Origin of the sequence: Actinoplanes rectilineatus, from assembly GCF_000962825.1 — a bacterium.
GTDB lineage: Bacteria > Actinomycetota > Actinomycetes > Mycobacteriales > Micromonosporaceae > Actinoplanes > Actinoplanes rectilineatus.
Map to the genome: position 1 here is coordinate 1 of NZ_JZKF01000081.1, position 41294 is coordinate 41294.

A 41294-nucleotide genomic window follows, 5' to 3' on the forward strand; every position below is an offset into this window, starting at 1 on the left:
GACAAACCTTGATACCGGAACTCCGCTTCTTACTCCCCGATCAACACACCCCTTGACCAGCCACACCAACGCCTAACTGAACGGCGTTGCGCCTAGTCGCCGGGGTCCTGAGCTCGTAACTGCAGTTTCTGCCCGTCGTGGGTCGCCGACGGGCAGACCGGCCCGTGAAGGGCCGCCGAAGTCACGCACGACAGTTCTGAGCGGGTGTTCAGAGCCGCGGCGGCAGGCCGAACAGGGGGAACAACCGGCCGGTGTCCAGGAAGTTGGCGACCCCGGCGATCCGGTCCCCTGACACGTCCAGCACGATCAGCGCCCACGGCACGTACCCGGTACCGTCCGGGCCGGGCCGGAACTGTCCGAAGGCCGGCTGTCCGTTGGCCCACACCGGCAGCAGACGCGAACCGCGGCAGCCGCTGCCCGTGCCGGACATCCAGGTGGCGATGTCGGCGGGACCGCGCAACCACAACGGCAGCGGCGGCATCGACAGCGTCGCGTCCTCGTGCAGCAGAGCCGTCAGTGCCGGCAGGTCGTAGGCCTCGAACGCCGTCACATAACGCTCGAGCAGGCGTTTCTGCTCGTCGTCGAGCGGATCACCGGCCGCCGCGGCTTCCAGCCGGTCACGGCGGCTGGGCCCGCCCCGGGATCCGCCGGAAACGCCGCTGACACCGCCATCGCCACCAACGCCATCGCCGCCAACGCCAGCGGCCCTGGTGGCCCCAGTGGCCCCGCCGCCGGTGGCCCCGCCAGCCCCGCCGCCGGTGACCCCGACGGACCCGCCGACACCAATCCTGCCGGTAGCCCCGCCGACGCCGGTCACGCCGGTGGCCCTGGTGACACCGCTGACACCGCCGGCCCCGGTGTCAGCCGCCGCTGCCAGAGTCGCCCGGGCCCGCTGCAGCGCACTGTTGACCCCGGCGACGGTGGCACCGAGCAGCACGGCCGTCTCCTGCGCGGAGAACGCCAGCACCTCCCGCAGGATCAGCACCGCCCGCTGCCGCGGTGGCAGATGTTGCAGGGCGGCGACGAACGCCAGCCGGATCGTCTCGCGGCCGGCCACCACCTCGGCCGGATCACCCCCGGCACGGGCCACCCGGGTGTCCGGCACCGGACCCACCCAGATCGCCTCCGGCCCCGGCTCACCCGGATGGGTGGCCGCACCGGAACCGGCCGGCCCCAGATCCATCGGGCGGACCCGCCGCTGCGCGCCGGCCAGCATGTCCAGGCACACGTTCGTGGCGATCCGGTAGAGCCAGGAACGCACCGCGGAGCGCCCCTCGAACCGGTCCAGGCCCCGCCAGGCACGCACCATGGTGTCCTGCACCGCGTCCTCCGCCTCGAACCCGGAACCGAGCATGCGATAGCAGTATCCGGTCAGCTCCGGCCGGAAGGCCTCCAACTCGCCAGCAGCCACATCCACGCCGACGAAGCTAGCGCAACCGTATGACAGAAAATCCGCTCCCGGCACGACAGACTTTCCGGGGCGGCGATGAGTTTCCCGCGCCCGGCCGGTCATACCCGGTACCGAACGACAAGCCGTGAGAACCGAGGAGCTCCCATGCCCTACGCCGACGTCAACGGGATCAACCTGTACTACGAGACCCACGGCACCGGCCGGCCCCTGGTGCTGCTGCACGGCGGGCTCGGATCGGGCGAGATGTTCGCCCCGGTCCTGCCCGCCTTCACCGCCGGGCACCAGGTCATCCTGCCCGACCTGCAGGCGCAGGGGCGTACCGCCGACATCGACCGGCCGCTGCACATCCGCTCGATGGGCGACGACATCGCCGCCCTCATCGACCACCTCGGTCTGGACCGTCCCGACCTGGTCGGCTACTCCCTCGGCGGGGGCGTCGCCCTTCAGGTGGCGTTCCACCACCCGGAGAAGGTGGGCCGGCTGGTCGCCCTGTCGGCCGGGATCCGCCGCAGCGCCGCGTACCCGGAGATCCTCGAACAGCAGGGCCAGGTCGGACCGGAAGCGGCGGAGTTCATGAAGCAGACGCCGATGTACGAGCTGTACCAGCGGGTCGCGCCGCGGCCGGAGGACTTCCCCCGCCTGCTCGAGAAGATCGGTGTGGCGATGGCCGAGGACTACGACTACACCGACGAGATCCGCGCCCTGCAGACGCCGACCCTGATCGTCGCCGCCGACGCCGACCTGTGCCCGCCGTCGCACTTCGTCGAGGTCTTCAGCCTCCTCGACGGCGGTCTGCGCGACGGCGGCTGGGACGGCTCGGGCCGTCCGAAGGGCGGTCACGCCCTGGCGATCCTGCCCGGGACGACGCACTACAACGCGTTCCTGTCCCCGCTGTTCCCCGCCGCCGCCCTGCAGTTCCTGGACAAGGATCGCGACTGACCCACGACCGCCCGGCGGGCCGGCAGTTCCCCTGTCGGCCCGGCGGCGCCGTCCCCGGCCACCCGGACCTCACCCGATGCTCCGACACGTGCTTACGGAATGCGGCGCGTCCTCAGCCGGCGCGGCGGCGGGCCCGGCGGGCCGCCAACTCGTCGCCGGCGGCCGGCTCGGCGGGGGTGTCCACCCCGACCGGCTGCGGCGACGCGGCCGGCTCAGCCGGCAGGTGCGACAACGAACCCTGGATCTCCTTGAAGGCGCCGCCGATCGCGATGCCGAACACGCCCTGACCGCCCTGCAACAGATCCACGACCTCCTCCGGGGACCGGCACTCGTACACCGTCGTCCCGTCCGAGATCAGAGTGATCTCCGCCAGATCGTCGACCCCGCGCGACCGCAACGTCTCGATCGCCCGGCGGATGTTCTGCAACGACACCCCCGCGTCCAGCAGACGCTTCACGACCTTGAGAACCACCAGGTCGCGGAAGGAATACAGACGCTGAGTGCCGGACCCCGACGCATCCCGGACACTCGGCACCACCAACGTGGTCCGGGCCCAGTAGTCGAGCTGGCGGTAACTGATGCCTACGGCCTGACACGCCGTCACCCCGCGGTACCCGACCGAGCCGTCCTCGCCGACGAGTGGGCCTTCAAGAGGCTGCTCGTGCACGCGAATACCTCCCCCTGCCCATGATCGAAATCTAGGCGGTGTGCCGGTTCACCTGGACGTCACGAGCGTATATCTCAGTCACGACCGAAACATGGAGGTAACGGCACGACACGCCGCGAGCGGGCTAGCGCCCGCCCGACGACAGAAGTCGATGTCAACCCGCGAAATCCTCCGGACGCACCTGGTCGAGGAATTCACGGAACTTCTCCACCTCGTCCTCCTGCTCGTCCGGGATCACGATGCCCGCCTCGGTGAGCACCTGATCGGCACACCGGATCGGCGCACCCACCCGCAACGCCAGCGCGATCGAGTCACTCGGCCGCGCCGAGACCCGCAGATCGTCACCGATCAGCAGATCCGCGTAGAAGACGTTGTCCTTCAGCTCGGTGATCTCCACCGCCTTCAGCGGCGCCTGCAGCGCCGCGAGGATGTCCCGGAGAAGATCATGGGTCAGCGGCCGGGCCGGCTTGACCCCCTGCTGCTCGTACGCGATGGCGGTCGCCTCCACCGCGCCGATCCAGATCGGAAGGTACCGGTCGCCGTCGACCTCCCGCAGCAACACGATGGGCTGGTTGCTGGGCAGCTCCACCCGGACCCCGACCACGCTCAGCTCGCGCACCGCCGCCTCCGTGTCGTTGATTTGTCGCCCGTCGTCACACGGCCGCCCCTAACCTGCACGGTACACGCACAGCACCGGAATCCGACCCGCGCGAGATACCCCGCACAGGGTAGGCCGAACCGGTGTCAGCGCCCCAATTCGCCGCGCAGGCCCGAGCGCACCAGCGCCGCATGCAGACGCTGCGACAACGCCTGCAGGTCACGAGCCGTGTCGGCGGCACGGGCCCGCGCCGCCGGATCCTGCTGACGCGCCAACGGCGCCAGCAGCTGTGTGAACAGCCCCACCTCGCGATCCGCGGCGTTGCGGAACGCGCGCAGATGACGGACCTCCAACCCGTACTGGGTCAGGCCCACCACCGCCTCCACGATGATCACCGCATCGGCGTCGTACCACCCCGGCGGGCGCGCCACCACCAGACCGATCTGTTCCAGCTCGGCCAACAGCGCCTCGTCCACACCGGTGCGTTCCAGCATGTCGGCCTTGGGGATCCGGGTGTCCGCCGACTCGGCGGCACGCGGCGTCCCCACCGCCACCAGCGTCGGGCGCTGCGGAACCACCGGCTCCTGCTCCATCCGGTCCAGCTGCTCCCGGATCACCCGCAAGGGCAGGTACTGGTCACGCTGCGCGGTCAGCACGAAACGCAACCGCGCCACGTCGTTCCACGAATACTTGCGGTACCCGGAGGCGGTGCGTTGCGGGTCGACCAGACCCTCCGCCTCCAGGAACCGCAACTTCGAAATCGTGGTGTCGGGGAATTCGGCGCGTAGATGGGCAAGCACCTCCCCGATGCTCATCAGCGCACCCTCACGCCCGCCCTGCCCGCTCTGCGGGCGCGAAGGCCCCGGGTCACGCGCGGCCGCCCCCGACGCGTTCACCCCCGGCCGCCCTCACCCTCAGGGCGCGGGCCGGCGATGAACACCAGACGGAACTTACCGATCTGGACCTCGTCGCCGTTGCTGAGCGTCGCGGCTTCGACCCTTTCCCGGTTCACATACGTACCGTTGAGGGAGCCGACGTCCCGGACGGTGAAGATGCCGCCGTCCCGGTGGAACTCGGCGTGGCGGCGCGACACCGTCACGTCGTCAAGGAAGATGTCACTGTCCGGGTGCCGGCCACTGGTCGTCACATCGTGATCGAGCAGGAAGCGGGCACCCGCGTTCGGACCACGACGCACGACCAGCAATGCCATACCGGGCGGCAGCGAACCGGACATCCGGCTCGGCACCACGTCGGTCTCGGGTCCCTCGAGCACCTCGTCAAGGGCGCCAAGGTTCAGCGTGGACGTGACGTCGAGTGGGGGGAACTCGTCGTCTGGGCGCGTCATCGGACCACCTCACGGATCAGTTGGTCGCCGCCTCCCGACGAGGCCAGCTGTGCTCTGACCCCGCCGAGGCCAGATTCGGCCCGACGCACGACTATCGGTTTCAAAGGGATAACAGTTCTCGGTGTGCTCCGCGAGCCTAGTCAGCGCCAATATCGCTGAGCAACCGGACTCGCGGAGACCGATTGTCTTCCATTCACTTCCGGCACGGTTTCCCGCACACCGGATCAGCTCTCGGTGATCGCCCGGTAGGCCGCCGCGTCCAGCAGGGAATCGAGAGACGCCGGATCCGCCGGCGTGATCTCCACCAGCCAACCCGCCGCATACGGCTCGCCGTTGATGATTTCCGGCGTGTCCGTCAACGTGGCGTTCTTGGCCACCACCGTGCCGGCGATCGGCGCGTAGATCTCCGAGACGCTCTTCGTCGACTCGATCTCACCCAGCGAGTCGCCCGCCTGCACGACCGTGCCCTCCTCGGGCAGGTCGACGAAGACGATGTCGCCCAGAGCGTCCTGCGCGAAATGGGTGATGCCCACCCGCACAGGGCCACTGCCGTCACCGGCGACCCACTCGTGCTCCGCGGTGTACCGCAGGTCCTCAGGAATCAACGCTTCCTCCGTAGATCACGAAACTGGACGCGCGTATTGCAAGGCTGCTGCCTTGCGCACCTCGGTCACTTCGACCAGGGAACGCGAGTCCATGGTCACGCTACCGCCGTCGTTCTTCACCGACGCCACCACCCCGCCCGGGATCTGCAGCGCCGTGCTCATCGTCTCCGGCGAACCGATCACCAGGAGACGGAACGGTCCGGACAGCCGCTTGCCGTCGGCAATGATGCCCCCATCAGCGGCATCGACGAAATAACTGGACGCCACGATCCGTACCGCCGCATTGTTCGCGCCGTTGAGCTGCATCACCTCGCCGCCCGCACCGCGCAGCTCCTGCACGGCGTTCAGCACGTCCGAGGCCTTCACCCCGACGAGCGCGATCTCCAGCCCCGGACCACGCCCGGGAACCGTGCCGGCCAGCAGCCCCAGCTCAGCGTTGCGCTTGCTCGCCTCGGCCAGCGCCGCCTCCCGGCCCTCGACACCCGAGCTCAACTGCCCGCGCGTGCGCTCCATCGCCTGGATCTCGGCCAGCAGCCGGCTGTCCTGAGCCTCCAGATCGCTGAGGATGCGCACCAGGTCCTCCTGCCGGGCGGTGCTCAGCCCCTGATCGGCGTCGTTGCTGCGCACCTGGACGACAAGCGTGAACCCCAGCAGCGCCAGCAGCACCCAGATCAGCGTTCCGGCCGGCGCGGGCCGCCGTCGCGCCGGGCGATCAAGATCACCTTTGTCGGCGACGGCCTCGGGCGTGTCAGAAATCGACGGATCGGGTGACGTGGCGGATGTCTCGCCGTCGCCGTCACTCAGGTCACCCGTCCGTGGCGCCCCGGCGGCGTCCGCAGCCTCGACCGAAGACCTCTCCCGGGCGGCCGGAGAGTCGGCCGCGGAGAGCGGGGAGTCGACCGCGGAGAGCGGGGACCCGGCCGCGGAGAGCGGGGAGTCCGCTTCGGACCCCAGAGGGTCCACTCCGGAGTCCGCAGAGTTCAGCCCGGGGCCCCGGGGGTCCATCGCGGAGTCCGGAGAACTCACCCCGGAGTCCGGAAAGTTCGCCCCGGCGTCCGCAGAGTCCACCGCGGACACCGAGGACTCGCCGGTGGAGACCGGCGACGACTCAAGCGGACGCGCGGCGGAAAGAGCCGCCGCAGGCGAAGGCACAGCAGGCGAAGAAGCATCCGAGAGCAGACCCGAGGTCGTCAACGGCACCGTGGGCTCGTCCTCCACCGGCCTCGGCGGGGAGGCCGCGGGCGGAATGAGCGGCCTCGGGTCTCGCGCCAGCCCCGGCCTGGCCAACGGCACCGTCGGCTCATCCGGCTCATCCGGCTCATCCGCCGAGAGTTCCGCCCCGCCCGAGGGGAATCCTGCCGACGACGCGGAAGGCGACCCGGCGAGTGACTCGGAGGGCGACCCGGCGAGTGACTCGAAGGGTTGCTCGACGAACGACTCGGAGGGCTGCTCGGCGAGCGGCTCGGAGGGCTGCTCGGCGTCGGCGGGAGCAGACGGCTGCGGCGACCGGCCGGCCGCGGGCTTACGCCCCGCCACAGGCATGCCGGCAGCCGGAACGCCCGGGCGTTCACCGAATTCGTCACGGTCAGTCATCGAATTCCTATGCCCGGAAGAGGTGCCGTCGGATCGCCGCGACATTACCGAAGATGCGCACGCCGAGCACCACCACGACACCGGTGGACAGCTGACCACCCACGCCCAGTTGATCACCCACGTACACGATCAGGGCCGACACCAGCACGTTCGAGATGAACGACACGACGAACTGCTTGTCGTCGAAGATGCCGTCCAGCTTGGCCCGGACCCCGCCGAACACGGCGTCGAGCGCCGCCACCACGGCGATCGGAAGGTACGGCACCAACTCCGGCGGCACCGCCGGATGGAACACGATGCCCAGCAGCACACCGGCGAGCAGGGCGAGAACGGCGATCATCGGGGCCCTTCCGACGCAGAGCCGGACGAACGGGCCGTTCCCGAGCCGTCCGGTGACGAGGAGCCCGACGCGGCGGGCGGTGGGGTGTCGGCCGCGGCGACCCGCAGTTTCATCTCGGTCGCCGCGTCCAGGGTCACGTCCTTGGCGTTCGCCACGTCGTACGACAGGCCGTACCGTGCGGCGAGCGTGTCGAAGAACTGGCCGGCGTACCCCTTGTGGAAGTCGGATCCCATGTCGCCCGGCCCGATCGCCACCACCTCGTACGGCGCGGCGACCGGCTGCACGTTGACCAGGATCGCCCCGCCCGCTTGACGAATGGTGGACGTCGCGGTGAGGCGCTGGCCGTTGATCGCGATGGCCTCGGCGCCGGCCGCCCACAACGCGTTCGTCGCCAGCTGCAGATCGGTGTCCTTGACCTGCGCCTCGGTACGCCGTTCCCCGGTCACCGCGTCGACCGTGGTCGGCCCGTCGGACAGCGTGATCCGCACTCCCGACCCGCGGACGGTGGCCAGCCCGGTGGCCGCCTCCAGGTCACGCAGCTGGGCCAGGGCGGCGCCGCTCAGTTCCCGTTCGCGCAGGCCGGCCACCTCGGCGGCGAGCCGCTCGGCCCGGCCCTGCAGGTCCTCGGTCTCGGCGCGGCGGCTCTGCACCTGCTCGATCAGCGTGTCCCGCGCCTTGGTGCGGGCGGGTTCCTCGGCCACCGTCTGCTGGTAGGCGACCACCAGCAGGAATCCGATGACCAGCGCCACCACGGCGGACGAGCCGGCCGCGGTGCGCCGGCCGCCGGGGCTGCGCCGGTATCCGGAGTCGCGCCGGGCGGCCGCGTCCGCGTATCCGGGGTCGAGCGGGTTGCGGAACAGCTCCATCAGGAAGTCGGGTGCGTAACGCCGGCCGGAGCCGTCCGGGTCCGGCGTCTCCCCCGGTTCGAGCCCCGCCACCGGCCGCGCCGGTGAGGAGTCCACCGCCGGCCGAGCGGACAAAACGGAGAAGCCAGTAGACGCAGACGCGGCAGACGAAGAGGCAGCCGCGGCCGGGGACGGCGTGCCGGGCGAGGACGGCACGGCAGGCGGGGACGGGGACGACTCGGACGACGGACCGGGCGCGGACCGCGCCGCCGGGCTCACGCCCCCTCCGTCCCGGCGCCGGGACGGTCCGCGCGCAGCAGGCGCACCGTCTGCACGAGGTAGAGCGCGGCAGCCGCCCAGTACAGCCCGAGTGCCCACCAGGCCAGGCCCCAGCCGGTCGGCGTGGCCCACCAGGCGATCGACGGCACCGCCTTGGCCAGCAGGATGATCGGGAACGAGGCGAGCAGCACGAACGTGCCGGACTTGCCGACGTAGTGCACCGGCGGCGGCCCGTGCCCCTGGCGGCGCAGGATCAGCAGGGCCACGAAGAGGACCGCCTCGCGCAGCAGCAGCATGCCGGTGAGCCAGAGCGGGACCACGTCGCGGATGGTGAAGCCGACCAGGGTGGCCAGGATGTAGAGCCGGTCGGCGAACGGATCGAGCAGCTCGCCGAGGCGGCTGACCGAGTTCATCCGGCGGGCGATGTAGCCGTCCACCCAGTCGGTGGAGCCGCCGATCGCCAGCACCACCACGGCGGCGACGTCGTGCTGGAGCACCAGGAGCAGGTAGAGGAAGAGCGGGACGCCGAGCAGCCGCAGGAAGCTGATGGCGTTGGGCAGGGTCCAGATGCGGTCGGAGGTCTCGATGGACGACGCAGGTTGCTGCGACATCGCGACTTCCTTCCCCCTCGGCCCGGGCCCCCGCCCGGATCCTGTACGAGCTGCTCACTCGCCGAGCAACTATAACCAGCCGCGTTCCTCCGGCCGACGCGCAGTCACAGGCGCCACAAAGCGTACGCCGTCCTAGGAGGCTAGCCCATCATTCCCTCGACGGGTGACTGGCCGCCGGCCACGTCAGGCGAGAAGCTGGAGAGCGTGCACACAGTGACCCGGCAGATACGCGACGTGGACGAGGCGCAGGACCTGCTGACCCGCAACTTCTACGCCCTGGACGTCCGTGTCCTCGCCCCGGCCTCGCACTGGACGGCCGACTTCGCGGTCGGCGGCGACGACGCGGTGACCCTCGGCGACCTGCGGTTCGGTGTCGACGTGCGCATCGATGCGGGCGAGCTCGACGCGTACCACGTGAATCTGCCCTTGACCGGCGGTGGCATGGCCTGGCACCAGGGGCGTGACGAACCGCACCGGGTCCTCGCCGGTCGCGGCGCCGCGGTCTACCAGCCGGTCGGGCACACCATCGTCGACCGGTGGGACGGCGACTGCCGGATCCTGGCCGTCAAGGTGGGCCGCCGGGAGCTGGAGAACCAGCTGTCCCAGCTGCTGGACCGTCCGGTACGCGGTCCGGTCGACCTGGGCCCGGAGATCGACGTCACGCGCGGGGCGGGCGCGGCCTGGAGCCGGCTGGCCCGGATCGTCACCGCCGACACCGGCACGCCGGACGGCCTGACCGGGCATCCGGTGGTCGGTGCGCGGCTGCGCGAGAGCCTGATGACCGGTCTGCTCTTCGCCACCGGCCACCGGTTCCGCGACTCGCTGCACGGTCAGCGTCCCGCCCTGGCCGCGCCGGGCGCGATCCGGCGGGTGGTCGAGGCGATGCACGCGCAACCGGGCCGTCCGTTCACCGTGGCCGACCTGGCTGCCGTCGCCGGGGTGGGCAGCCGGGCACTGCAGCAGAGCTTTCTGCGGTACGTGGGAATGCCGCCGATGACCTACCTGCGGGAGTTGCGGCTGGGACTGGTGCACGACGAGTTGCGCCGGGCCGCGCCGGGAACGACGGTGGCGCAGGCGGCGTACCGGTTCGGGTTCACCCACCCGAGCCGGTTCGCCACCGCGTACCGCTCCCGTTACGGCGTGCCGCCGTCCCAGACCCTGCGCGGCTGACCCCGCGTGTTGAGTTAGGGCGCCCACAACGCCCAAAGTCACCACACCCCGAGAAGCGTGATGACTTCAGGCGCCCACAACGCCCGAACTCAACACACCCCGAAAAGCGTGATGACTTCGGGTGGGGGTCAACGGCGGCCCCGGCGCGCCCGCACGTAGTCGTCGATCACGTAGCGGCCGAGTTCGGCGGCGTCCGGGCTGAACACCCGCCCGCCGTTGCGCTCGGCCACCGCGCCGACGAACCGCCGCAACCCCGGCTCCTCACCCAGCATGAACACGTTGAGCGTCGCGCCGTACCGGGTGAGCAGGTCGACCTCGCGGACCGTGGCGCTGACCGTCTCGCTCAGCGGCGGCCACCAGAAGACCGCCTCGCCGTCCTCCTCCAGATGCGCGGTCGGCTCGCCGTCGGTGACCACCAGCACCACCGGTTCGGCGCCCGGATGCCGCCGCAGGTGCCGGCCGGCCAGTTTCAGGGCATGCTGCAGGTTGGTGCCCTTCTCGGTGGTCGGCTCGATCGCCGCGAGTTCACCCTGGGACAGCGTCTGGGCGTACTTGCCGAACCCGACGATCTGCAGCGCGTCCTGCGGGTACTTCGTGGCGACCAGGTGCGACAGGGCCAGGGCGGTCTGCTTCATCGGCCCCCAGCGCCCGTCGGCGTACATCGAGTACGACAGGTCGACGCAGAGCGCCACCGCGGCCGACGAGCGCCGCTCCGTTTCCGCGATCTCGAAGTCGTCCGGCGTCAGGCGTACCGGAACGGTGTGAAGATCCCGGGAGGCGGCCCGGCGCCGGACCGCGTTGCCCACCGTGCGGACCACGTCGAGGGGTTGATCGTCGCCGAACTCCCAGCGCCGTGACGAGCCGATCAGGTCCCCGGCCGCCCCCGCGTCGCGCATGTCGTGCTCGCCGCGGGTGCCCGCCACGTCCCGGAAGATGCTGGTCAGCGCGGTCTGGCCGAGCCGGCGCAGCGCCTTGGGCGAGAGGGTCAGGCCGTCCTCGTCGCGTTCCACCCAGCCCTGGCGCCGCAGTTCGCGTTCCAGTTCGCGCAGGCGGCGCAGGTCGTCGGCGGCGGACCGGCCGAGTTGACGCTCGACCGCTTCCACGTCGACGTCGTCCAGGGTCGCGCCGGGGTGTTCCTGTCCGAGCTGGTCGATCAGCTCGTCCAGGTCGGCGATCTCACCCAGCGCGGACGCGGCGTCGCCGTAGCCGAGGTCCTCGGGTCCGCGTACGCGTTCGCCGCGGTCCCAGTTCAGGTGGGGGCGCAGCGCCCGCAGGTTGTCGGTGAGCTGCCCGAGTTGCCCTTGGAGCGGGCTGTCGGCGAGGGCCTGGGCCATCAGGCTCTGGAGTTCCTCGCGTTGCTGCGGGCTGAGCGAGCGCATCAGCCGTTCGGCTGCCGCGGCCTGCCGGGCCAGCGAGTCGATCAGCTCGTCGATGTTCTGCGGGTCGTCCGGGAAGAACTTGCCGTGCTTGGCCATGAACTCACGGAACGCGTCGTCGGTGTTCTCCCCCCGGGCATGCTTGTCGAGCAGGCCGTTGAGATCACCCACCATGTCAGATATTTCCGACATGTCACCCTGCTGGAGCGCCTGCTTCATGCCGGCGAAGCGCTGCTCGACGACCTCCTGGCGCAGCCCCTCCAGAATCTGACGGTAAATATCCCCCGCTTCGGGCGATGTCCAATTATATCCGGACAACTCGGAGACGGCCTGCGACGTCGACCGCGGCAGGCTGTCCAGCATCGCCTCACTGAACCGCGCATCGTCGTCGTCCCGGGCGCTCAGCGCATCCCGCTCGGTGGCGAGCGCCTGGTCCAGCATCTGCCGGGCCCGGGTCACCGCCCCGTCCAGGTTGCCCCGCCGCATCGCCTCCCGGCGCAGCCGCTGCGCCCGGGCCCGCAACTCGTCCAGCCCGCGGCCGTCCCGCGGCCCCCGCCGGATCAGGTCGCGCAGCGCATCACGCAGGCTGTCGCCGCGCAGCACCCGCTCCCCCATCGCGTCGACGGCCGCCCGCACGTCGTAGGGCGGCGCGAGCGGATCCGGCCCGTCGCGCCACGCCCCGTATCGGAAAACGTTTCCGGCCATGTCGGCTCAACTCCCGTAGAGGGTGCGCCCGTCGTCGGTCAGCTCCTTGGCCAGCCGGCGTGTCAGATGCAGCCCCTCCAGCACGAACTCGATCCCGGACGCGGCCTGGCCGGGGCTCGGCGCGTCGCCCAGCCCGAGCCGGTCGAGCACCTTGGCCAGACCCGGCACCGTGCCGATCTGGCCGAGCAGTTCCTCGGCACCGACCAGATCACCGGTCTCGATGATCGCGCCTTCGGCGACCAGGGCGGTGAAGCCGGACAGGTCCAGTCCGGCCAGCCGGGCCCGGAACGTCTCGGCGGTCGCGACCCGCAGCAGGTGCGACAGGATCTCGACCTCGCGGCCCTCCTCGCCGCTCTCGAACTCGACCTTGCCGCGCAGCGTGGAGGTCACCGAGACGGCGTCGCAGATCCGGGCCACCGCCTCGCGTTCGCCGCGCAGCCCGGAGCGGCGCAGCGCCGACGCCGCGACGGTCTCGGCCGCGGCGATGGCGAACCGCGCCGACACGCCGGAGCGGGAATCCACCGACGGCGACTCGCGCACCGCCCGGGTGAAGCGGCCCAGCACCTCGACCAGGTGTTCCGGCACGTCCGCGACCAGCTCCGCCTCCTGGCGGATCAGGGCGGTCTCCAGCTCCAGGTCGACCGGGTAGTGGGTGCGGATCTCGGCGCCGAACCGGTCCTTGAGCGGCGTGATGATCCGGCCCCGGTTGGTGTAGTCCTCCGGGTTCGCCGAGGCCACCAGCAGCAGGTCCAGCGGGAGCCGCAGCTGGTAACCGCGGACCTGGATGTCGCGCTCCTCGAGCACGTTGAGCAGCGCCACCTGGATGCGTTCGGCCAGGTCGGGCAGCTCGTTGACGGCGAAGACACCCCGGTTGGTCCGCGGCACCAGGCCGAAGTGGATCGTCTCCGGGTCACCCAGGGCACGCCCCTCGGCCACCTTGATCGGGTCCACGTCGCCGATCAGGTCACCGACGCTGGTGTCCGGGGTCGCCAGCTTCTCGCCGTACCGCTCGGAGCGGTGCAGCCAGGAGATCGCCAGCGCGTCGCCCTGCTGGTCGGCCTGCCGGCGGGCCGCCGGGGTGATCGGATGGTACGGGTGTTCGTGCAGCTCCGAGCCGGTGATGTAGGGGGTCCACTCGTCCAGCAGGCCGCCCAGTGCCCGGATCAGACGGGTCTTGCCCTGGCCCCGCTCACCGAGCAGGACCATGTCGTGCCCGGCCAGCAGGGCGCGCTCCACCTCGGGAAGCACGGTGTCCTCGTAGCCGACGATGCCGGGGAAACGCGGCTCGCCGGAGCGCAGCCGGGTGAGAAGGTTGGCGCGCAGCTCCTCCTTGACCGTCCGGAACTCGTGCCCTGTGGCACGCAGCTCACCGACGGTGCCGGGAAGGCCGGCGGGTGGAACGGGCGTGATCGCGATGGTCGCCTCTGTCACCGCAGGAACGCTACTCCGCAAGGATGACGACCAGCGACTGTGGCGGGCACCACAACCAGGACCGCGACATTGGCTCTGGTCGCCCCGCGTGCCGCCCGGCACGCTTTCCGGTCATGACGCAGATTCAGCGGTACGCCGCATTCACCGTCGCACCGAGCGGCGGCAACCCGGCCGGGGTGGTCCTGGACGCGTCCGGTCTCGACGACCCGGCCATGCAGGCGATCGCCGCCGAGGTGGGTTACTCGGAGACGGCGTTCGTGACCGGCCCGTCCGGCGGCGGGATCCGGGTCCGCTACTTCAGCCCGCTGGCCGAGGTCCCGTTCTGCGGGCACGCCACGGTCGCCACGGCGGTGGCACTGGGCCCCGGCGGGCACCTGTTCGTGACGAACGCCGGCGAGGTCCCGGTCACCGTCTCCGACGCGGGCGTGGCCACCCTGATCAGCGTCGCGCCGACGGTGTCCGGGCTGTCCGAGGCCGACCTGGACGCCCTGCTGACCGTCCTCCGGTGGTCGCGGGACGATCTCGACCCCGCACTGCCGCCCCGGGTCGCGTACGCCGGCGCCCGCCACCCCGTGCTCGGCGTCGCCACCCGGGAACGCCTGGCCGGCCTGCACTACGACCAGCCGGCCCTGAAGGCACTGATGCTCGACCGCGACTGGACCACCGTCCAGCTGGCCTTCCGGTCCGGCCCGGCGGAGTTCGACGTCCGGAACCCGTTCCCGGTCGGCGGCGTCTACGAGGACCCGGCGACCGGCGCGGCCGCCGCGGCGTTCGGCGGCTACCTGCGGGAGCTGGGCCTGGTCCCGGACGACGCCACGCTGCTGCTGCGCCAGGGCGACGACATGGGCCGCCCCAGCCGCATCACCGTCCGTCTGGTCCCGGGCACCCCCGGCGTCCACGTGTCCGGAACAGCCGTGCCGATCGCGGAGGGAACCGCCGGGCCGATCGTGGAGAGAACCGCCGGGCCGATCGCGGAGGGAACCGCCGGGCCGATCGCGGAGGGAACCGCCGGGCCGATCGCGGAATAGGCCTCCCCGGGACGGACTTGGCAGGGATATGACGGTTGCCCTGTTCGACCCGCGCACGCTGCTCGCGGAGACCCGGCTCGGTGTCCTCGCCACGATCAAGGCCGACGGCAGACCACAGCTGTCGCCGGTCACCCAGTTCTACGACCGGGACGCCGAGGTCATCCTGATCTCGGTGACCGCCGGCCGCGCCAAGACCGCCAACCTGCGCCGCGACCCCCGGGCCACACTCGAGGTGACCAGCCCGGACGGCTACGCCTGGGCGACCGCCGAGGGCGTCGCCACCCTGACCGGGCCGGGCGACGACCCGCAGAGCCCCGCGGTGGAGGCGCTCGTCGACTACTACCGGCGGGCGGCCGGTGAGCACCCGGACTGGGACGAGTACCGCTCGGTGATGGTCGCCGACCGCCGCGTCCTGCTGTCCATCGCCGTCGGCCACGTCTACGGCGCGAAGATCCGCTGACCATTGCCGGGTTCCCGGGCCTCGAGACACGTTCCGCGGTCAGGGGTGCGAAACCCGTCCGCGTGGTGATTACGGGCGCCCTGCACACCCCAAATCACCACACCCCGTGGACCGTGGTGATTACGGGCGCCCTACGCACCCAAAATCACCACACCCTGTGGACCGTGGTGATTACGGGCGCCCCACGCACCCCAAATCACCACACCGCCGTGGGGCGTGGTGACTACGGGCGCGCTGAGAGGCCGAAGTCACCACGCGGACTTCGACGACTGAACGTGTCTAGGATTGGCGTTCGATGAGCGCCACGATGATCGCCCGGGAACTCGCCGCTGGGCACGGCGACCGCACCCTCTTCGCCGGACTCGACCTGGTGGTCGCGCCCGGGGACGTGGTGGGACTGGTCGGAGTCAACGGTGCGGGCAAGACGACACTGTTGCGTACCCTCGCGGGGTTGAACGCGACGGAGAGCGGGAGTGTCTCGCTCAGCCCGCCCACCGCCAACGTCGGCTACCTGCCGCAGGAACGGGAGCGGCGCGCCGGGGAGACCGTGCGTGACTTCCTCGGCCGGCGCACCGGGGTGACCGCCGCGCAGGCCGCGATGGACGCCGCCGCCGAGGACCTGGCCCGGGAGTTGCCCGGCGCCGACGACCGGTATGCGGCGACTCTGGAGCGCTGGCTCGACCTGGGCGGCGCCGACCTGGACGAACGCGCCGAGCAGGTGGCCGGCGAGGTGGGGCTGTCGGTGGCGCTCGACCATCCGATGACCGCGCTCTCCGGCGGGCAGGCGGCCCGGGCCGGGATGGCGTCGTTGCTGCTCAGCCGGTACGACGTCTACCTGCTCGACGAACCGACCAACGACCTCGACCTGGACGGCCTGGCCCGTCTGGAGACGTTCGTGGCCGGCCTGCGCCCGGGTGTCGTGGTGGTCAGCCACGACCGGGAGTTCCTCACGCGTACCGTGACGAAGGTCCTCGAATTGGATCTGGCGCAGAACCAGGTGAAGCTGTTCGGCGGCGGTTACGCGTCCTATCTCGAGGAACGCGACCGGGCCCGCATGCACGCCCGCGAGCAGTTCGAGGAGTACTCCGGCAAGAAGGAGGATCTCCTCGAACGTGCCCGGATGCAGCGCGGCTGGATGGACAAGGGTGTGCGCAACGCCCGGCGCAAGGCCCCGGACAACGACAAGATCGCCAAGAACCAGCGGGGTGAGACGAGCGAGAAGCAGGCGGCGAAGGCCCGGCAGACCGAGAAGATGATCGAACGGCTGGACGTGGTCGAGGAGCCGCGCAAGGAGTGGGAGCTGCGGATGGAGATCGCCGCCGCGCCCCGGTCCGGTGCGGTGGTGGCGACCCTGCGCGACGCGGTGGTCCGGCGCGGCGACTTCACGCTGGGGCCGGTCACGCTGCAGATCGACTGGGCGGACCGGGTGGCGATCACCGGGGCGAACGGGGCCGGCAAGTCGACGCTGCTCGCGGCGTTGCTCGGGCGGGTGGACCTGGAGTCCGGTGACCGGCATCTGGGGTCGGGGGTGGTGGTCGGCGAGGTCGACCAGGCCCGCGGGCTGTTCCTCGGTGACGAGCCGCTGGTCCGGGCGTTCGGGGCGGCGGTGCCGGAGCTCAGCGACGCCGACGTGCGGACGCTGCTGGCGAAGTTCGGCCTGAGGGCGGCGCACGTGCTGCGCCCGGCGGCGACGCTGTCCCCCGGCGAGCGGACCCGGTCGGCGCTGGCGCTGCTGCAGGCGCGCGGGGTGAACCTGCTGGTGCTCGACGAGCCGACGAACCATCTGGATCTGGCGGCGATCGAGCAGCTGGAGTCGGCGCTGAGCAGCTACACCGGCACGTTGCTGCTGGTCACGCACGACCGGCGGATGCTCGAGGCGGTGGCGACCGACCGTCGTCTCGTGGTGTCGCAGGGCCGGGTCGAGGGCTGATCAGCACGCCCCGGCCGTAGCCTTCCATGGCCGGGGCGGGTGCGGCGCCGGACGGCGCCGCACCCCGGGGCACATCTCAGAGGGACGCCAGCTTGCGGGCCGCGGCACCGGCGGCCGCCGTCAGCTCACGCTGGTTGGGCTGTCCCGGGGACAGCATCAGGACGATCGCGGAGACGTCACCGTCGGCGATCGCCACCATCCGGCCCTGGACCGGCGCCTGGGTGGGGATGCGGATGGTGAATCCGACCCCTGCGGAGGCGTCGCCCAGTTTGGCCGGCGTGCCGGGGGTCAGCGTGACGGCGGCGTTCACGCCCATCTGCGGGACCTGCTTGGTGAACGTCGGGCAGCGCTTGACGGCGCTGGCGACGCCCGCGACGAACTGGCGGGCGGAGGCCGCGCCCGGGGCGGCCAGGGTCTCGATCAGGGCCTCGCTGCCGCCCGCGCCGCGGGTGTAGACGGCACGCGCGGTGATCGGGCCACCGCCGGCGGCGGCGCCGCGGCCGCAGGACGCGACGTCCAGGCCCATGTCACTGATGAACGTGTTCATCGGGGTCTTCAGGGTGGAGAAACCGGCCGGAACCTCGGCCTGGGTGAGCAGTGCGGCCTTGAGCCGCTCCGGGGAGGGAGCGGCTGCCGCGGCGGCGGAGCCCGCCACCAGGGTCGCGACAGAGGCTACGACCGTGGCGGAGACACCGAGGGCAGTCTTCAGCGGCTTACGCCTTGTTGTGATCATGCCCTACGGTATCGCCGCAATCATCCGCATTATGTCCGAATTGCCGGAGTTGCCCCGATTCACCCTTACGAGGGACCGGTGGTGAAGGCCTCGCTCAGCGGGCCCTCGTTGCCCGAACGGTCCAGCCCGCTCAGGCAGTACGACACCGGGCCGGACGGCGGCGCCGGATCGACCACCGCGGCACCGGCCCGACCGGTCGCGACCAGCGTCGCCCGGCTCTCCCCGGTGCGGTAGAGCGCCCAGCTCACGCCCTCGGTCGCCGCCGTCGCCAGGATCGTCTCGCCCTTCTCCCCGCGGCTCACCCCGGTGATCCGCGGAGCGGGCGGCGCCGCGACCGGCAGACGCTCCATCCGCGGCTGCAACGCCGGCGTCGCGTAGTGCGCCTTCTGGTAGCGCGACACCGAACCGAGCCGATCCGACCGGACCTGCTTGGCACTGAAATGCACCTGGCCCTGGACGCCGAACTTGTCGTTCATGGCCATCTGGCGGTCGAGCTCGGCCGGATCGCTCCAGTCGCCCTTCTCCCCCACCCGGTAGTCGGCCATCCCGATGTACAGCTGCACCGACGTGCCCTTGACCGTCTTCGCCCACCAGGGCAGCACCTTGGCGTAGTCCGCCTTGTCGAACCCGATCGTCCAGTAGAGCTGCGGCACGATGTAGTCCAGCCAGCCCTCCCGTACCCACTTACGGGTGTCGGCGTAGATCGTGTCGTAGCTCTCCAGCCCCTTGGTGTCCGAGCCCTCACCACCGTTGCGCCAGATGCCGAACGGGCTGATGCCGTACTTCACCCAGGGCTTGATCTCGGCGATCCGCTGCTGCATCTCCCGGACCAGCAGGTTCACGTTCTCCCGTCGCCAGTCGGCACGCGACTTGCCGGCGCCGTACTTCGCGAACGACGCGTCGTCCGGGAAGTCCTCGCCCTTCTCCGGGTACGGGTAGAAGAAGTCGTCGAAGTGCACGCCGTCGATGTCGTACTTCCGGACCGCCTCGAGCATCGCGTCCTCGACGAACCTGCGCGCCTCGGGAACGCCCGGATCGAAGTAGAGCCGGCTGTTCTTGCCGGTCGGATAGGCGATGCGCCACTCCGGGTGCGTCCGCAGGGCGTGATCGGCCGGCAGCTTGGTGAGATCGGCGCCGGCACCGCTGGGCGCGGGCTGCGTCCCACGGTACGGGTTGAACCACGCGTGGAACTCGAGATTCCGCTGGTGCGCCTCGTCCACCATGAACGCCATCGGATCCCAGCCCGGGTCGCTGCCGTCGAGCCTGCCGGTCAGCCAGTTCGACCAGGGCGCGTACTCGGACGGCCAGAACGCGTCACCACTCGGCCGGACGTGCACGAAGATCGCGTTGTGCCGCCGGGCCACCGCCAGGTCGACCCACTTGAGGTACTCCGCCTTGACCTTCTCCTGCGAGAGACCCTGCTTGCTCGGGAAGTCGATGTTGTAGACCGTCGTCAGCCACATCCCGCGCAGTTCCCGGGGAGCGGTGGCCTCCTGGGTGCCGCACCGGCCCGCCACCGACGGGACCGGCGCCTGCACCGCGGCGACACCGTTGTCCGCGACGCTGGTGGCCGACGGCGGCTCGTAGAACGCCGCGCGGACCAGGCCGAGACCGAGCACCGCGACGGCGAACAGCACCGCGACCAGAAGGAGAGCGAGCTGGAGCGGGGGGCGCCTCAGCAAGGTCACAGCACCGTCCGGTAGACGTCCAGGGTGTCCTCGGCGATCCGGGACCAGCTGAACTTCTCCACCGCCCGCTCGCGGCCGGCCTTGCCCATCTGCTCGGCCAGCTGCGGATCACCGAGCACCCGGGTCAGCGTGGCGGCCAGGTCGGCGACGAACTTCGCCGGGTCGACCGGGGTGCCGGTGCCGTCCTGCACCTGCTCGATCGGCACCAGCAGGCCGGTCACGCCGTCCGCGACGACCTCGGGGATGCCGCCGGTCGCGGTGGCGACCACCGCCGTCTCGCAGGCCATCGCCTCCAGGTTGACGATGCCCATCGGCTCGTAGACCGACGGGCAGACGAACACCGTGGCGTGCGTGAGGACCTGGACGACCTCGTGCTTGGGCAGCATCTCCTGCACCCAGATCACGCCCTCGGGATCCCGGGCCGCCCGCAGGTCACGGGCCAGCGCCTCCACCTCGGCGGCGATCTCGGGGGTGTCCGGCGCACCGGCCAGCAGCACGATCTGGGTGTCGGCGGGCAGGTCGTGGCAGGCCCGCATCAGGTAGGGCAGGCCCTTCTGCCGGGTGATCCGGCCGACGAACACCACACTGGGCCGGGACCGGTCGATGCCCAGCCGGTCCACCACGTCGGTGCCGTGATCGGGCTGGTAGAGCTCGGTGTCGATGCCGTTGTAGACCACGTGCACCCGGTCCGGGTCCACCGACGGGTACGCCTTGAGCACGTCCCGCCGCATCCCGCCGGACACCGCGATGATCGCGTCGGCGTGCTCGATCGCGGTCCGCTCGCAGAACGACGACAACGCGTACCCGCCGCCGAGCTGTTCCGCCTTCCACGGGCGCAGCGGCTCCAGGCTGTGCGTGGTCACCACGTGCGGCACCCCGTGCAGCAGCTTGGCGGTGTGGCCGGCGAAATTCGCGTACCAGGTGTGGCTGTGCACCACGTCCGCGCCCTCGCAGCCGGCCGCCATCGCCAGGTTGACCCCCATGGTGCGCAGGGCCGCGTTGGCCCCCGCCAGCTCCACACCCTCCGGGTACGCCGTGACGCCGGTCTCGTCCCGCGGCGCGCCGAAGCAGTGCACCCGGACGTCGGCGAGGTTCCGCAGATCGCGGCTCAGGTATTCGAGGTGCACCCCGGCACCGCCGTAGACCTCCGGCGGGTACTCCCGGGTGAGCAGATCGGCACGCAGACGACGAGCGGGGGAATCGGTCACGAGTCGCAGGATAGCCGCACTCATGTATCCGCCGCCCGGAGGCGCTGATGATCAACCGGGTAGTCTGTGTGGCGCGCGGGCAAGTGTCCAGCAGCGCGAGCAAGATATTTCGAACAGCCCTTTCGGGTGGCGCACAGCCGATCGGAACATTAGCGTCCTCCCCATGGCTGTCAAGGTGCTTGCAATTGTTCTGGCTGGTGGCGAAGGCAAGCGCCTGATGCCCTTGACCGCGGACCGGGCCAAGCCCGGCGTCCCGTTCGGCGGCATCTACCGGATGATCGACTTCGTGCTCTCGAACCTCGCCAACGCGGGGTACCTGAAGATCGTCGTGCTGACCCAGTACAAGTCGCACTCCCTGGACCGGCACATCTCCAAGACCTGGCGGATGTCGACGCTGCTCGGCAACTACGTCACGCCGGTCCCGGCCCAGCAGCGCCTCGGCCCGCGCTGGTTCGCCGGCTCCGCCGACGCGATCTACCAGAGCCTCAACCTGATCAACGACGAGTCGCCCGATTACGTGATCGTCTTCGGCGCCGACCACATCTACCGCATGGACCCGAAGCAGATGGTCAACGACCACATCGCCTCGGGCGCCGCGGTCACCGTCGCCGGCATCCGCCAGCCCCTGGCACTGGCCGACCAGTTCGGTGTGATCGACGTCGGCCCGGACGGCAAGAAGATCAAGGCCTTCCGCGAGAAGCCCCGCGACGCCGTCGGCCTGGCAGACTCGCCCGGCGAGGTCTACGCGTCGATGGGCAACTACGTCTTCACCACCCGCGCCCTCTGCGAGGCGGTCACCGCCGACGCCCAGGACCCGGACAGCAAGCACGACATGGGCGGCAACATCATCCCCATGCTCGTCGAACGCGGCGAGGCCAACGTCTACGACTTCCGCGACAACGAGGTGCCCGGCAGCACCGACCGCGACCGCGGCTACTGGCGCGACGTGGGCACGCTCGACTCGTTCTACGAGGCCCACATGGACCTGATCGCCACCCTGCCGATCTTCAACCTCTACAACCACGACTGGCCGATCTTCACCGACTACGGCTCGTGGCCGCCGGCGAAGTTCGTGCACGGGTACGACGACCGTCAGGGTCGCGCCATCGACTCGATGATCTCGCCCGGCGTGGTCGTCTCCGGTTCCCTCGTCGAACGCTCGGTGATCTCCCCCAACGTCCGGGTCAACTCGTGGGCCCACGTCGACGGGGCGGTCCTCATGGAGGGTGTGTCGGTGGGGCGCCGGGCGGTCATCCGCAACGCCATCATCGACAAGAACGTGATCATCCCGGAGGACGCGCAGATCGGCGTCGACCTGGACCGGGACCGCAAGCTCTACACGGTCAGCGACAACGGCGTGGTCGTGGTCGGCAAGGGCCAGCGCATCGAGCTCTGACCCGTGCCGCCGCGGAACCCGGGTGCCGGCGTGCTGCCGCTGGACTTCGGCGCCGGCCGACGGGCCCGGCTCGCCCGGGCCGACGACACCGGTGCACTGCCCGCGGCGCTGGCGTCCCTCGGCCTGACCGGGCCCCGCCCGGTCCTGGTGCTCGTCGGCGGCGCCGGCGGCATGACCGAAACTGATCTGCAACGGGTCCGCGCGGTGATCGACCGCGCGGTGCTGCCCGCCGTCGCTGCCACGGGTGCCACGGTGGTCGACGGCGGCACCGACGCCGGTGTGATGCGGCTGATCGGCCGCGCCCGCGCCGCCGCCTCCGCTGCACACGTCCTCCCGGCCGGTTCCCGTGACGTCGCAGCCGGTTCGACGGCCGGTTCGATGGTCGGCTCGATGGCCGGTTCGATGGCCGGTTCGGTGGCCGGGACCGCCCCGGATCTGCCCCTGGTCGGGGTCGCCGCGCGGGGAACCGTCCGTCTTCCGGGCGGCGCGCCACCCTCCGCCGACGCGGCCGACCTGGAACCGCACCACTCGCACTTCCTGATGGTCCCCGGCGACCGCTGGGGCGACGAGGCGGCCTGGCTGTCCCGGACCGCCGGCGCCCTGACCGGAGGCACCGCCGCCTCGGCCACCCTGCTGATCAACGGCGGCGCGATAGCCCTCACGGACGCCGAACTCAGCCTGCGGGCGGACCGGCCACTCCTGGTCCTGCGCGGCTCCGGCCGCACCGCCGACCGGATCGCCGACGCCCGCCAGGTGGCGGGAGACCCCACAGTCCCACGGATTTCCACGGTGCCACGGATCTCCACGGTGCCACGGAACTCCACGGTGCCACGGAACTCCACGGTGCCGCCGATCCCCGCGGTGCCACCGATCCTCGCAGTGCCACGGATTCCCGCACCCCGCCGTCGCGACCGGACCGACGCCCGGGTCGACGCGGTGGCCGCCGATCCCCGGGTCCAGCTCACCAGCGACGACCCGGACACCGTACGCCGAGGGCTGACCGCCCTGCTCCGCGGCGCGTCCCGGAGCATGATCTCCGCGGATTGACCGACCGGCGACAATGGAGCGTCCGACGCCGATCTCCGGAGGGTCGATGCCCGTCGCGTTGTTCGCCCGCTTCCCCCGGTTGTTCCACCGCCCGCAACACCGCCCGGTCATCCCGCCCGGCACCGCCGAACGTCACCCCGTCCTGGCCGGTGACCTGGCCGACCTGGAGTCGCTGGTCACGCCGGTCTTCACCGACTACGACCAGCGCGCCCAGCACGAACAGAACACCTACCGCCGCCAGCAGCTGCTGATCCTCTGCGGCGCGGCGGCGATCACCGTGCTCGGCGGTGTCCAGGCCCTCTTCCCCGGCCAGCGCTGGCCGGGCCTGCTGCTGACCGTCGCCGGGGTCCTGCTGGCCACCAGCAGCCAGTGGGCCCGGGAACGCGCCTCGCTCCAGGACTACCTGGACTTCCGGGTACGCGCCGAACGCCTCCGCGCCCTGTACTTCCGCTACCTGACGCGGGTGGGCCCCTACTCCGGTCCGGACCGCCGACGGGCCCTGCGCCGCGCGGTGCTCGCCGTCCGAACCGGAAAGGAACCCGAGTGACCCGCCCCGGCCCCCGAGAGCCCGGCCCCGACGGCCCCGGCCGAGCATCCGCGGGCCGGACGGGCGCCGGGAAGGCCGACGGCGCGGGCGTTGTCACCGATCCAGACGGTGTCGCCGAGCCGGACGTTGTCGCCGAACCAGACGGCGTCACCGAGCCGGACGTTGTCACCGAGCCGGACGGGGATGCCGTGGGCAACGAGTGGACGGCGGCGGTCCGGGTCCTCTACCGCGAGTTGCGGGTCACCGACCAGCTCGAGTTCTACCGGCAGCGGGCCACGGAGTACACCCGGGCGGCACGGCAGGCCATCGCCGTCCGGAACACGCTGCTCGGACTGGCCGCCACCGTCGGGGCGGCGGGCCAGTTCATCGAGGGCACCGGCCGGGTCGCCACGGGGGTGGCCGCCGCCGTACTCGCCGCGATGGCCGCGGCGATCACCGCCTACGAGACGCTGATCGGCTTCACCCCGATCGCCAAGCTCTACGAGGACGCGGCAGACAGCCTGGAGGAGGCCGACCTGCACTGGGACACCGGCGACGACATGGCCGCCGAGGTGGACCGGATCGAGACCGTGTTCCACACCGAGGCCGGCCGCTGGGGCCAGCTCACCATCCAGACCACGCCACCCACCACCCCGGTTCCCGGAGCCCCACCACCGCCGGCTCCTTGACCCACCACCATCCACTCCGTGACCCACCACCATCCGCTCCTTGACCCGCCACCGCCCACTCATGACCCGCCACCATCCGCTCCTTGACCCGCCACCATCCGCTCTTGGACTCGCCACCCAACGCTCCCGGCCCGCCGTTCGGCCACCGGCAGAACACGAACCAGCCGCAGACGACGGCCGAGCCACCCCAGCCGTCACCGACGGCTGCATCACGCCCCCCGAACAGCCACCATGGACGGCTCGACCACCCCGGCCGTCACCCACGGCCCATCCACGAGCAGAGAACAACCGCCAACGACGGCCGAACCACCCCGAGCCGTCACCCACGGCCCACCCACGAACAGAAAACAACCGCCGACGACGGCCGGACCACCCCGAGCCGTCGTCGGCGGTTTGTCGACGTTGCGGGAGGACCGTGCACGACGGCCGGGGTGGATCGCGCGCGCACGCAGACTGGCAGGGCCACGGGACACGGGGTCGCCACGGAACAGGGCACGAAGTCACCACGAGACGGGGCACGGAGACACCACGAGACGGAACACGACGACACCACGAGACGGGGCTTTGGGCGTACCACAGAAAAGACGGAAGCGGACCGCTAAGAACGCCCCCGCAGGGTCTGAGACGGGGAGGATCCGAACCGCTCACGATAGGCGCCCGCGAACCGGCCCAGGTGGGTGAAGCCCCAGCGGTACGCCACCTCGCTCACACTCGCCTGCCCCGGATCCGAGCGGGACAGTTCGGCGTGTACCCCGTCGAGGCGCAGGCGGCGCAGGTAGGTCAGGGGTGGGATGCCGACGTGCTGGCGGAAGGATTCCTGCAGGACGCGGACGCCGACGCCCGCCACCGTCGCCAGTTCGCTGACCGTGTAGGGGCGCCACGGCTCGGCGTGCATCACGTCGAGGGCGCGTTTGACCGTGCGGGGGCGCATGGGGCCCTGTAGTCCGGCCGGTTCCTCGCCGTAGGGGTGTTCGACGGTGAGGGCGAGGCCGCTGACGACCATGTCGCGCCATCGGGCGGCCATCCGGGGCTGGCGGGCCAGGCCGTCGGGGCCGCGCAGTTCGGTGAGCAGCAGGCGGACCAGGGCGGCCCAGGTGCGGCCGGGACCGTCGACCAGGTCGAAGCTGGCGCCGACCGGCAGCGGGGAGACCACCTGCTGGTCGAGGGCGGCGTCGAGTTCGCGTTCCAGGGCGGCGCGTTCCACTTTGACGCTGAGGAGGCGGCAGTCGCCGGGCCATTCGAGTTCGATGTCGCCGGCCGGCCGGTAGACGACCGCACGGGTCGGGTCGGCGATCACCAGGGCGCCGCGGTGCCAGGAGCGCAGCATGCCGCTGAGGGGCACCAGGACGTGGTACGACGTCTCGAGCGCCGCGATCGACAGGTGGATGTCGGTGCCGTAGCCCACCTCGCCGACCGTGATGGCGCCGAGCCGGACGACGTCGGCGGCGAAATGGAACCGGCCGGGATCCCCGACCGGTTCCATTTGGAGTGGTCCGTAGTAGAGCCGCCGGCAGAACGCCCGAGCCTCGTCCACGTCGGTGGTGCGTAACGCGACGTGCTGCGGGATGTCCGCGCCCGCCGCCGGGGCACGGAGTTGGCCGCCTGCCATGGCGTCCAGCCTAGACCGCCACCAGCTCCCGCTCGGGGACCGCGGAGACGGACGGCCAGTCGAACTCGGCCACCGCGCCGCCGTGCACGTCCACCTCGGCGAGCGGGGTGACCGGGTCACGCCAGATCACGTAGCGGCCTTCGGGCAGCGAGTCGATCACCAGGCAGTAGGTGACGCCGGTGCGCACGTAGCGCGCGCGGACCGCCGCGTGCGTGCGGTGTGCCGGGTCGTCGACCGGGCTGACCTCGATCTCGTGGCCCTGCAGGCGGGCCGGGGTGTTGATGATCAGCGCGCCGATGGCGCCGCCGATGTTCAGCATCACGGTGCCCTGGCCGGACGGGGCGTACGTGTGGTGATGGTGGTGGTGTTCGTGGCTCATTTCGGGTTTCCGAATCCGTCGAACGGGGTACCGAGGAAGGGGAACTTCTTCAGGAGTTTGGCGCTGGAGTCCTTGATGCTCAGTCCCTGTTCGACCAGGGCGGCCGCCGCGTCGGGCTCGAATTCCTTGTCGACCAGCGGCAGGGTGACGCCGGCGATGGCCCGGATCGAGATGGACACCACGTCGTCGGCGATGCGCCGGCCGTTGGGGAAACCGGCCAGGTCGCCGCCGAGGAGTCCGAACTTGTTCTCCTTGGCGACCGGCTCGATCGCGGTGTTCAGGCGCAGCATGTCGGCCTGGGTCTCACCGGTCAGGTTCTGGAAGCCGTCGATCAGGCCGTCCGGGATGCCGGTGAGCAGGATGGCGAGCAGGTCGGCCCGCGCCTCCTTCTTCTTGTTCTGCGCTTCGAGCTTGTCGAACAGGCCGGGGTACAGCACCGGCAGCAGACCGCCCAGTTCGGGGGTGGCGACGAACTCGGCGAAGTTCTTGTCCTCGGCCGGCGACGACGCGTTCCACTTGTCCTTCTCGGCCATCGGCACGATGACCTCGTTGAACAGCGGGTTGCCGAGGCGCGAGACCTGGACCTGCGGTCCGACGTACACGTCGGCCTCGGCGCCCTTCTTGTCGCCGTTGCGCACCTCGACCTGGCGGCGGCTCGCCGACGTCCAGACACCGATGACGGCGCCGGCGTCCTTGGCGCGGACCCGCTTCTTGCCGTCGCGGCGTACCTTGTCCAGGGGGATCTGGATGGCGATGCTGTGCACGTTCGTCTGGTCGGTGGCGTTGACCGCCTTGCCGGCGTAGTTGAACAGGCCCTGGCCGACCAGGTGCTTGTCCTGGAACGGGCGCAGCGTGCCGAGGTCGAAGATCGAGCCGAGGTCGACGAAGAAGGCGTCGGCGCGCTGGCCGGCGAAGACCTTCTCGCCGCTGTCCAGCTTGTAGACGGCGTCCTCGGCGAGCTTCTCGTAGTCCGGGATCGAGATCTTGCCGACGTTGCACGGCGGGCAGGGCAGCTTCTTGGCCAGCACCGTGCTCTTGCCGGACTTGTCGACCTTGGTGACCGAGTAGAACTGGCGACGGTTCCAGTTCTCACTGTCCAGCGATTCGATCTGGCCGGTGTTGTACAGGAACGTCTTGTCGTTGCGCAGCTCGGTCACGAACCGGAACTGGTACGTGATGTCCGGGCGGGCGTCGCCGTTCGCGTCGATGTGGATCTCGTAGAGAACGTCGTCGCCGAATTCGAAGAAGTTCGGGCCGCTGGCCGGGATCTGCAGCGGCACGTAGTTCGCGATGATCGTGACCGTGTCCTTGTCGTCAGGGCTGACGAACGCGTACAGGTCGGAGCTGTCGGCGACCGGGTCTTTGCTGATCTCCGGCGCTTCGCGGTGAGAAGACATGGGGGGCTTATTCCTCCGAGAGTCAGCGGCCTGCGGCCTTGAGAAGCTGCTTGACGAGATCCTTGTCGGTGACGACCTTGCTCTTCTCACCGGAGAAGATCTCGATCTGGCCCTTGGCCGCGTCCTTGAGGGAGATGACCAGGGGGCCACTGTCCTTCGAGTCGCCACCCGACTCACCGGCGAGGCTCAGGCCGGCGACCGAGACGGCGGAGACTCCTACGCCGGTCGCGGCAAGGGCCAGAACCTTGCGGCGCGACAACCAGTTGGAGCTGCCCGGGGCGCGGTAGCGAACACGGCTCATTACGTGGGCCTTTCGTCGGGTGGGGGGACCTGCCAGGCGTTGTGTTGTCGACGCCGATCAGTACGAGATCCGGTTCTCAGCGGTTCAACAGTTTTCTCGAGATACCTCAATGATTTCGGCGGCGGCGCAGCCGCGCGACGCCCGCACCGGCCACTGCCAGGGCAGATACTGCAAACGCTCCCACGATGAGCCAGTGTCCGAATTTGACCAGTCCGGTCTCGCTCTGCCCGGAGGCGAGGACCGGGTCCTGCACCACGGCGGAGGCCGAGGGGGACGACGGCGTCACCGCGGCTCGGGTCTTCACCGGCGTGGCGGTGGCCGACGGCTTCTCCGAGGGTGTGGGCGACGGCTTCTCCGAGGGTGACGGGGATGCCACCGCCGCCGCGGGGAAGATCAGGTCCGAACAGGAGTAGTAGGTGTCCGGCGTACTGGACGTCTCCCACACCACGTAGAGCAGGTGGTGCCCGGTCCGCTGCGGCAGGGTCACCTTCATCCGGTACGCCCCGCCGGTCAGCGGCGGGTCGGTGATCGCGGCGAGCGGCTTCGACCCCAGGTCGTCCCAGGTCAGCTTCTTCGCCGGGTCGTACCCGGCCTTGGTCAGGTAGAGACGGAACTCGCCCTGGTGCGGGATGGTCCCCCGGTAGGAGACCGACAGTCTCTGCCCGGACTTCACCTTCGTCGACGGGAAGTCGTCGCGGGCCAGGTCCAGCCCGCGGTACAGGTCCAGCCCGCCGCTGCACAGCTTCCCGTCGGGCACCCGGTCCCGGTCGTCCGTCACGTTCGCGAGCCGCAGGTTGTCGTACGCCCCGATGAACCCGCCGGTGGCCTTCTTCGCCGCCTTGCACGCGGCGGCTCCGGTGTCGGTGCCGTTGCCGGCGCACGCGGCGGACCGGCTGATCGGGGTGGTCGGCGCCCCGTGGGCGAGGGCGGGTGAGGGCAGGGCGGGCACGGCGACGGCGGCCAGGAGACCGGCGGCGGCGAGTCGGCGGAGGAGGTACACGGGGACTCCCGGCGAGGCGGCGGCGGGCCGGGTGATTCCCGGCCACCAGGGGGTACGGAGTTGCGGCACCGCTCGTTCACCGGTCCCGGCGCTGTGATTGCATGGCCGGGTCCGGTGAGAAAACCCTGGAGGATCTATGAGCAAGCCCGACGTCGGCCCCATTCCGGCACAGGCGCCCGCCGATCTGGTCATCGAGGACCTGGTCGAGGGCAACGGCACCGAGGCGGCCCCCGGGTCGTTCGTCAGCGTCCACTACGTCGGTGTGGCGCAGTCCGACGGCAAGGAGTTCGACGCTTCCTGGAACCGGGGCGAGCCGTTCGGTTTCCGGGTCGGTGGCCAGCAGGTCATCGCCGGCTGGGACCAGGGCGTGGCCGGCATGAAGGTGGGCGGCCGTCGCCGTCTGGTGATCCCGTCGCACCTGGGCTACGGCAGCCGTGGTGCCCCGGGCGCGATCAAGCCCAACGAGACCCTGATCTTCGTGGTGGACCTGCTCCAGGTGCACTGACAGCGGGCCGCTCCGGCGCCCTCACACGGGTGCCGGAGCACCCTCTGCAACAAGACATACGTCACACAGGGTGAGCCCGGGTGGGCGCTGAACCATTTCGTGCAGGTAACGTCGGCGCCCATGCGAGGACCCATCAGCACGGCCGTCACCACGGCCTGCGCTCTTCTGGCCCTGACCGGCTGCGCCGCCAACAGCAACGACGCCGGTTCCATCGAAGCCGCTGACACCGCCACCACCGCGGTGGCCGGACTGGACGCGGGCACCAACACCGCGTGCGCCCTGGCGTCGAACGCCACGCTCGGTAAGGGTGGGCACGATCTCGACGTGACGTCGGCCGAGGCGATCGTGGCGGCCGCCAAGGCGTCCGAGAGCACCCTGATCACGAGCTCGGCGAACGTCCTGGACGCGGCTGCCCGCAAGGCCAAGGCCGCCGCGGACGACCCGGAGGGCCCGGCGCTGGAAGCGGAGGTCAGCGCCGCGATCCTCAAGTTCAACACCGTCTGCGACGACACCGACGCGCTGCTCGCCAGCATGCAGGGCGAGAGCGCCGGCACCGGAGTGGGCGCCGCGACGGACGCCGCCAACAAGGGTGGCAAGGGCGTCAACTGACGGACCCGGATGGTAGGCGTGATGCGCCTACCATCCGTGGATGACCACGGTCCGGATCGTTCCCACCGCAGACCTCACGGCCGCCGGAAGGTCGAGCATCCGCGCCATGCTCGACCTCGCGTTCGACGGCGGCTTCGACGACCACGACTGGGATCACAGCCTCGGCGGCCTGCACCTGCTGGTCACCCACGGGGGTGAACCGGTGGCGCACGGCGCGGTCGTCCAGCGCCGCCTCCTGCACGACGGGCGGTCCTGGCGCTGCGGCTACGTCGAGGGTGTCGCCGTGCATCCGGAGCATCGCGGGCGGGGCCTGGCCGCCGCGGTGATGGACTCCGCCGAGAAGATCATCGATGCCGCGTACGACCTGGGCGCCCTCGCCGCCTCCCCCGAGGGCCGCGGCCTCTACCTGGCCCGCGGCTGGGTGCCGTGGCGGGGACCGACGGCCGTGCTCGCCCCGCAGGGCCTGGTCCCCACCCCGGACGACGACGACAGCACCCTGGTCCGCCCGGTCACCGGCGGGGCGGCGCTGCGTGTCACCGCCCCGCTGACCTGCGACTGGCGCGAGGGCGACGTCTGGTGACTCACCTGTTCGCGTCGCCCCCGCGGCGGCGTGACCGGGCCCGCGGCGCCACCGGCGCCCGGCACACCGGCCGAACCGTCGGCGGCTGCGGCGGTGCCGCTGCGTTCTCCGTGGCCCCGGCGTCGTGTGCGCCGGGGTCGAACGGCTCCTCGATCGGGATCACTCGGCGTTCCGCAGCGACGCGCAGCCGGACTCGCCGGGCAGCAGCGGCCGGAAGACGACCGACCACTGCTTGCCGGCCGACATCCACGAGGTCCGCTGGCTGGCCTTGTCGGCGGCCGCCCACACCGTGTCCTTCTGCTCGCCGGTCATCGCGACGCAGTGGGTGCCGACCGTCTCGTTCAGCGCCTCGCCGGGCAGGTCCGGGCCGGGCCACTGGACCGGCTCGCCGCCGAGACCGTCGCCCGGGTCCACCCACGGCTGGGCGATGGCGACCAGTCCGGTCGGCAGATACCGCTCCTGGCTCGCCGTGGCGAGGCCGTCGACGGTGTCCAGGAAGTCGGTCAGCTTCTTGCGGGCGGCGTGCTGCGCGGCGGTCAGCGACGTGTCGTCCGGGCGCGCCTCGCGCAGCGCCACCACCTCCACGCTCTCGTCGCCGGAGGCGGTCCGCACGGTCACCTTGGTGCTGGGGATGTCGGCGACGTTCGGGGTGCCGAAGTCGGCGCCGTCGGTCACGCCCGCCTTCACCGCGTCCGCGGTCAGCTGCTGCACCTGCTCCGGGGTGAGCTGCTGGACCTGCAGGTTGGGCAGGGCCGGACCGGGATACGACAGGGCGACCGGGCCCTCGGTGATCAGGCGGCCGTCGGCGTAGACGCTGATCTGCGGCAGCCGGCCGACCAGGAAGTGCGGCGGGACGAAGCCGCCGCGGGACTCCACGCGGAGGACGACCACGTCGGACGACGGGTACGGCGTGGCGGAGCCGCGTTCCAGGACGGGCCCGGCCGAGGTGCCGGCCGAGGTGCCGGCCGCACCGGACCGGGCGCAGGCGCTCAGGAGCAGGAGAAGGGGCAGGGCCGCGAGGACGGCGCCACGATTTCTGGTCATACCCGGTACGACGATCGAATCGCCGTCCCGGTTCCGCCCTCTATGCGACGACTCTCGCCCGGCGCCCGAGTACCTCGACGACGTCACCCGGGTGCAGCTGGCGGCCGCGGCGCTCGTCGACCTCGCCGTTGACCGTCACGTCTCCGGAGGCGATCAGGACCTTGCCCTCACCACCGGTCTCGATGAGGTCCGCCAGTTTGAGGAACTGGCCCAGCCGGATCATGTCGCCGTCGATGGAAACGTCTCGCATCCGCCCATCATCGGCCACCGCCGTACGGCGACCGGCAGCGGGATCACCGGAAACCTTTCGGAAAACTTCTCCGCTCCGGTTGAACCATCGGGACCGGCGATCCGAACTACATGTCGTGAGGCATCTGAGGATGGCCCGCCGCGCGGGCACGCTGACCATTGTTTCCGCTGCCTGTGTGCTTTTCGCCGCGGGTCCGGCCGCAGCGGACGTGACAGTGAGCCCGGCGAGCGCGCAGCAGACGACCGGGGCGAACATCACGTTCCAGTACAAGAACACCGGCGCCAAGCCGGTGAAGCAGGTACGCCTGGTGATCCCGACGGATTCGCCGATCGCCGAGGTGTACCCGCTGTCGGTGAACGAGTGGGCGCCCAACATCGAATGGCAACAGCTGAGCACGCCGCTGACCGCGATCCACAACTCGACGCCCCTGACCCAGGTGCCGAGCGCGATCACGTGGCTGGCGGTCGGCACCGGTGGCGCGCTCGCCCCGGGCGCCGTCGCGGACCTGCCGGTCGCCGCCGGCCCGCTGCCGACGCTGAGTTCGGTGGACTTCACCCTCGAGGTGACCTACACCGACGGCAGCAAGGGCACCGGCGAGAAGGCCACCCTGACGCTGACCCCGTGGGACGGTGTCACCACGTCGGCCCACCAGCACGCCGGCGGGGTGGCCACGACCACCGACACGGCGTTCTCGGAGGCGGAGAACCAGTATTTCGACAGTGTGGTGAACGGCGAGGACGACGGCCCGTCGGTGCTCGCCCTGTCCGGCTGGGGTGTGGCGGCGCTGGCGCTGCTCGGCGCCGGCTGGACGGTGTGGCGCAACCGGCACCGGGCCGAGGAGGAGCCGGAGAGCTCCGACGAGCCGGCCGGTGAGGACGACACCGCCAAGGACGACACGGCCAAGGACGGTGGCAAGGAGCCGGTGGCCGCCGGCAAGTGGAGCCTGAAGGGCTGAGTGAGACTCCCCCGCAGGCCGGGCCTGCAGCGGGAAACCTCACGCGGGTGGGCGTGAGGAAACGTCGTGGCAAGCGCGTGGGGCGCGGCACCACGACCGGCGGGTGGGGCCCCGGGCAAGGCCCGTGATCCGCGCGTCGTAGGGGTGGGGAGCCGTCGGCTCCCCACCCCTACACACTGTCGTCAGACCGGGACGACCCGTTCGGTGCGCAGCGCGTCGATGATCTCGCGTTCCACCCGTTCCGAGTCGGCGTGCGGGACCTGGCAGGTGCCGGCCGCGATGTGCCCGCCCCCGTCGTAGCGCAGCATCACTTCACCGATGTCCACCGGTGAGGTGCGGTCCAGGATCGACTTGCCGCACGCGAAGACGGTGTTGAGTTTCTGCCGGCCCCAGATGATGTGTACCGAGACCCGGGACTCGGGGAAGAGCGCGTACACCATGAAGCGGTTGCCGGCCTCGATGGTCTCCTCCTCGCGCAGGTCCACCACGACGACGTCGCCGTCCATGTGGCTGATCCGGTGCAGCTGCTCGACGAAGCGGGCCGAGCACTCGTGGAACAGTTCGGCGCGTTCGGCCACGTCCGGCAGCGACAGGATGTCCGAGACGTTCTGGTGTTCGATGCAGGCGTCGATCAGCTGCATCATCAGCTGGTAGTTGGAGATCCGGAAGTTGCGGAACCGGCCCAGCCCGGTGCGGCTGTCCATCAGGAAGTTGAGCAGTGTCCAACCGTTGGGACTGAGGATGTCGGTCAGCGTGTAGTCGGCCGAGTCCGCCTGGTCGACGGCCCGCATCAGGTCGTCGGACACTTTCGGGAACCGTTCCCGGCCGCCGAAGTGGTCGTAGATGACCCGGGCGGCGGACGGCGCGTCGGCGTCGATGATGTGGTTGCCGACGTTGTCCTTGTTACGCAGCGTCTCCGAATGATGATGGTCGAAAACGATGTGAGCACGGGCGTCGAACGGCAGGTTCGTCAAGACGTCACGATCAGTGATGTCCACGACGCCGTCCTGCACATCCTTCGGGTGGACGAACATGATGTCGTCGATCATGTCCAGGTGACGCAGCAGAACGGCGCAGACCAGACCGTCGAAGTCGCTGCGGGTCACGAGCCGGTACTTCACGACGTCCCCCTACGATCGCCAGACCTTTGAGACCATTTTGCCACTTTTTTCGTTATGGCCCTGGTCGCATCGGTGGATGGATGTGAACCGCTCGGCCCCTGCGCTGCGTAAGGTTCAGACGACGGTAACAACCCGCGTCGGAGGACACCCAGAAGATGGACCACGCACCTCAGCTCATCCAGGAGCGCAGCGCCCCACCAGCCACGTTGGTTATCTTCGGCGCCTCTGGTGACCTGACCCGCCGCAAGCTTCTCCCGGCCGTCGAGAGCCTGGCCCGGCACAACCGGCTCCCCGACCAGTTCGCGCTGGTCGGTGTCGCCCGGACGCCGATGAGCGACGAGCAGTTCGCCGAGAGCGCCCTCGGCGGCAAGAACCTGGCGAACAAGCGGCAGCTGCAGGGCGGCGTCCGCTACGTCTCCGGCAGCTACGACGACCCCGAGACCTACAAGCGCCTCGCCGAGACGCTGGACGAGCTGGACGCGCAGCGCGGCACCTCCGGCAACCGCCTGTTCTACCTGTCCACCCCGGCCGGCGCGTTCGAGCCGGTGATCAACGGGCTGGCCGGAGCGGGCCTCAACCAGGCGCACGAGGGCTCGTTCTCCCGCCTGGTGATCGAGAAGCCGTACGGCCGGGACCTGCATACCGCCCGGGAACTCGACGGCGTCGTGCACAGCGCGTTCGACGAGAACCAGGTCTTCCGCATCGACCACTACCTGGGCAAGGACACCGTCCAGAACGTGCTGGCGCTGCGCTTCGCCAACTCGATCTTCCAGCCCATCTGGGACCGCTCGTGGGTCGACCACGTGCAGATCACCGTCGCCGAGACGCTCGGCGTCGGCACCCGCGGTGGGTTCTACGAGCACGCCGGCGCGATGCGTGACATCGTGCAGAACCACGTGCTCCAGGTCCTGGCGCTGGCCCTGATGGAGCCGCCGGCATCGTTCGGCGGCGAAGGCCTGCGCAGCGAGAAGGTGAAACTGCTCCAGGCGATCCGGCTCCCCACCGACCGCGACATCGCCGACGCCGCGGTCCGCGGCCAGTACACCCGCGGCGGCACCCGCCAGGAGCTGATGGCCGGCTACCGCGAGGAGGTCGGTGTCGACCCGCTGTCGCGCACCGAGACGTACGCGGCGATGCGCCTCAACGTGGACAACTGGCGCTGGGCGGGTGTGCCGTTCTACGTGCGCACCGGCAAGCGCCTGCCGGCCCGCCTCACCGAGGTGGCCCTGCAGTTCCAGCGCCCGCCGCACCTGCCGATCCCGACCGACCAGATGACCGGCCTGGACGCGGACGCGCTGATCCTGCGCATCCAGCCCAACGAGGGCATCTCGCTGCGCTTCGGTGCGAAGGTCCCGGGTCACTCGTTCCGGGTGCGGACCGCGAGCATGGAGTTCTCGTACGACCAGACGTTCGTCGAGGAGTCCCCGGAGGCGTACGAACGTCTGCTGCTGGACGCACTGATCGGCGACGCGTCGCTGTTCATCCGCAGCGACGAGGTGCAGCAGTGCTGGCGGATCGTCGACCCGATCATCGAGAACTGGGCACGGGACCACTCGCCGATCCCGACCTACGAGGCCGCGTCCTGGGGCCCGACCGACGCCGACCGGCTGATCGGCCGCAACGGCCGCAAGTGGCGTAACGAGGTGTAGCGCGTCGCCTGCGTGTGCGGGCGGGCTCGCATAGGGTTGTCATCAACCTCGATTCCCCGCGAGCCCGCCCCCCAAGCGAAAGAACGTGGCAACATGCAGGTCTCGGTCGCGCACCATCCACCCAACACGGCCGTGCTCGTCCTGCGCGGATCCCTCGACATCGACACCGCGCCCGCGCTCAAGGCCAACCTCGGCCGCCTCGTCGACCGTCCCGCGCCGCGCGTGATCGTGGACGTCTCCGGTCTCGACTTCTGCGACTCGATGGGCGTCGGCGTGCTGGTCACGGCACACGGCCGGGCCACCGAACGGGACGGCTGGGTGCGTCTGGCGGCGCCGTCCGGATTCCTGCGCCGCCTCTTCGACACCCTGGGACTCAGCGATTATCTGCCGATGTTCCCCGACGTCGCCACGGCGCTGAAAGACGAATGACCTTTCGGGGTACGCGTCGGAGCACGCCCGTTGTTCGCCTGCTGTGACGCGTACCCCCGGAGAAGGGTGACCCGGCGGTCAGCCGGCGGCGGCCACGGTGTCCAGAGCGGCGACCGCGGCACCCCTGGCCCCGGCCATGTCCAGGTCCGGCACCAGGGCGAACGTGGCCGCCTCCTTCTGCTCGTCGCGCAGCTGGGTGTGTTCCCGGACCAGGTTGAGGAACCACTGCCGGAAGTGCGGCGCCGCCTCGACCACGCCGCCGCCCAGGAAGTAGGCGGCCGGGTCGGTGAAGTTCGCGGCGATGGTGAACAGCTTGCCGATCGCCTTCGCCTGCTGGCCGAACACGGCCAAGGCCAGGGAGTCCTCCTTCTCGCCGTAACCACGGAGCATCTTCGCCGCCTTGGCCACCGGCTCGCTCGCCAGCGGGTGGTCCGGGAACCGGGACAGCCAGTACGGCAGCAGATTGTTGCGGATGCCGGTGAGGGAGGCGATCGCCTCGACGTCACCGGAGAACCCGCAGTTGCAGAGCGGGACCGGCTGGCCGTCCTCGAGGACGCCGTGCAACGGGATCTGCACGTGACCGAGCTCGCCGGCCATCCCCGCGACACCCCGGATCACCTTGCCGGCCTCCACCACACCACCGCCCAGGCCGGTGCCGACGATCGCGGCGACCGACGAATTCTCCGACGCCTCCGCGCCGAAGTGCCGGTAGTGCGCGTAGACAGCGGCCGCATTGGCATCGTTGTTGTAGACCACCGGCAGACCCAGCCGGGCCTCCAGCGCGCCCCGGATGTCGAACCCGTGCCAGGACACCTGGTTGAAGTTGGTCGCGCCCTTCGACGAGATCACGCCGTTCGCACTGGCCGGGCCGGGCGTGTCCAGGCCGACCGCGCGGACCAGGGACAGTGGCGTGCTGGTCAGCTCGAGGATGCCGGCGAACGCGTCGGTGAGGGAGTCGACCGCGGACTCCGGGCCGTCCTGCACCCGGCTCGGGTTCTCCACCAGATGGTCGACCAGGAACTGGCCGGTGGCGTCGAGCACGGTGGCGTTGTTGCAGGTGCCGCCGTTGTCGAGTCCGACGACGACCCAGGAGGACGGAGTGCGTACCGTTTCAGCCTGATCCACGGCCATGAGCCTACGTCCGCGGAACCGCCCGCAACAGGCGAACGATCCGCGCGAACCGGCCGAAACAACAGGTGTGACGTCTCTCCTTGATGAACAGGCGGCGCACCTGTTGCGCCGGGCCGCCTTCGGCCCCACCCCGGAGTCGCTGGCCGAGGTCCGCCGTCTCGGCACGACCGGCTGGATCGACCGGCAGCTGCAGCCGTCCCGGATCCCCGACGGACGATGCGACCAGGTGCTCGCCCGCCTTCCCCTCGCCGGGGCCACCCCCGGCACCGTCCGTTCCCGGCTACCCCGGCATTCCTATGAGGCGTTCGGTCAGCTCGGCCGGGCCGCCGTCGCCCGTGCCATATGGAGCACCCGCCAGCTGTACGAGTCCGCGGTCGCCTTCTGGTCCAACCATCTGCACGTGACGGCGCCGTCCAGCGGGGTCTGGGACACCCGGTGCGACTACGACGCGCAGGTCGTCCGGCGGCACGCGCTGGGCCGGTTCGCCGACATGCTCAAGGCGTCGGCCCGGCACCCGGCGATGCTGACCTACCTGGACCAGCGGGACTCGGTCCGGTCCAGCCCGAACGAGAACTACGCCCGGGAACTCCTCGAACTGCACACGGTCGGGTTGGCCTACAAGGAGAGTGACGTGGTCGCGGCCGCCCGGTTGCTGACCGGCCTGTCGGTGTCCTCCCGGGGAACCTATGCGTATCTCTCGAGTCAGCATGCGACCGGACCGGTGCAGATCCTCGGGTTCCGGCACCCCAACGGCTCGGCGAACGGCGAGTCCGCAGCCCTGGCCTTTCTCGACCACCTGGCCCGGCACCCGGCCACCGCCGACCGTCTCGCCCGGAAACTGTGCGTCCGGTACGTCGCCGACGACCCGCCCGCGGCGCTCGTCGCCCGGCTGGCCAAGGTGTACCGCGACCACGACACCGCGATCGCCCCCGTGCTGCGGGCCCTGTTCACCTCCCCCGAGTTCGCCGCGTCCACCGGCCGGAAACTCCGCACCCCCTTCGAGGACCTGACCGCCGCCGTCCGCGCCCTCGGCCTGGGACCGGAACGCAGCGGGGTACGCGCGCTCGACGCCCTCTACAACGCACTGGTGTCCGCCGGGAACGCGCCGTTCCGCTGGAACGCACCGAACGGATTCCCGGACACCGCCTCGCTCTGGGCCTCACCGGCGGCGTTCCTGCTGCGCTGCAACCTGCACCTGAACCTGGCCACCGGGTGGTACCCGAACCAGCTCACCCGGCCCGCCGACCTGCTGCGCTCCCTGGTACCGGCGATGCCCCGCACCCACGGGGCGCTGGTGGACGCGCTGGCCCTGCGTCTGATCGGGACACGGCTGCCGGCCGCGCACACGACGGCGGTACTCAGTGTGGCGGGCCGCAGAGTGTCCAGTCCGGTCGGCGGGGCGGTGGGGGCGGATGCGCCGTACCTGATCGCCCTGGTTCTCGACGCGCCGGCCTTCCAGCTTCGTTAGGGTGCTTTCGTGGGTATTCGTCGCCGGGCGCTGCTCCCGTTACTGGCCTGCGCCGCGGCACCCCGGGTGGCCTTCGCGGCACCGTCCTACCAGGGGGACACCCTCGTCGTGATCTCCCTGCGCGGCGGCTTCGACGGGCTCAGCGCCGTCGCCCCGATCGGCGACCCCGACTACTACAGGGCCCGGCCGACGATCGCCGTACCCCGCAGCCGGGTGATCGCCGCGGACGGCCGGTTCGGGCTGCACCCCGGCCTGGCCCCGCTGCTCCCGCTCTGGAAGGCCGGAAAGCTCGCCGCGGTGCACGCCGTCGGCCAGTCCAACCCGACCCGTTCCCACTTCGCCGCGATGGAGGCGATGGAGAACGCCGCCCCCGGCACGTCCCTGCGCAGCGGCTGGCTGGACCGGATGCTCGGTGTGACCGGGGCGGCCGGCCCTCTCGCCGGCGTCTCGGTGGGCAATGCGATGCCGGCCCGCATCCTCGGTGGACCGTCCACCGACGTGTCGATGGCGTCGATCGACGAGTTCGCACTGGCCGGCGACGGCAAGCGGCCCATCGCGGCGGCCCTGCGGGCGATGTACTCCGGGGCACCCGGCGGACTGTCGGCACCGGCGATGACCGCCGACCGGGCCCTGCACTCGCTGCGGACCTTCCGGTCGGCGGGCGCCCGATATCCGGCCACCGACCTCGGGGCGGCGCTGCGCGACGTGGCCCGGCTGATCAAAGCGCGAACCGGTCTGGTCACGGCCGCGGTGGACAGCGGCGGCTGGGACATGCACCAAGGACAGAACGAACGGATGCCGGCGGCCCTCACCGACCTGGCCGGGGCGCTGGCCGCGTTCACCACCGACCTGGGCGCCGAAGGGCTGGCCCGCACCACGATCCTGACGATCAGCGAATTCGGCAGGCGGGTCCGGGAGAACGGCTCGCACGGCACCGATCACGGGCACGGCAACGCGATGCTTCTGCTGGGCGGTGGGGTGCGCGGCGGGCGGGTGTACGGGACGTGGCCGGGTCTCGCACCTGCGGCCCTGATGGCGGGCGACCTGAAGGCGACCGTCGACTATCGTGCGGTGATCGGCGAGGTTCTGCAGAAACGGTGCCGCCTGGGAACACTCGACAAGGTGTTCCCAGGCGTGCGGCCGTCGACGTTCGGGTTGGCCGTCAGTCGTTGACCGCTCTTGAAACTTCGTCCGTTTTCGTCTTCGCTAAGCCCTCTTCAGCTTTTGCAGCCTTCTTCGGCTTTATCGGCTTTTTTCGCCCTTAAAGCCTTCAGCCGCACTCGACCTTGTAGGGCGAGGAGGCAACCGCACGGATGTTCCAGCAGCTCCAGTTGCCCTGGATCTTCTTGTAGACGTCACCGTCGTAGCCGACGTTCAGAGCGATGAAGTCCCGGTAGACCTTGATGAAGTCGGCGTCGCAGATGCCCGCGGCCGCGGCGGTGCCGCCCTCCTTGAGGATGGGCCGCTCCACCGTCTTGAACTTGCCGTTCACCAGCGCGTCACCCTTGACCATGATCGTCTGGCTGGTCTTGTTGGTGAACTTGCCGGACGTGGCCTTCGGCTTCCCGTCACTGGTACAGCGGGCGACAGCCGAGGCAGGCCCCGGGTTCGCCAGGACAAGCCCCAGCGAGGCGGCGAAGACGGTGGCGGCACCCGCAGCGGTAGCCCGGACAGCCCGCGATGACACAGACATGAAGAATTTTCCCCGTTCCAGTAGATCAACTGGCGGCCAACATAAGTCACCACTGATCACCCCGTCAATATCCCGGAACCATTCTCAAAGCTCTCCACAATAGAATCCCCAGAGCAATTATCCGGTGACCCTGTGCGGCGCTGAACTGCCCGAACGCGCTCCGATATCGACGTCTGGCCACTATTCTCCACCGGGACGCCAAAAAATCCGGCATACGCGGTACACCCTTTCGCGGCCGCTTTCCACCCGCGCATTTCCGCTACCCCACAGTCACCCACAGCAGCCCACCGAACGGCACTGACCACCCGTTCGACGGCATCGGCGTTCGGCAAGCCGCCGTCTGCGCCGCCACCGTCACGGACGGATCGCCTACTGATCAACCACCCGGACAGACCCCAACGGCGAACGCACCCAAACCCAGACCCGGGTGCAGACATCCCTCGCGCGGAGGGCCAACGCACCCGAACCCAGGACCGGGTGCAGACATCACCCCCACGCGGAGGGCCCACGCACCCGAACCCAGGACCGGGTGCAGACATCACCCCCACGCGGAG

The 41294-nt window shown here is 70.6% G+C and carries 42 protein-coding genes; 17 read left to right on the forward strand and 25 right to left on the reverse strand.

Annotation, left to right across the window (positions count from 1 at the left end; genetic code table 11):
- Positions 1 to 208: 208 nt before the first annotated feature.
- Positions 209 to 1417 carry a sigma-70 family RNA polymerase sigma factor gene (locus WH85_RS53405; RefSeq protein ID WP_245674255.1) on the reverse strand — a complete coding sequence of 403 codons (1209 nt, stop codon included), beginning with the start codon at positions 1415 to 1417 and terminating at the stop codon, positions 209 to 211.
- 138 nt (positions 1418 to 1555) lie between these two features.
- On the opposite strand from WH85_RS53405, the gene WH85_RS37185 reads away from it, so the two are divergent.
- Positions 1556 to 2350, forward strand: a complete 795-nt coding sequence (locus tag WH85_RS37185; RefSeq protein WP_045746825.1) for an alpha/beta fold hydrolase — start codon at positions 1556 to 1558, stop codon at positions 2348 to 2350.
- A gap of 112 nt (positions 2351 to 2462) precedes the next feature.
- Here the strand turns inward: WH85_RS37185 and WH85_RS37190 are convergent, their stop codons facing one another.
- From WH85_RS37190 to clsA, 9 genes are all read right to left on the reverse strand, one after another.
- Entirely contained in the window at positions 2463 to 3017 is a 555-nt protein-coding gene (locus tag WH85_RS37190) for a MerR family transcriptional regulator (protein ID WP_045746826.1), read from the reverse strand.
- Between the two features lie 154 nt (positions 3018 to 3171).
- Positions 3172 to 3636 (reverse strand): bifunctional nuclease family protein, encoded by a 465-nt coding sequence (locus WH85_RS37195; RefSeq protein ID WP_045746827.1) that lies wholly within the window; start codon positions 3634 to 3636, stop codon positions 3172 to 3174.
- Between the two features lie 125 nt (positions 3637 to 3761).
- Complete coding sequence (gene ftsR / locus WH85_RS37200) at positions 3762 to 4430, reverse strand: transcriptional regulator FtsR (protein ID WP_045746828.1); 669 nt, start codon at positions 4428 to 4430, stop codon at positions 3762 to 3764.
- Positions 4431 to 4507: 77 nt separating this feature from the next.
- Positions 4508 to 4960: an oxoglutarate dehydrogenase inhibitor Odhl gene (gene odhI / locus WH85_RS37205; RefSeq protein ID WP_045746829.1), complete on the reverse strand. Its 453-nt coding sequence runs from the start codon at positions 4958 to 4960 to the stop codon at positions 4508 to 4510.
- 224 nt (positions 4961 to 5184) lie between these two features.
- A complete protein-coding gene (gcvH, locus tag WH85_RS37210; protein ID WP_045746830.1) occupies positions 5185 to 5565 on the reverse strand; it encodes a glycine cleavage system protein GcvH in 381 nt (126 codons plus the stop codon).
- A 15-nt stretch (positions 5566 to 5580) separates the two neighbouring features.
- Positions 5581 to 6231, reverse strand: coding sequence for a DUF881 domain-containing protein (locus WH85_RS37215; RefSeq protein ID WP_045746862.1), 651 nt, complete (start codon positions 6229 to 6231; stop codon positions 5581 to 5583).
- A 934-nt stretch (positions 6232 to 7165) separates the two neighbouring features.
- Entirely contained in the window at positions 7166 to 7498 is a 333-nt protein-coding gene (locus tag WH85_RS37220; protein WP_014445295.1) for a small basic family protein, read from the reverse strand.
- On the reverse strand, positions 7495 to 8364 hold the full coding sequence (locus WH85_RS37225) for a DUF881 domain-containing protein (RefSeq protein WP_083449550.1): 870 nt from the start codon (positions 8362 to 8364) through the stop codon (positions 7495 to 7497). The genes WH85_RS37220 and WH85_RS37225 overlap by 4 nt, the downstream gene beginning before the upstream one ends.
- Positions 8365 to 8618: 254 nt before the next feature.
- Positions 8619 to 9233 (reverse strand): cardiolipin synthase ClsA, encoded by a 615-nt coding sequence (clsA, locus tag WH85_RS37230; protein ID WP_045746831.1) that lies wholly within the window; start codon positions 9231 to 9233, stop codon positions 8619 to 8621.
- 213 nt (positions 9234 to 9446) lie between these two features.
- Between clsA and WH85_RS37235 the strand changes: the two genes are divergently transcribed.
- The gene (locus tag WH85_RS37235) at positions 9447 to 10403 is read left to right on the forward strand and encodes an AraC family transcriptional regulator (protein ID WP_245674256.1); all 957 of its coding nucleotides are present in this window, start codon (positions 9447 to 9449) and stop codon (positions 10401 to 10403) included.
- A 128-nt stretch (positions 10404 to 10531) separates the two neighbouring features.
- Here the strand turns inward: WH85_RS37235 and WH85_RS37240 are convergent, their stop codons facing one another.
- Positions 10532 to 12484: a vWA domain-containing protein gene (locus tag WH85_RS37240; RefSeq protein ID WP_045746833.1), complete on the reverse strand. Its 1953-nt coding sequence runs from the start codon at positions 12482 to 12484 to the stop codon at positions 10532 to 10534.
- 6 nt (positions 12485 to 12490) lie between these two features.
- Positions 12491 to 13915, reverse strand: coding sequence for a sigma 54-interacting transcriptional regulator (locus WH85_RS37245; RefSeq protein WP_045746834.1), 1425 nt, complete (start codon positions 13913 to 13915; stop codon positions 12491 to 12493).
- A 113-nt stretch (positions 13916 to 14028) separates the two neighbouring features.
- Between WH85_RS37245 and WH85_RS37250 the strand changes: the two genes are divergently transcribed.
- The 3 genes from WH85_RS37250 to WH85_RS37260 all read left to right on the forward strand — a co-directional run bounded on the left by WH85_RS37250 (position 14029) and on the right by WH85_RS37260 (position 17333).
- On the forward strand, positions 14029 to 14943 hold the full coding sequence (locus tag WH85_RS37250) for a PhzF family phenazine biosynthesis protein (protein WP_083449546.1): 915 nt from the start codon (positions 14029 to 14031) through the stop codon (positions 14941 to 14943).
- Positions 14944 to 14971: 28 nt separating this feature from the next.
- On the forward strand, positions 14972 to 15403 hold the full coding sequence (locus WH85_RS37255; protein ID WP_045746835.1) for a PPOX class F420-dependent oxidoreductase: 432 nt from the start codon (positions 14972 to 14974) through the stop codon (positions 15401 to 15403).
- Between the two features lie 295 nt (positions 15404 to 15698).
- A complete protein-coding gene (locus tag WH85_RS37260) occupies positions 15699 to 17333 on the forward strand; it encodes an ABC-F family ATP-binding cassette domain-containing protein (protein WP_045746836.1) in 1635 nt (544 codons plus the stop codon).
- A gap of 76 nt (positions 17334 to 17409) precedes the next feature.
- Here WH85_RS37260 and WH85_RS37265 read toward each other — a convergent pair whose 3' ends face one another.
- From WH85_RS37265 to glgA, 3 genes are all read right to left on the reverse strand, one after another.
- Positions 17410 to 18066: a hypothetical protein gene (locus WH85_RS37265; protein ID WP_157411456.1), complete on the reverse strand. Its 657-nt coding sequence runs from the start codon at positions 18064 to 18066 to the stop codon at positions 17410 to 17412.
- Between the two features lie 65 nt (positions 18067 to 18131).
- The gene (locus WH85_RS37275; RefSeq protein WP_245674257.1) at positions 18132 to 19754 is read right to left on the reverse strand and encodes a glycoside hydrolase family 10-like protein; all 1623 of its coding nucleotides are present in this window, start codon (positions 19752 to 19754) and stop codon (positions 18132 to 18134) included.
- Positions 19751 to 20962 carry a glycogen synthase gene (gene glgA / locus WH85_RS37280; protein ID WP_245674258.1) on the reverse strand — a complete coding sequence of 404 codons (1212 nt, stop codon included), beginning with the start codon at positions 20960 to 20962 and terminating at the stop codon, positions 19751 to 19753. Before glgA ends, WH85_RS37275 begins: the two co-directional genes overlap by 4 nt.
- Before the next feature lie 163 nt (positions 20963 to 21125).
- On the opposite strand from glgA, the gene glgC reads away from it, so the two are divergent.
- Genes glgC through WH85_RS37300 form a run of 4 tightly spaced genes read left to right on the forward strand, consistent with a single transcriptional unit; the run spans position 21126 to position 24620 of the window.
- On the forward strand, positions 21126 to 22358 hold the full coding sequence (gene glgC / locus WH85_RS37285; RefSeq protein ID WP_045746840.1) for a glucose-1-phosphate adenylyltransferase: 1233 nt from the start codon (positions 21126 to 21128) through the stop codon (positions 22356 to 22358).
- Positions 22359 to 22388: 30 nt separating this feature from the next.
- Complete coding sequence (locus WH85_RS37290) at positions 22389 to 23405, forward strand: hypothetical protein (RefSeq protein WP_169792537.1); 1017 nt, start codon at positions 22389 to 22391, stop codon at positions 23403 to 23405.
- A gap of 46 nt (positions 23406 to 23451) precedes the next feature.
- Complete coding sequence (locus tag WH85_RS37295) at positions 23452 to 23952, forward strand: DUF4231 domain-containing protein (protein WP_169792538.1); 501 nt, start codon at positions 23452 to 23454, stop codon at positions 23950 to 23952.
- A complete protein-coding gene (locus WH85_RS37300; protein ID WP_045746842.1) occupies positions 23949 to 24620 on the forward strand; it encodes an SLATT domain-containing protein in 672 nt (223 codons plus the stop codon). Before WH85_RS37295 ends, WH85_RS37300 begins: the two co-directional genes overlap by 4 nt.
- Positions 24621 to 25218: 598 nt before the next feature.
- Here the strand turns inward: WH85_RS37300 and WH85_RS37305 are convergent.
- From WH85_RS37305 to WH85_RS37325, 5 genes are all read right to left on the reverse strand, one after another.
- Positions 25219 to 26229 carry an AraC family transcriptional regulator gene (locus WH85_RS37305; RefSeq protein ID WP_045746843.1) on the reverse strand — a complete coding sequence of 337 codons (1011 nt, stop codon included), beginning with the start codon at positions 26227 to 26229 and terminating at the stop codon, positions 25219 to 25221.
- Between the two features lie 10 nt (positions 26230 to 26239).
- Entirely contained in the window at positions 26240 to 26608 is a 369-nt protein-coding gene (locus WH85_RS37310; protein WP_045746844.1) for a hypothetical protein, read from the reverse strand.
- Positions 26605 to 28005, reverse strand: a complete 1401-nt coding sequence (locus tag WH85_RS37315) for a DUF4331 domain-containing protein (protein ID WP_045746845.1) — start codon at positions 28003 to 28005, stop codon at positions 26605 to 26607. Before WH85_RS37315 ends, WH85_RS37310 begins: the two co-directional genes overlap by 4 nt.
- A 22-nt stretch (positions 28006 to 28027) precedes the next feature.
- A complete protein-coding gene (locus WH85_RS37320) occupies positions 28028 to 28306 on the reverse strand; it encodes a hypothetical protein (protein ID WP_045746846.1) in 279 nt (92 codons plus the stop codon).
- A 106-nt stretch (positions 28307 to 28412) separates the two neighbouring features.
- A complete protein-coding gene (locus WH85_RS37325; protein ID WP_052721075.1) occupies positions 28413 to 29306 on the reverse strand; it encodes a lytic polysaccharide monooxygenase in 894 nt (297 codons plus the stop codon).
- A gap of 136 nt (positions 29307 to 29442) precedes the next feature.
- On the opposite strand from WH85_RS37325, the gene WH85_RS37330 reads away from it, so the two are divergent.
- The 3 genes from WH85_RS37330 to WH85_RS37340 all read left to right on the forward strand — a co-directional run bounded on the left by WH85_RS37330 (position 29443) and on the right by WH85_RS37340 (position 31000).
- Positions 29443 to 29811: an FKBP-type peptidyl-prolyl cis-trans isomerase gene (locus WH85_RS37330; RefSeq protein WP_045746847.1), complete on the forward strand. Its 369-nt coding sequence runs from the start codon at positions 29443 to 29445 to the stop codon at positions 29809 to 29811.
- Positions 29812 to 29931: 120 nt separating this feature from the next.
- Entirely contained in the window at positions 29932 to 30420 is a 489-nt protein-coding gene (locus tag WH85_RS37335) for a hypothetical protein (protein WP_045746848.1), read from the forward strand.
- A 40-nt stretch (positions 30421 to 30460) separates the two neighbouring features.
- Entirely contained in the window at positions 30461 to 31000 is a 540-nt protein-coding gene (locus tag WH85_RS37340) for a GNAT family N-acetyltransferase (protein ID WP_045746849.1), read from the forward strand.
- Between the two features lie 159 nt (positions 31001 to 31159).
- Here WH85_RS37340 and WH85_RS37345 read toward each other — a convergent pair whose 3' ends face one another.
- Both WH85_RS37345 and WH85_RS37350 read right to left on the reverse strand, forming a co-directional pair.
- Entirely contained in the window at positions 31160 to 32044 is an 885-nt protein-coding gene (locus WH85_RS37345) for a hypothetical protein (RefSeq protein ID WP_045746850.1), read from the reverse strand.
- A gap of 40 nt (positions 32045 to 32084) precedes the next feature.
- Positions 32085 to 32294 (reverse strand): RNA-binding S4 domain-containing protein, encoded by a 210-nt coding sequence (locus tag WH85_RS37350; RefSeq protein ID WP_045746851.1) that lies wholly within the window; start codon positions 32292 to 32294, stop codon positions 32085 to 32087.
- Positions 32295 to 32502: 208 nt separating this feature from the next.
- On the opposite strand from WH85_RS37350, the gene WH85_RS37355 reads away from it, so the two are divergent.
- The gene (locus WH85_RS37355) at positions 32503 to 33249 is read left to right on the forward strand and encodes a DUF1775 domain-containing protein (protein ID WP_169792539.1); all 747 of its coding nucleotides are present in this window, start codon (positions 32503 to 32505) and stop codon (positions 33247 to 33249) included.
- 182 nt (positions 33250 to 33431) lie between these two features.
- Here the strand turns inward: WH85_RS37355 and WH85_RS37360 are convergent, their stop codons facing one another.
- Positions 33432 to 34370, reverse strand: coding sequence for an exopolyphosphatase (locus tag WH85_RS37360; RefSeq protein ID WP_045746853.1), 939 nt, complete (start codon positions 34368 to 34370; stop codon positions 33432 to 33434).
- 155 nt (positions 34371 to 34525) lie between these two features.
- Here WH85_RS37360 and zwf point away from each other — a divergent pair, with 155 nt between their 5' ends.
- On the forward strand, positions 34526 to 36019 hold the full coding sequence (gene zwf, locus WH85_RS37365; protein ID WP_045746854.1) for a glucose-6-phosphate dehydrogenase: 1494 nt from the start codon (positions 34526 to 34528) through the stop codon (positions 36017 to 36019).
- A gap of 93 nt (positions 36020 to 36112) precedes the next feature.
- Positions 36113 to 36448: an STAS domain-containing protein gene (locus WH85_RS37370; RefSeq protein WP_045746855.1), complete on the forward strand. Its 336-nt coding sequence runs from the start codon at positions 36113 to 36115 to the stop codon at positions 36446 to 36448.
- Between the two features lie 78 nt (positions 36449 to 36526).
- Here the strand turns inward: WH85_RS37370 and WH85_RS37375 are convergent, their stop codons facing one another.
- Complete coding sequence (locus WH85_RS37375; protein WP_245674259.1) at positions 36527 to 37573, reverse strand: ROK family protein; 1047 nt, start codon at positions 37571 to 37573, stop codon at positions 36527 to 36529.
- A 73-nt stretch (positions 37574 to 37646) separates the two neighbouring features.
- On the opposite strand from WH85_RS37375, the gene WH85_RS37380 reads away from it, so the two are divergent.
- Both WH85_RS37380 and WH85_RS37385 read left to right on the forward strand, forming a co-directional pair.
- On the forward strand, positions 37647 to 39047 hold the full coding sequence (locus tag WH85_RS37380; RefSeq protein ID WP_045746857.1) for a DUF1800 domain-containing protein: 1401 nt from the start codon (positions 37647 to 37649) through the stop codon (positions 39045 to 39047).
- 9 nt (positions 39048 to 39056) lie between these two features.
- Positions 39057 to 40220 (forward strand): DUF1501 domain-containing protein, encoded by a 1164-nt coding sequence (locus WH85_RS37385; RefSeq protein ID WP_045746858.1) that lies wholly within the window; start codon positions 39057 to 39059, stop codon positions 40218 to 40220.
- A 97-nt stretch (positions 40221 to 40317) separates the two neighbouring features.
- On the opposite strand, the gene WH85_RS37390 is transcribed toward WH85_RS37385, so the two are convergent.
- Positions 40318 to 40740, reverse strand: coding sequence for a hypothetical protein (locus WH85_RS37390; RefSeq protein WP_157411457.1), 423 nt, complete (start codon positions 40738 to 40740; stop codon positions 40318 to 40320).
- Positions 40741 to 41294: the final 554 nt, after the last annotated feature.

What these genes read in the sequence shown, in the direction of transcription:
- odhI (WP_045746829.1), bottom strand. Translation starts at nt 4,960, where the DNA reads ATGACGCGCCCAGACGACGAGTTCCCCCCACTCGACGTCACGTCCACG.
- WH85_RS37240 (WP_045746833.1), bottom strand. Translation starts at nt 12,484, where the DNA reads ATGGCCGGAAACGTTTTCCGATACGGGGCGTGGCGCGACGGGCCGGAT.
- WH85_RS37330 (WP_045746847.1), top strand. Translation starts at nt 29,443, where the DNA reads ATGAGCAAGCCCGACGTCGGCCCCATTCCGGCACAGGCGCCCGCCGAT.
- WH85_RS37390 (WP_157411457.1), bottom strand. Translation starts at nt 40,740, where the DNA reads ATGTCTGTGTCATCGCGGGCTGTCCGGGCTACCGCTGCGGGTGCCGCC.
- WH85_RS37265 (WP_157411456.1), bottom strand. Translation starts at nt 18,066, where the DNA reads ATGATCACAACAAGGCGTAAGCCGCTGAAGACTGCCCTCGGTGTCTCC.
- glgC (WP_045746840.1), top strand. Translation starts at nt 21,126, where the DNA reads ATGGCTGTCAAGGTGCTTGCAATTGTTCTGGCTGGTGGCGAAGGCAAG.
- WH85_RS37315 (WP_045746845.1), bottom strand. Translation starts at nt 28,005, where the DNA reads ATGTCTTCTCACCGCGAAGCGCCGGAGATCAGCAAAGACCCGGTCGCC.
- clsA (WP_045746831.1), bottom strand. Translation starts at nt 9,233, where the DNA reads ATGTCGCAGCAACCTGCGTCGTCCATCGAGACCTCCGACCGCATCTGG.
- WH85_RS37250 (WP_083449546.1), top strand. Translation starts at nt 14,029, where the DNA reads ATGACGCAGATTCAGCGGTACGCCGCATTCACCGTCGCACCGAGCGGC.
- WH85_RS37225 (WP_083449550.1), bottom strand. Translation starts at nt 8,364, where the DNA reads ATGGAGCTGTTCCGCAACCCGCTCGACCCCGGATACGCGGACGCGGCC.
- WH85_RS37295 (WP_169792538.1), top strand. Translation starts at nt 23,452, where the DNA reads ATGCCCGTCGCGTTGTTCGCCCGCTTCCCCCGGTTGTTCCACCGCCCG.
- WH85_RS37320 (WP_045746846.1), bottom strand. Translation starts at nt 28,306, where the DNA reads ATGAGCCGTGTTCGCTACCGCGCCCCGGGCAGCTCCAACTGGTTGTCG.
- WH85_RS37310 (WP_045746844.1), bottom strand. Translation starts at nt 26,608, where the DNA reads ATGAGCCACGAACACCACCACCATCACCACACGTACGCCCCGTCCGGC.
- zwf (WP_045746854.1), top strand. Translation starts at nt 34,526, where the DNA reads ATGGACCACGCACCTCAGCTCATCCAGGAGCGCAGCGCCCCACCAGCC.
- WH85_RS37305 (WP_045746843.1), bottom strand. Translation starts at nt 26,229, where the DNA reads ATGGCAGGCGGCCAACTCCGTGCCCCGGCGGCGGGCGCGGACATCCCG.
- WH85_RS37255 (WP_045746835.1), top strand. Translation starts at nt 14,972, where the DNA reads ATGACGGTTGCCCTGTTCGACCCGCGCACGCTGCTCGCGGAGACCCGG.
- ftsR (WP_045746828.1), bottom strand. Translation starts at nt 4,430, where the DNA reads ATGAGCATCGGGGAGGTGCTTGCCCATCTACGCGCCGAATTCCCCGAC.
- WH85_RS37260 (WP_045746836.1), top strand. Translation starts at nt 15,699, where the DNA reads ATGAGCGCCACGATGATCGCCCGGGAACTCGCCGCTGGGCACGGCGAC.
- WH85_RS37345 (WP_045746850.1), bottom strand. Translation starts at nt 32,044, where the DNA reads ATGACCAGAAATCGTGGCGCCGTCCTCGCGGCCCTGCCCCTTCTCCTG.
- WH85_RS37220 (WP_014445295.1), bottom strand. Translation starts at nt 7,498, where the DNA reads ATGATCGCCGTTCTCGCCCTGCTCGCCGGTGTGCTGCTGGGCATCGTG.
- WH85_RS37185 (WP_045746825.1), top strand. Translation starts at nt 1,556, where the DNA reads ATGCCCTACGCCGACGTCAACGGGATCAACCTGTACTACGAGACCCAC.
- WH85_RS37340 (WP_045746849.1), top strand. Translation starts at nt 30,461, where the DNA reads ATGACCACGGTCCGGATCGTTCCCACCGCAGACCTCACGGCCGCCGGA.
- WH85_RS37370 (WP_045746855.1), top strand. Translation starts at nt 36,113, where the DNA reads ATGCAGGTCTCGGTCGCGCACCATCCACCCAACACGGCCGTGCTCGTC.
- WH85_RS37350 (WP_045746851.1), bottom strand. Translation starts at nt 32,294, where the DNA reads ATGCGAGACGTTTCCATCGACGGCGACATGATCCGGCTGGGCCAGTTC.
- WH85_RS37335 (WP_045746848.1), top strand. Translation starts at nt 29,932, where the DNA reads ATGCGAGGACCCATCAGCACGGCCGTCACCACGGCCTGCGCTCTTCTG.